The organism is Roseovarius sp. A-2 (assembly GCF_002072155.1).
Taxonomy (GTDB): Bacteria; Pseudomonadota; Alphaproteobacteria; order Rhodobacterales; family Rhodobacteraceae; genus Roseovarius.
In genome coordinates, this window is the sequence record NZ_BDIY01000013.1 from 57,672 (window position 1) to 101,433 (window position 43,762).

At 62.5% G+C, this 43,762-nt stretch carries 38 protein-coding genes and 4 pseudogenes (1 of these 42 running past the window's edge); 17 read left to right on the plus strand and 25 right to left on the minus strand.

Going from position 1 to position 43,762, the window contains the following annotated elements; all coding sequences use genetic code 11:
* The 6 genes and pseudogenes from BHD06_RS14520 to BHD06_RS14545 form a co-directional block, all read right to left on the minus strand.
* Positions 1–270: pseudogene (locus tag BHD06_RS14520) on the minus strand (transposase); its annotated part reaches 26 nt to the left of the window's first position; the annotation flags it as partial.
* A gap of 76 nt (positions 271–346) precedes the next feature.
* Positions 347–1,156 carry a phosphonate ABC transporter, permease protein PhnE gene (gene phnE, locus BHD06_RS14525; protein WP_080457695.1) on the minus strand — a complete coding sequence of 270 codons (810 nt, stop codon included), beginning with the start codon at positions 1,154–1,156 and terminating at the stop codon, positions 347–349.
* Positions 1,153–1,947: a phosphonate ABC transporter, permease protein PhnE gene (gene phnE, locus BHD06_RS14530; protein WP_080457696.1), complete on the minus strand. Its 795-nt coding sequence runs from the start codon at positions 1,945–1,947 to the stop codon at positions 1,153–1,155. The genes phnE (BHD06_RS14525) and phnE (BHD06_RS14530) overlap by 4 nt, the downstream gene beginning before the upstream one ends.
* Entirely contained in the window at positions 1,944–2,720 is a 777-nt protein-coding gene (gene phnC, locus BHD06_RS14535) for a phosphonate ABC transporter ATP-binding protein (protein WP_080457697.1), read from the minus strand. Before phnC ends, phnE (BHD06_RS14530) begins: the two co-directional genes overlap by 4 nt.
* Positions 2,721–2,774: 54 nt before the next feature.
* Positions 2,775–3,758: a phosphate/phosphite/phosphonate ABC transporter substrate-binding protein gene (gene phnD / locus BHD06_RS14540; protein WP_080457731.1), complete on the minus strand. Its 984-nt coding sequence runs from the start codon at positions 3,756–3,758 to the stop codon at positions 2,775–2,777.
* A gap of 561 nt (positions 3,759–4,319) precedes the next feature.
* Positions 4,320–5,183: a universal stress protein gene (locus BHD06_RS14545; protein ID WP_080457698.1), complete on the minus strand. Its 864-nt coding sequence runs from the start codon at positions 5,181–5,183 to the stop codon at positions 4,320–4,322.
* A 208-nt stretch (positions 5,184–5,391) separates the two neighbouring features.
* Between BHD06_RS14545 and BHD06_RS14550 the strand changes: the two genes are divergently transcribed.
* Both BHD06_RS14550 and BHD06_RS14555 read left to right on the plus strand, forming a co-directional pair.
* Positions 5,392–7,119: a cation:proton antiporter gene (locus BHD06_RS14550; protein WP_254892431.1), complete on the plus strand. Its 1,728-nt coding sequence runs from the start codon at positions 5,392–5,394 to the stop codon at positions 7,117–7,119.
* A 42-nt stretch (positions 7,120–7,161) separates the two neighbouring features.
* Positions 7,162–7,389 (plus strand): annotated as a pseudogene (locus BHD06_RS14555) (hypothetical protein); the annotation flags it as partial.
* A 52-nt stretch (positions 7,390–7,441) separates the two neighbouring features.
* On the opposite strand, the pseudogene BHD06_RS24775 reads toward BHD06_RS14555, so the two are convergent.
* Together BHD06_RS24775 and BHD06_RS14565 are read right to left on the minus strand one after the other, a co-directional pair.
* Positions 7,442–7,582: pseudogene (locus BHD06_RS24775) on the minus strand (ergothioneine biosynthesis protein EgtB); the annotation flags it as partial.
* Between the two features lie 300 nt (positions 7,583–7,882).
* Positions 7,883–8,545, minus strand: coding sequence for a DUF1028 domain-containing protein (locus BHD06_RS14565; protein WP_080457700.1), 663 nt, complete (start codon positions 8,543–8,545; stop codon positions 7,883–7,885).
* Between the two features lie 113 nt (positions 8,546–8,658).
* On the opposite strand from BHD06_RS14565, the gene BHD06_RS14570 reads away from it, so the two are divergent.
* The 5 genes from BHD06_RS14570 to BHD06_RS14590 all read left to right on the plus strand — a co-directional run bounded on the left by BHD06_RS14570 (position 8,659) and on the right by BHD06_RS14590 (position 14,874).
* The gene (locus tag BHD06_RS14570; RefSeq protein ID WP_080457701.1) at positions 8,659–10,236 is read left to right on the plus strand and encodes an ABC transporter substrate-binding protein; all 1,578 of its coding nucleotides are present in this window, start codon (positions 8,659–8,661) and stop codon (positions 10,234–10,236) included.
* A 103-nt stretch (positions 10,237–10,339) separates the two neighbouring features.
* Positions 10,340–11,287, plus strand: a complete 948-nt coding sequence (locus BHD06_RS14575; RefSeq protein WP_080457734.1) for an ABC transporter permease — start codon at positions 10,340–10,342, stop codon at positions 11,285–11,287.
* Positions 11,287–13,173, plus strand: a complete 1,887-nt coding sequence (locus BHD06_RS14580) for a dipeptide/oligopeptide/nickel ABC transporter permease/ATP-binding protein (protein WP_080457735.1) — start codon at positions 11,287–11,289, stop codon at positions 13,171–13,173. Before BHD06_RS14575 ends, BHD06_RS14580 begins: the two co-directional genes overlap by 1 nt.
* Positions 13,170–14,120: an ABC transporter ATP-binding protein gene (locus BHD06_RS14585; protein WP_080457702.1), complete on the plus strand. Its 951-nt coding sequence runs from the start codon at positions 13,170–13,172 to the stop codon at positions 14,118–14,120. The genes BHD06_RS14580 and BHD06_RS14585 overlap by 4 nt, the downstream gene beginning before the upstream one ends.
* A 40-nt stretch (positions 14,121–14,160) precedes the next feature.
* Positions 14,161–14,874 (plus strand): FadR/GntR family transcriptional regulator, encoded by a 714-nt coding sequence (locus BHD06_RS14590; RefSeq protein ID WP_080457736.1) that lies wholly within the window; start codon positions 14,161–14,163, stop codon positions 14,872–14,874.
* Between the two features lie 25 nt (positions 14,875–14,899).
* Here the strand turns inward: BHD06_RS14590 and BHD06_RS23790 are convergent, their stop codons facing one another.
* The 4 genes from BHD06_RS23790 to BHD06_RS14605 form a co-directional block, all read right to left on the minus strand.
* Positions 14,900–15,052 (minus strand): hypothetical protein, encoded by a 153-nt coding sequence (locus BHD06_RS23790; protein ID WP_176214365.1) that lies wholly within the window; start codon positions 15,050–15,052, stop codon positions 14,900–14,902.
* Positions 15,053–15,085: 33 nt separating this feature from the next.
* Positions 15,086–17,494 carry an FAD-dependent oxidoreductase gene (locus BHD06_RS14595; RefSeq protein ID WP_080457703.1) on the minus strand — a complete coding sequence of 803 codons (2,409 nt, stop codon included), beginning with the start codon at positions 17,492–17,494 and terminating at the stop codon, positions 15,086–15,088.
* Positions 17,495–17,517: 23 nt separating this feature from the next.
* The gene (locus BHD06_RS14600) at positions 17,518–19,071 is read right to left on the minus strand and encodes a trimethylamine methyltransferase family protein (RefSeq protein ID WP_080457704.1); all 1,554 of its coding nucleotides are present in this window, start codon (positions 19,069–19,071) and stop codon (positions 17,518–17,520) included.
* Positions 19,072–19,160: 89 nt separating this feature from the next.
* Positions 19,161–20,084 (minus strand): LysR substrate-binding domain-containing protein, encoded by a 924-nt coding sequence (locus tag BHD06_RS14605; RefSeq protein WP_176214366.1) that lies wholly within the window; start codon positions 20,082–20,084, stop codon positions 19,161–19,163.
* Positions 20,085–20,549: 465 nt separating this feature from the next.
* Between BHD06_RS14605 and BHD06_RS14610 the strand changes: the two genes are divergently transcribed.
* On the plus strand, positions 20,550–20,960 hold the full coding sequence (locus tag BHD06_RS14610; RefSeq protein WP_080457706.1) for a GFA family protein: 411 nt from the start codon (positions 20,550–20,552) through the stop codon (positions 20,958–20,960).
* A 519-nt stretch (positions 20,961–21,479) separates the two neighbouring features.
* Here BHD06_RS14610 and BHD06_RS14615 read toward each other — a convergent pair.
* From BHD06_RS14615 to BHD06_RS14640, 6 genes are read right to left on the minus strand one after another with little or no spacing between them, the layout of a single operon-like run.
* Positions 21,480–22,772 carry an aspartate aminotransferase family protein gene (locus BHD06_RS14615; RefSeq protein ID WP_080457707.1) on the minus strand — a complete coding sequence of 431 codons (1,293 nt, stop codon included), beginning with the start codon at positions 22,770–22,772 and terminating at the stop codon, positions 21,480–21,482.
* Between the two features lie 4 nt (positions 22,773–22,776).
* Complete coding sequence (locus BHD06_RS14620) at positions 22,777–23,922, minus strand: mandelate racemase/muconate lactonizing enzyme family protein (protein ID WP_080457708.1); 1,146 nt, start codon at positions 23,920–23,922, stop codon at positions 22,777–22,779.
* Entirely contained in the window at positions 23,919–25,034 is a 1,116-nt protein-coding gene (locus BHD06_RS14625; RefSeq protein WP_080457709.1) for a mandelate racemase/muconate lactonizing enzyme family protein, read from the minus strand. The genes BHD06_RS14620 and BHD06_RS14625 overlap by 4 nt, the downstream gene beginning before the upstream one ends.
* Entirely contained in the window at positions 25,031–25,690 is a 660-nt protein-coding gene (locus tag BHD06_RS14630; protein ID WP_254892432.1) for an enolase C-terminal domain-like protein, read from the minus strand. Before BHD06_RS14630 ends, BHD06_RS14625 begins: the two co-directional genes overlap by 4 nt.
* On the minus strand, positions 25,687–26,769 hold the full coding sequence (locus tag BHD06_RS14635) for an alcohol dehydrogenase family protein (protein ID WP_080457710.1): 1,083 nt from the start codon (positions 26,767–26,769) through the stop codon (positions 25,687–25,689). Before BHD06_RS14635 ends, BHD06_RS14630 begins: the two co-directional genes overlap by 4 nt.
* Positions 26,766–29,222, minus strand: a complete 2,457-nt coding sequence (locus BHD06_RS14640; protein ID WP_080457711.1) for an FAD-dependent oxidoreductase — start codon at positions 29,220–29,222, stop codon at positions 26,766–26,768. Before BHD06_RS14640 ends, BHD06_RS14635 begins: the two co-directional genes overlap by 4 nt.
* Positions 29,223–29,293: 71 nt before the next feature.
* Here BHD06_RS14640 and BHD06_RS14645 point away from each other — a divergent pair, with 71 nt between their 5' ends.
* The 4 genes and pseudogenes from BHD06_RS14645 (at position 29,294) to BHD06_RS14660 (ending at position 33,094) form a co-directional block, all read left to right on the plus strand.
* Positions 29,294–30,181: a MurR/RpiR family transcriptional regulator gene (locus tag BHD06_RS14645; RefSeq protein ID WP_080457737.1), complete on the plus strand. Its 888-nt coding sequence runs from the start codon at positions 29,294–29,296 to the stop codon at positions 30,179–30,181.
* The gene (locus BHD06_RS14650; RefSeq protein WP_254892433.1) at positions 30,178–31,299 is read left to right on the plus strand and encodes an aromatic ring-hydroxylating dioxygenase subunit alpha; all 1,122 of its coding nucleotides are present in this window, start codon (positions 30,178–30,180) and stop codon (positions 31,297–31,299) included. The genes BHD06_RS14645 and BHD06_RS14650 overlap by 4 nt, the downstream gene beginning before the upstream one ends.
* Positions 31,292–32,709: pseudogene (locus tag BHD06_RS14655) on the plus strand (aldehyde dehydrogenase family protein). The gene BHD06_RS14650 and the pseudogene BHD06_RS14655 overlap by 8 nt, the downstream one beginning before the upstream one ends.
* Before the next feature lie 4 nt (positions 32,710–32,713).
* Complete coding sequence (locus BHD06_RS14660; protein WP_080457712.1) at positions 32,714–33,094, plus strand: carboxymuconolactone decarboxylase family protein; 381 nt, start codon at positions 32,714–32,716, stop codon at positions 33,092–33,094.
* Positions 33,095–33,311: 217 nt separating this feature from the next.
* Here the strand turns inward: BHD06_RS14660 and BHD06_RS14665 are convergent, their stop codons facing one another.
* Positions 33,312–34,202: a LysR substrate-binding domain-containing protein gene (locus BHD06_RS14665; RefSeq protein ID WP_080457713.1), complete on the minus strand. Its 891-nt coding sequence runs from the start codon at positions 34,200–34,202 to the stop codon at positions 33,312–33,314.
* A 116-nt stretch (positions 34,203–34,318) separates the two neighbouring features.
* On the opposite strand from BHD06_RS14665, the gene BHD06_RS14670 reads away from it, so the two are divergent.
* A complete protein-coding gene (locus BHD06_RS14670; RefSeq protein ID WP_080457714.1) occupies positions 34,319–35,023 on the plus strand; it encodes an SDR family oxidoreductase in 705 nt (234 codons plus the stop codon).
* Positions 35,013–35,261 carry a DUF6552 family protein gene (locus BHD06_RS14675; RefSeq protein WP_080457715.1) on the plus strand — a complete coding sequence of 83 codons (249 nt, stop codon included), beginning with the start codon at positions 35,013–35,015 and terminating at the stop codon, positions 35,259–35,261. The genes BHD06_RS14670 and BHD06_RS14675 overlap by 11 nt, the downstream gene beginning before the upstream one ends.
* 200 nt (positions 35,262–35,461) lie before the next feature.
* On the opposite strand, the gene BHD06_RS14680 is transcribed toward BHD06_RS14675, so the two are convergent.
* The 6 genes from BHD06_RS14680 to BHD06_RS14705 form a co-directional block, all read right to left on the minus strand.
* Positions 35,462–36,442: an FAD:protein FMN transferase gene (locus BHD06_RS14680; RefSeq protein WP_080457716.1), complete on the minus strand. Its 981-nt coding sequence runs from the start codon at positions 36,440–36,442 to the stop codon at positions 35,462–35,464.
* A complete protein-coding gene (locus BHD06_RS14685) occupies positions 36,423–38,630 on the minus strand; it encodes a PepSY domain-containing protein (RefSeq protein WP_080457717.1) in 2,208 nt (735 codons plus the stop codon). The genes BHD06_RS14680 and BHD06_RS14685 overlap by 20 nt, the downstream gene beginning before the upstream one ends.
* Before the next feature lie 12 nt (positions 38,631–38,642).
* Positions 38,643–39,113 carry a DUF2271 domain-containing protein gene (locus BHD06_RS14690; RefSeq protein WP_080457718.1) on the minus strand — a complete coding sequence of 157 codons (471 nt, stop codon included), beginning with the start codon at positions 39,111–39,113 and terminating at the stop codon, positions 38,643–38,645.
* A 34-nt stretch (positions 39,114–39,147) separates the two neighbouring features.
* On the minus strand, positions 39,148–39,540 hold the full coding sequence (locus BHD06_RS14695; RefSeq protein ID WP_080457719.1) for a hypothetical protein: 393 nt from the start codon (positions 39,538–39,540) through the stop codon (positions 39,148–39,150).
* Positions 39,541–39,707: 167 nt separating this feature from the next.
* Entirely contained in the window at positions 39,708–40,373 is a 666-nt protein-coding gene (locus tag BHD06_RS14700; protein WP_080457720.1) for a cytochrome b/b6 domain-containing protein, read from the minus strand.
* The gene (locus tag BHD06_RS14705; protein WP_080457721.1) at positions 40,366–40,704 is read right to left on the minus strand and encodes a PepSY domain-containing protein; all 339 of its coding nucleotides are present in this window, start codon (positions 40,702–40,704) and stop codon (positions 40,366–40,368) included. The genes BHD06_RS14700 and BHD06_RS14705 overlap by 8 nt, the downstream gene beginning before the upstream one ends.
* A 145-nt stretch (positions 40,705–40,849) precedes the next feature.
* Here BHD06_RS14705 and BHD06_RS14710 point away from each other — a divergent pair, with 145 nt between their 5' ends.
* From BHD06_RS14710 to BHD06_RS14720, 3 genes are all read left to right on the plus strand, one after another.
* Positions 40,850–41,509 carry a response regulator transcription factor gene (locus BHD06_RS14710; protein WP_080457722.1) on the plus strand — a complete coding sequence of 220 codons (660 nt, stop codon included), beginning with the start codon at positions 40,850–40,852 and terminating at the stop codon, positions 41,507–41,509.
* Positions 41,506–42,873 carry an ATP-binding protein gene (locus BHD06_RS14715; RefSeq protein WP_080457723.1) on the plus strand — a complete coding sequence of 456 codons (1,368 nt, stop codon included), beginning with the start codon at positions 41,506–41,508 and terminating at the stop codon, positions 42,871–42,873. Before BHD06_RS14710 ends, BHD06_RS14715 begins: the two co-directional genes overlap by 4 nt.
* A 197-nt stretch (positions 42,874–43,070) precedes the next feature.
* Complete coding sequence (locus tag BHD06_RS14720; RefSeq protein ID WP_080457724.1) at positions 43,071–43,607, plus strand: YaeQ family protein; 537 nt, start codon at positions 43,071–43,073, stop codon at positions 43,605–43,607.
* Positions 43,608–43,762: the final 155 nt, after the last annotated feature.

Below are 43,762 nucleotides of genomic sequence, written 5' to 3' on the forward strand. Positions count from 1 at the left end.
GCGCGGGAAAGATCTTGGCCAGTATGCGGAGGTTTTGGGCGGTGGCGGCGAGGAGAAATTCGTCATTTGCACTGTATGGGCCACGTAATCGGAGCCGTCCCAGGCCGAGGATGCGTTTGAGGTGGGCAAATAGCATCTCGACCTTTTTCCGGAGCCTCATCGAGATGTCGTATTGCGGGTCTTGGCGATGTCGCGGGCGACCTGGCCGGCGTCTTCGTGCTCTTCGCGGGTGATCTTGCGCGCCTCGGCGTTGGGGCAGCATTTGGCTTTGGATGCCGTATTCGTCATGATCCACCTTTGCGCTATCTGGTCTATCGCTCCGTGATGCTCGCGAGGGTCTTTGGTGTCACAGGATGCGGCGTCTCAGGAATGCCGAGATGACTTCGCCCATAATCACCAGCGCGATGATGGCGAGCAGGATGGTGGCGACTTCGGGCCAGTTAAACGTGTCGATGGCGCCTTGCAGGATAATGCCGATGCCGCCCGCGCCGACAAGGCCGAGCACGGTGGATTCGCGCAGGTTGATATCCCAACGCAAGATCGCGACCGCCCAGAAGGTCGGCATGACCTGCGGGATGATGGCATAGACGATAACCTTGAAGCGTGAGGCCCCCGTGGCCTCCAATGCTTCGACAGGGCGCGTGTCGATTTCCTCAATCGCTTCACCGAGCAATTTGCCGATAAAGCCGATCGAGCGGAACATGATCGCGATAATACCAGCGACGATGCCGGGGCCGAAGATGGCGACGAAAAGCAGCGCCCAGATGATCGTATTTACCGACCGCGACGTTACCAGGATCAACCGCCCCAGCCAGAGCGTCGCGCGGTTGGGTGTGGTGTTCTGCGCTGAGATATAGGCCACCGGCAGCGACAGCAGCACGGCGAAAGCCGTCGCGAAGGTCGCGATGTTCACCGTGTCCCACAGCACTTTGAGGATCGTATCTAGGTTGGTGGGGTCCGGCGGATACATCCGCCCGAATAGGTCGCCGATCTGTTCGGGCGCACCCCAGACCCAGTCCCAGACCACCCTGATCGAAGACAGCGCCCAGATGATGGCCAGCGCACAGCCCGCGAGGGCGCCCCAGCGGGTCAGTTTTTGTCTCAAGGTGAACCGGGTCCAGTCGTCACGGCCAAACTGATCGGAAATTGAGGTCATTGGATACGCTTCCGGATAACGCCGCTGACCGCCTCGGAGAGCAGGATCACGGCGACGATGACGATGGTGATGGCAAGCGCGAAATCATAATCATAGCGCCCGAAGGCATTGGCGAGGGTGGCACCGATCCCGCCTGCCCCGACGATACCGACTACGGCCGAGGCGCGCAGGTTTGAATCGAGCTGATAGATGGTCAAACCGATCTGACGCGGCATGATCTGTGGGAAGATCGCGTAAAACAGCGTCGAGAGATAGGGCGCGCCTGCGGCACGCATCGCTTCAACCTGGCCAAAGTCGATCTCTTCGATTCGTTCGGCCAGCATCTTGGCAACGAAGCCGATGGAATAGATGATCAGCGTCAGCACCCCGGCGAAGGGGCCAAAGCCCACTGCCTTGACGAACAGGATTGCGACGATCACCGGATGAAAGCTGCGTGCGATGATGATGATCGCGCGGCCAAGGTAAAAGATCGGCAGCGGTGCAACGTTGCGGGCCGCCATAAAGGCGATGGGGATCGACAACAGCACCCCGCCCGCCGTCGATAGCACCGCGATCTTGAGACTTTCGAGGAAACCGTCGATCAGCAGGCCGCTGCGTTCAAAGCTGGGCGGGAAGGCGCCGCCAAAGATACGCCCGGCGCGTCCGATGCCTTCGGCGACGCGGTTCCAGTCGATGGGCATGGTCAGGCCCACCCAGCCAAAATAGCCGATCAGGCCGAGGTAGACCGCCCACCGCAACACAGGATTGGCGATAAAGGGCGGCTTTACCCAAGTGTCGCGCGGCGCGCTCATGAGGCTTTGACCATGTCACCGCCACGGTCGGCGTGCGGGCTGCCGGCATAGATTTCTTCCATTGCGGCCTCGTCCAGCTTGTCGGGCTTGTCGTCAAAGATGATGCGGCCATAGCGCATCCCGACGATACGGTCGGTATATTCCTTGGCCTCGGTCACGTTGTGGATATTGATGACAACCGGAAGCTTCAGCTCTCCGGCCAAATCGCGCAGAAGGCCCATGATCTGCTCGGAGGTCTTGGGATCGAGCGAAGCTGTCGGTTCATCCGCCAGCAGGATCTCGGGCTGTTGCATCAGCGCACGCACGACACCGACCCGCTGGCGTTCACCACCCGAGAGCTGATCGGCGCGAGAGTTGGCGTATTGCGCGATGCCAACCCGCTCCATCAGCTCAAAGGCGCGGCGAATGTCGGCCTTGGGATAGTTCCGCGTAATCGCGGACCAGGTCGAGATATAACCCAATCGCCCAGACTGGACATTCTCCATCACAGTCAGCCGATCGACAAGGTTGAACCCCTGAAACACCATGCCGATCTTGCGGCGCGCCTCGCGCAGGTCCTTGCCGCGCAATGCGGTCAGTTCGGTGCCGTTCAGTACGATGCTGCCCGACGTCGGCTTGACCAGTTGATTGATGCAGCGCAGCAGCGTGCTTTTACCGGCACCGGACGAGCCGATAATCGACACAACACTTTCGCCTTCGATGGTCAGGTCAAGGTTCTTGAGAACAGGCTCGCCAGTGCCGTAGCGCTTGACGAGGTCAGTGATTTTCAGCATGAAAACGCTTTCTTTGCGGGGCCGCCCAAAACGGACGACCCCGGCGGGATGATGTCACTCGGCGGCAAGCCCCTGTGGCGTGTATTCAACGCCGTTGGCCTTCTGGATCTGGCGGATGACGGCCCATTGATCCTTGTAGGTGATCGGGATGAACTTGCTGACACCGGTGAATTCCTCACCCAGTGCCGTGCCTGCGAAATCGAAGCTAAAGAAGGCTTCCTTGATCTTTTCCTTCAGCTCGGGCGTGAGATCATGCGCCATGCCGTATGAGGTTGTCGGGAAGGGATCGCTTTCCCAGACGATGCGGACGCCTTCAGGATCGTAAAGACCGCGCTCGGCCATGCGATCCACCACTTCCGACGCCACCGGGGCCGCATCATAATCGCCCGCGACAACGCCCAGCATCGATTGGTCATGGCTGCCGGAATAGCTGACTTCGTAATCCTGATCCGGGGTGACGCCCAGATCGGGGAACAGCGCGCGCGGTGCCAGGTTGCCTGAGTTGGAGGTCGGCGAGGTATGCGCGACGCGCTTGCCTGCAAGGTCGGCCATTTCCTTGATGTCGCTGTCGGCCTGGGTATAGACTTGCAGTTTATAGCCGAACTGACCGTCATCAGCACCCATGATGGCAAAGGGAACATTGCCCGCAAGGTTTACAGCATAGGGCGTCGGCCCAGTGGAGAACCCCGCGATATGCAGGCGGCCAGAACGCATTGCTTCGACCTCGGCCGAGTTGGACTGCACTGCAAAGAACTGAACCTTTTTGCCGGTCACCTCTGAGAGATGCTCGATGAACGGGTTCCAGATGTCCGCGTAGATCGCCGGATCCTCGACCGGCGTATAGGCAAAGACCAGCGTGGACGGGTCCTGCAATTTGCTCGCATCCGTCGGCGCATCGGCCACGAGATCGCCATCTTCGTCGCAATACATCGCGTCGAGCGCGCCGCGGTTTGAACAATCGGCCTGCGCGAATGCGCTACTCGCCGTAAGGGTCAGGGCCGTTAGAAGGCCGACCCTCAAAATCGTATCCATAGGCATGTTTTTCTCCTCCCTATTGCATCCCCCGTCATACTGCGGCGATGTCGCCAAGATACCATCACCAAAGTCTGCGATTTGCAACATGTTCTGTGACATAGCGATTGTCATGCAGATCGTCGCTATGCGGGGACGCGCCCTATCATCCTAAGCAGGGGCTGGAGGTTATCTGGACGACGACACCATCCGTGGCTGGTATAAGTGCTACCAGCACAGTGGCTGTGGAGCGCTTGCCTATGACGGCTGGAAGGGGGCCGTCCCGTAGGACGCGGGCACAGGAGGCTGCGTTATGCAGCTGGCTGGAGGGGCACTTTTGCCGCTCAACGGTCGAGCCCCGAGCCCAGATCGCTGCTGAATTTGATCTGAAGTATTCACATTCCGACTGAAACGGTCCTCCGCTACCAAATTTCCCCAGTGTTTTCGGTAACTTCCTCTTGTGGGTGCTTAATCCCGGAGTCGCGGTTGGTTTTTCTGGGTGGCGCCGGGGTGGCGAGATCGTGTGGATGCTCACCACAGCCAGATTGCCCGGCGCCCGCAGTGGACTTTTGGTTGCCCGCAACCCCTTCAGTTTGCGCAAGCGGGTGGTATGGCAAGCACGTCGCATTCGGCCTTGCGCAGGACCGCTTCTGCCACGCTGCCTAAAAAGAACTTGGCAAGGCTACTTCGCCCATGGGTGCCGACCATGATGAGATCGGCCTTCTCTTCATTTGATGCCCTGAGTATTTCTTCTGCGGTTCCATGGAGGTCTTGCCGCAAGATCCGCTTTGGCGACCGCCATCTGGATGCCCCAACAAAATCAAGTAGGTTGCGTGTGGCTTCCTTGCGCTGCGTTTCAAGGTAACTTTCCCGGCTATCTGTCGGCAGCGTGTGCCCCATGGCGAGGCGGACCGCCGGAGCGTCATAAACATACAGGATTGATGCATCTCCTTCCTGTGCGAATCCCAGTGCCGCACAGACGTTCACCGCCGCCTTGGCACCTTCGGACAGATCACTTGTCAGCATGACATGGTGATAGCGCCCCACCGGCGGCGCATTGACCATGAGAACGGGACAGGCAACGGAACGAATTGTCCGTTCAGCAGTCGTGCCGACGAACACATCGCGCAGCGCTCGTCGCCGATGCGCACCGATGACGAGGAGATCCGGACCCTTCTCCTCAACCGTCCGGACAATCCCTTCAAAAGGATCGGCCAGCACGACGCGGATTTCGCATGCAAGTTCATCGACAGTTCTCACAGTGCTCCGCAACTCGCGCAGCAATTCGGTCGCGGTGTCGCGTTCAGAGTCAACGATCCGCTTTGGCTGATCATCGTCGACCACATGAATGATGGTTAGCGCGGCACCAAACTGCCGCGCCAACAACGTCGCCCGCCTTAGCGCCCGATCAGAGCGCTCGGAAAAGTCAGTGGCCAGCATGATCTCTTTCATGGAATGCTCCGTCTTGTAGCGTCGTTGGCGACTTTTTCGTTTAACCATGGGGGCATGGCGTTCATCTTGATCAGGATCATCTGGATATCATCAATATTCGCTATTATGGAGAAAACCAAAGCGAACAGGCGGTCCCGATGACACATAAAATGTATCAGATGGCAATTCATGCTGCCAATCGAGTCGACGCAGCGACGGACAACGCCTGATGGAGACGCTGATCCACTCCCCCTTCGCGGAAGTCGCCGTACTTCTTGTCATGGCCGCAGTCATCGGTCTATTCGGCATCCTCCTACGGCAACCGTTGATCGTCAGTTTCATCGCTGTAGGTCTGATCGCGGGGCCGTCCGCGCTCGACGTTGTGCAGTTCGATGCGCAGATTGATCTGCTCTCGGAGCTTGGCATCGCGGTGCTTCTGTTTCTGGTCGGCATAAAACTCGATGTGAAACTCATTCGCTCTCTGGGTCAGGTCGCGCTCTTGACCGGTCTGGGGCAGGTTCTGTTCACCTCCGTATTCGGCTACCTGATCGGGCTCGCGCTTGGGTTAGGGCATATTTCCAGCCTCTATATCGCGGTGGCGCTGACATTTTCCTCCACCATCATCATCGTCAAGCTTTTGTCGGACAAGCGTGAGATCGACAGCCTGCATGGGCAGATCGCGCTTGGTTTTTTAATCGTGCAGGATCTTGTGGTTGTACTTGCGATGATCGTGCTCTCGGCGATTGGCATCGGCGCAGTGAGCGAAGACGGCGGACATGGGGGTGGTTCGGTCCTGCTGATCCTGATTTCAGGCGTGGCCATGGTCGCTCTGGTCGTTCTCTTTGTTCGCTATATTGCCACCCCATTGACTGAGCGATTGTCGCGGGCACCCGAACTCTTGGTAATCTTCGCCATCGCCATGGCCGCGATGTTTGCGGCCATCGGAGAGGTTGTCGGCCTTGGCAAAGAGGTCGGCGGTCTTCTGGCGGGCGTTGCGCTCGCCTCGACCCCATATCGTGAAACCATTGCCGCCCGTCTGGCCCCCTTGCGCGATTTTCTGCTGCTGTTTTTCTTTATCGCGCTTGGCTCTGCGCTGGACCTATCACTGCTGGGGGCGAATGTGGTTGGTGCCCTTGTCTTTTCGCTCTTCGTGCTGATTGGTAATCCGCTGATTGTGCTCGTTATCATGGGGGCGATGGGGTATCGCAGGCGCACGGGCTTTATGGCAGGTCTCACCGTCGCGCAGATCAGCGAGTTCTCCCTGATCTTCGTAGCCATGGGTGTCTCACTCGGACATGTGCGACAAGACGCGCTGGGGCTGGTCACCATGATCGGGCTCGTAACGATTGCCGCCTCCACATACATGATCACCTATTCGCACTACCTCTACGCGTTCTTTGAACCGCTCCTTGGTATATTTGAGCGCCGTGGCACTCCGCGTGAACCTTCTGAGGCGGGGACGCATCGCGACGATGGTATCCCGGTCATCGTCTTTGGGCTGGGGCGGTTTGGGACTGCAATCGGGATGCGGCTGCAAAAACGCGGCATCAAGGTGCTGGGGGTCGATTTCAATCCGTTGGCCATTCGCCGCTGGCGCGACCTTGGTCTCGAAACCGAATTCGGGGATGCGACGGACCCTGAGTTCGTGGCCGAGCTGCCTCTGCCGCAGGCAGACTGGATCGTCTCGACGGTTCCGGTCCATCCGACAGGGCTCAGCCACGAGGACACGCGGAGCACACTTATTCAATTGGTGCGCACCTCCGGTTTCCGTGGTCGGATCGCCGTCGCCTCTCATCACTCGATTGATACAGAGGAATTGTTTGCTTCCGGGGCAGATCTAGTGCTGGAACCTTTCCAGGATGCCGCAGACCGTGCTGTTGATCTGATTTGCGGCGCTGAGGAAGAAGAACGAACGGAAATCCCCCGGATTGAAACCGAAGACAGCCAGAGCGCGTAGGCTTCGGGTCCGATAGTTCCTGAAAATCATTGAGAGAGCATAGCGTTGGCTGCGATCCGCGGCATGCTTGCGCCGCATTGCTCCGTGCTGCGCAACGGGCAAAGGGTAAATGTTGACGCCGCCGATCTGCTCCCGGGCGATATCGTGCCGGTCGAGGCGGGCGACAGGGTGCCTGCCGATCTCCGGCTGATCGAGGCGCGTGGGCTCAAGACCGAAGAGGCAATCCTAACAGGGGAATCCGTGCCCACAGACAGGGCGACCGCGCCGGTTGGCCAGCGAACAAAGTCGCAGCAATGAGCCTACGCTCCCGATTCCAGAGCGGCGGGTGAAAGAAATTGCGATAGCTGGGGCGCATCTGGCACAGAGGCGTCGCGCAGGAGCCGCCGCGCAGCACCATCTGGTTGATCATGAACTTGCCGTTATATTCACCGATCGCGCCAGCGGGCGGGCGAAAGCTGGGATACCCCCAGCCCCGCGCCGAAGATCACGTGCAGCATGAGCATCGCGAGAGGTAAAAGTGGAATGCCCGATGGCATCCCCGCCCCAAGGCGGCCCCGTGCCCATGGCGACGGCAAGCGTCGCGATCATGCTGAGATCCGGCATCACGCCTATAATCCCCTTGATGATCATCACGATTCACAGAACGACTGTGGCGATCAGTCCAGCAGCCACTCCTGCAACAAGATTGTTCATCCCCGCCGCGTCCATCCAGCCGCGCAGCAGGTCCAGCGCCGCCAGACGGTCGGCACTTACGCGGCCTCAATCAGTCTAGGATCCGCTCCGGTGCCGTCTGCGTCGGCACCTGGCGCGCCCAGTCGGCATAATCGCCGGACGACGCGCGGTGCAGCAGGCGCGCAAGGTCGTCCAGCGGCGCATCACCAAGGTCAATGCGCAGGCTCAGCGGCGCGTGATCCGCCGACACCACCAGCAGTGCCGCCGACATCAGCCCGCGGGAATCGCCGCCCGCGGCATTGGCGGTGCGCAGCGCAGCCAGTAGACGTTCGGCCAGTGACCCGGTGCCGGAGAGGTAACCTTCGACCAGCCGGTCCACGACATCCCCCGAGGCCAGCATGTTTCCGGCGGCGACCCCCCCTGGAAACAGCCGCTCCGCAATGGCGGGGGTGTTGTCAGCGCCGGAGAAGGCGGCGACACGTCCGCGGCTGTCCAACGCGGATAGCTGACGAAATCCGCGCCCCGCGTCGCGCCGCGTTACCGTGTCGACGGCGGCTTGCGCGGGCTGGCCCGCCTCCATCAGGTCGAGGACGTCTTCCCCCCAGAGCGTGCTGGGCGCCGCGCCCTGGCTGGCGCTGAGGCCGCTGCGCGCATGACCGCGCAAAACCCAGCCACCGACGCACAGGCTGCCGGTGGCCGCGGCACCGCCGAAGGCGCCCGTTTCGGGGTCATGGGCCAGGATGGAAAAGGTCATGCGCTGCCTTTCATTCGATACCCCTATTTATCATGATAAATTGACGGATGCAATTCATCGTGATAATTCAGACAAAAGATCACGGCAAAAGACCGCAAACGGGGAGATTACAAATGACGTTTTCTGACTGGACTCGCAGGGGCCTGCTGGGGGCAGGGGCGCTGGCGCTTGGGGCTCTTTCCCTGCCACTGTCAGCCACCGCGCAAACGCCGCCGAACGTGCTGATCGTCGGCCAGATCGCCGAGCCGAAATCGTTGGATCCGGCTGCGGTCACAGCGGTCAACGACTTTCGCATCCTGGTGAACATGTACGAGGGGTTGACCCGCTACAAATCCGGCACGCTGGAGCCCGAACCGGCGCTGGCCACCGAGTGGGACATCAGCGAGGACGGCACCGAGTACACCTTTCACCTGCGCGAAGGGGTAACGTTTCACGATGGCACGCCCTTCGACGCCGAGGCGGTCAAGTTCAACTTCGACCGCATGCTGAAAGAGGATCACCCGTATCACGACACCGGCCCCTTCCCGCTGAGCTTCTTTTTCGGCGCGGTCGAGGGGACCGAGGCCGTCGATGACATGACGGTCAAGTTCACACTGAACGCGCCCTATGCACCCTTCCTGTCGAACCTGGCCTATCCCACCGGTCTGATGGTGTCGCCCGAAGCGATCAAGACCCACGGCAAGGAGGTCGGGCGCAATCCGGTCGGCACCGGGCCGTTCAAGTTTGTTGAGTGGAAATCGAACGAGCGTGTCGTCGTCGACCGGTTCGATAGCTACTGGGGCGACACTGCCAAGGCCGAGGCGGTCGTGTTCCGCCCGATTACCGATGCCAACACCCGCGTCGCCGAAATGCTGGCCGGCGGAATCGACCTGATGGTCGAGGTGCCGCCGACATCGCTGATCCAGTTCGCAGGCGATCAATACGCCCTGCACGAACAGGCCGGCCCGCACGTGTGGTTCCTCATCCTCAATGCCAAGGAAGGCCCCTTTGCCGACAAGACGCTGCGTCAGGCCGCCAACTACGCGATCAACAAGGAGGCGATCGTAAACGACGTGCTGGAAGGCACGGCGACCGTTGCCGCCGGACCGACGCCGCCCGCCTTTGCTTGGGCCTATAACGAAGATCTGGACCCCTATCCCTACGACCCCGAAAAGGCCAAAGCCCTGATCGCCGAGGCCGGGGCAGAGGGCGCCGAGCTGACGTTCTACGTCACCGAAGGCGGCTCCGGCATGCTGGACCCGGTGCCGATGGGTACCGCCATCCAGGCCGATCTGGAGGCTGTCGGTTTCGACGTCGCCATCGAGACCTACGAATGGAATACCTTTCTGGGAGAGGTCAATCCGGGGCTGGAGGGCAAGGCGGACATGGCCGAAATGGCGTGGATGACCAACGATCCCGACACGCTGCCCTACCTTGGCCTGCGCAGCGATGCGTGGCCGGACAAGGGCGGCTTCAACTCGGGCTATTATTCCAACCCGAAGGTCGATGAACTGCTGAAGGCCGCGCGCACCGCGACCGACCAGGACGAGCGCGCCAAGCTCTACCGCGAGATGCAGCAGATCGTGCATGACGAGGCGCCGTGGGTCTTTGTCGCCAACTGGAAGCAGAACGCGGTGACGAACGACCGGGTCGAGAATTTCGATCTTCAGCCGTCGTTCTTTCTGCACCTGAAGGACGTGGTCAAGAACTGATTGGCCTGCGCAGGGCCGCCCCGTGCGGCCCTGGCGACCCCGAACCTGCGGCCCCGAAAATTCGCGAATTTTCGGCCCTCTGCGGCACTGACAGGAGGACATGATGGGCGGCTACATCATCAAGCGTCTGATCTCGGCCATCCCCGTGCTTCTGGGCATCACTATCATCGTGTTCCTCATCATGTCGCTGATCCCCGGCGATCCGGCGACGGCGATCCTCGGCTCCTACGCCACGCCCGAGAACGTCGCCAAGATCAACCGCGATCTCGGCCTCGACAAGCCCATGGTGCAGCGGTATTTCATCTGGCTTTTCAACATGGTGCAGGGCGATTTCGGACGATCCTACTCGCTTAACCGCCCTGTCATCGACGAGGTGCTGGAACGGTTCACCGCGACGCTGGTTCTGGCCGGCACGTCATTTGTCCTTTGCTCGATCCTCGGGATTCTCGCCGGGGTCGTGTCGGCGGCGCGGCAATATGGATGGGCCGACAAGGCGATCACCTTCACCGTGCTGATCGGCATTTCGGTGCCGTCATTCTTCCTCGGCATGATGATGATCCTGCTTTTCGCGGTTAACCTCAAATGGCTGCCCGTGTCGGGCATGTATGCGATCTATGGCGGCGGCGATCTGTGGGATCTGGCCAAGCATCTGGTCATGCCGGCGCTGGCGCTGTCGGCGGTGGCGACGGGGGTCATCGCGCGCCTTGCCCGCTCGGCCATGCTGGAGGTGCTGCGGCTGGACTACATCCGCACCGCCCGCGCCAAAGGATTGCCGGAGCGCCGTGTCATCATGGGCCATGCTCTGCGCGCCGCAATGGTCAGCATAATCCCGGTGCTGGGCATCCAGGCCGGGTTCGTGCTGTCGGGATCTGTCTATATCGAGATCGTGTTTCAATGGCCCGGCGCCGGGCGGATGCTGGTCGATGCGATCCTCAGCCGCGATTTGCTGCTCGTGCAGGGCGGCGTGGTGTTCATCGCCGCCTGCTACGTTCTGTTCAACATCCTCGTCGACGTGGCGCAAAGCCTGCTGGACCCGAGGATCAAGACATGATGCATTTCCTCACGCTCCTCTTTCGCAACCAGCTGGCCGCGCTCGGTGCTGTCGTGTTGGGGGCGATCCTGGTCGCGGTACTGCTGACACCGGTGTTACCCCTGCAAGACCCGAACGCCACCGCGACACCCGACCGGTTCCTGTCCCCCTTCGCCGAAGGGCATCTGCTGGGCACCGACCACCTGGGGCGCGACTTGCTCAGCCGCCTTCTGCACGGCACGCTGCTCAGCCTTGGTGTCGGCGTTGCCGCCGCGCTGATCGCGGGGATCATCGGATCGGCCATCGGGATCGTGGCGGGCTATGTAGGCGGGCGCACGGACAACATCATCATGCGCGGCGTCGACATGCTGATGGCCTTTCCCTACATCCTGCTTGCACTGGCGATCGTTGCTGCGCTTGGTCCCGGCCTGCTCAATGCGCTGATCGCGGTCGCGGCGGTCAACATCCCCTTCTTTGCGCGCAACATCCGGGGCGTCACCGTCGGTCTTGCAGGGCGTGAATTCATCGACGCGGCACGGCTGTCGGGGATGAGCCATACCCGCATCATCCTGACCGAGCTTTTGCCAAATGTCCTGCCGGTCATCATTATCGCCATGTCCACCACCGTCGGCTGGATGATCCTCGAGACGGCCGGCCTGTCGTTTCTCGGTCTTGGCAGCCAGCCGCCGCAGGCCGATCTCGGCTCCATGCTGGGCGAGGCGCGCTCGGCGCTGATCACCTATCCGCATGTGTCGGTCATTCCGGGGTTGATGATCTTTCTCATCGTCATGTCCGTGAACCTTCTGGGCGACGGGCTGCGCGATGCGCTGGACCCGCGTCTGCGCTCGGGCGCGCTCAGCCGTCCGCGCGCCATCACGCTGGTCGAGCGCGAGGACGAGGTGCCCGCAGCGACAGACGATCTGCTGGCGATCCAGGATCTGCAAACCCAGTTCCACGTCGGCGACCGCATCTACCGCGCCGTGGGCGGCGTCAGCCTGGCGGTGCGCCCCGGCGAATGCCTGGGCCTCATCGGCGAAAGCGGATCGGGCAAATCCGTGACGGCGCTGTCGGTCATGGGGCTGGTGTCATCGCCGCCCGGCGTCATCACCGGCGGCGCCGTGCGGTTTCAGGGCACCGACCTGATCGGCGCCCGCTACGAGGCGTTGCGCCGGATGCGCGGCGACCGCGTCGCCTATATCTTTCAGGATCCGCTGTCTACGCTGCATCCGCTCTACCGCGTGGGCGACCAGCTGGCCGAGGCGATCCGCTCGCATCATAAGGTCGGCCACAAGGAGGCCCGCGAGCGCGCCGTTCAGCTGTTCGAAGATGTGCGCATCCCCAACGCGAAAAGCCGGATCGACAACTACCCGCACGAGATGTCGGGCGGCATGCGCCAGCGGGTCGGCATCGCCATGGCGCTGGCCAACGATCCTGACGTCATCATCGCGGACGAGCCGACGACGGCGCTGGACGTAACCGTGCAGGCGCAGATCTTGTCGCTGCTCAACGACCTGCGGCGTGACCGGGGGCTGGCGATCCTGTTCATTACGCATGATTTCGGCGTGGTCGCGCAGCTGTGCGACCGGATCGCCGTGATGTATGCGGGGCGCATCGTCGAGGAGGGGCCGACAACTGCGGTGCTGGAGCGTCCGGCGCATCCTTATACCAAGCGTCTGATCGCCTGCGTGCCTGAGCTGGGCGGAGGCCGCCGCGAACTGGCGGCGATCACTGGCCTGCCGCCCGTGGTCAACGACCTGCCGCCGGGCTGCGCCTTCGCCCCGCGCTGCGACAAGGTGCGCGCGGACTGCAAGCACGGCGAGATCGCGCTGGCTGGCCCCGGTGCGCGCGCCGTGCGCTGCCTTTATCCCGAGGCGGATCTGCAAAAGGGTGAGGAGACCACAGCATGACCGCGCTCAAGGTGGAGAACCTGGCCAAAACCTTTGCGCTGAAAAAGCCGCTGTTCGGCGCGGCACCCCCCGGCGTGCGCGCCGTGCGCGCGATGAGCTTCGAAGTGGCGAAAGGCGAGACGCTGGGTGTCGTGGGCGAGTCGGGCTGCGGCAAGTCCACGCTGGCGCGGATGCTGGTCGGCCTGCTGGAGCCGAGCCAGGGCCATATCGAAATCGACGGCCGCGCGCTGGACAATGCCGACCCGGCGGAATTCGGCAAGCTGATCCAGTATGTGTTCCAGGACCCCAGCAGCAGCCTGAACCCGCGCAAGACCATCCGCCAGATCATCGAGGCACCGCTGAAGAGACTCCACAAGATGCCGAAGGCCGAACGCGGAACCCGCATCGCCGAGATTTTCGCGTCCGTCAATTTGCGCGAGGAGTTTCTGGGCCGCTATCCGCACGAATTTTCAGGCGGGCAGGCGCAGCGGATCGGCATCGCCCGCGCGCTGGCCGCGAACCCCAGAATCATCATCCTGGACGAGCCGGTGTCGGCGCTCGACGTGTCGGTGCAGGCACAGGTGCTGAACCTGATGAAGGATCTCAAGGCCGAATTCGGGCTGACCTATCTCTTTATCACGCACGATCTGGCTGTGGTCGAGGCCGTCAGCGACCGCATCCTCGTTCTCTACTTCGGGGCGGTGGTCGAAGTGGGACGCGCAGACAGCATCTTTGCAAATCCGCGCCATCCCTATACAAAACTACTGGCCGACAGTGCGCCGGTCGTGGGCCGTCCGCTGACCGCGCCCGAGCAGAAGGGCAACGAGCTGCCCGATCCGCTGAACCCGCCGCCGGGCTGCGCCTTTGCCGGGCGCTGCCCGTTCGCAACAGACCTGTGCCGCCGGACCGACCCGGCGCTAGAACGTATGGGAGACGATCAGTTTGCCGCCTGTCATCACCCGCTCTGACACCTCCGCGCGCGGCCTCAGTCGCGGCCCCAGTCGTCCGGTGCAGGTGGCCGACAAGATCAAGGATTGGGTGGTCGAGCATGGGCTGAAACGCGGTGACAGGCTGCCTTCCGAGGCCGAACTGATGACGCGCTTCGGCATGGCCAAGGGCACGATCCGCGAGGCAATGCGCATTCTCGAGGCGCAGGGCCTGATCAAGACGCGCACCGGCCCGGGCGGCGGCAGTTTCGTCCACGAGGTCAGCAAGGAACGCGCGCGGGCACTTTTGGGCAACTATTTCTACTTCAAGGATCTGACGATCGCGGACATCTATCAGCTGCGGAGCGTGCTGGAGCCTGAATTGGCCGCATCGCTGGCCGGGGTCCTGTCTGATGATGCGCTCGACGCGCTGCGCGCCAACATCGCAGAATTCGACACGCCTGCCGCCGACGCCGAACAGGAGCGCGAGCGCCATATCGTGTCGCTTCGGTTTCACGCCATGCTGGCCGCGCAATCGAGCAATCCGTTGCTTGAATTCCTAATTGATTTCATGGCTTGCATGTTGTCGGACCTGACCGTCTATCGCCGCCTGTTTGATCCGCCAAACACCGAGCTTTGGCAGCGCGGGCGCGACTACCAGATGCGTCTGGTCGAGGCCCTGCGCGACGGCGATGCAGAGGGCGCGCGCAGCATCATGTCCGATCACATGCGCACCGCGTGGCGCCTGATGGAGATGCAAGAGGCCGAGATGGTCAACCGCTTCATCTCGGAGTGACGCCTACATCACTTCTTGCAACCATTCAGAAAAGACGTGGTCGCGGAAATTCGGACCAATTGTTATGGTGCGTCGCATAACGAACGAGACGATGCAAAATGGCAAAGAAAAAGCGCACCAGCCACAAGAAGGCCGTTGTGGCCTTGGCCTGAAAACTATCCGTGATCATGCCTGCCATACGGCAACTCATCTTTACAAGCCTGGCAATCTGCTAAGCCTTTTGCCGCGCGTTGGAGGGATCCCAGACCGGAGAATCAAGCAGCTTCAACGCCCGGCGTTCCCCCAGGATGACAACCTCCAGCCCGTCGGTCACTTCCGGGTCAACATAGGCAAACCCGAGGCTCTTTCCTGTCGCATGGCCGTAGCCGCCCGAAGTGCAGACGCCAACGACCTTGTCGCCCTGCATGACCGCCTCGCCCCCATGGATGTCACAATCAGTGGCGGCGACCTCGCCATAGACAAGTTCAGTAGCGATGCCTTGCTGGCGCACATTCTCGGTCCCGGCACGGCCCCGGAAGTCGCCCTTGTCGGGGGCATAGAAGCGTGCGCGATCGGCCTCGATCAGCGTGATCTCGTTGGTCAGTTCCGCATTCATGCCGTGATAGGCCTTTTCCATCCGCAGGCTGTTCACCGCATGCACGCCGAAATCTGCGATGCCGTGGGCGGTGCCTTCGGCCCAGATCGCATCATAGAGCTTGGCCAGTTCCGCCATCGGCGCATGCAACTCCCATCCCAACTCGCCGACGTAATTCACGCGCAACGCCCGCAGCGGAACTCCGGCAATGGTGATCTCCTGCCCGGACAGCCAGCGAAAGGACGGGGTGCTAAGATCGGCATCGGTAAGGGGTTGCAGGACGTCGCGCGCCTTGGGGCCGGCCACAACAAGCATGCCGTAATCGTAGGTGACGTTGGTCACCGTTACATCATCGCCTGCCTCGCTGAGGTGATCCAGCGCCTGAAGCTCTGCCCCTGCCCCGGTCAACACGTAGAACCGGTCGTCGGCCAACCTTGTGATGGTCCATTCACCGATGATCCTGCCATTTTCGGACAGAACATTGGTCAGGCAAATGCCGCCCTCTTTCTGGGGCAGTCGGTTAGCGGTCAGCCGGTCCAGGAGCGCCCCGGCGCCCGGGCCGGTGACATCGAATTTGGCAAAGCTCGACAGGTCGCAGATGCCCACCCTCTCGCGCACCGCGCGGCATTCTTCGGCCACGATGTCGAAGGTGTTGTTGCGGCGGAATTGCAGGTCTTCGACGAAACCTTCGGGGGCGAAATACTTGGGTCGTTCCCAGCCGAAGACCTGGGTATAGGCTGCGCCCTTTGCTTTCAATGGCTCATGGAGCGGGGTAGTGCGCACCTCGCGCCCGGCGGCGGATTCACGCCCTGGCAAGGGGGTCACGAACATCTCGTGATAATCCTCGAAAGACTTGGCACGGGTGTAGTTTTGATCGGCGAAGCCGCCGAAACGCCGCGGATCGCAACAGGCCATGTTGATCTCGCTATCGCCATGGACCATCCATTGCGCCAGATACTTGCCGACACCGGCGCCTTGGGCGATGCCGATGGACGCCCCGCAGCATTGCCAGAAATTGCGCAACCCCGGCGCCGGCCCGGCCAGCGGATTGCCATCGGGCGTATGAGGAATGGCGCCGTTGATGATGCGCTTGATGCCGGCCTCGGCGAATATCGGCATCCGCTCGAACGCCTGTTCCAGCCAGGGCGCGATGCGGTCGATATCGCCGGCGAACAGCTCGTTCTCGCTGTCCCACTCGGGAAAGCCGCCACGGTCATCCCAGGCTTCCTTTGCACCGTAATGTTCGTAGATGCCGACGAGGCCGGATTTTTGTTCCTGCCGATAATACCCCGCAGTGGCCGGGTCGCGCATCACCGGCAATTCACCGTCCCAGGTCTTGAACTCGTCCAGCGCCTCAGTGACGAGGTAATGGTGTTCCATATTGGTGATCGGCGTGTCCAGCCCGACCCAGAGCCCGACCTCGCGCGCATAACAACCGCCGGCATTGACCACGTGTTCGCAGGTGATGTTGCCCTGTTCGGTCACCACCTCCCATTCACCCGAGGGTAGTTGATTGACATCCATGACCCGGGTGCGACGGATGATCGTAGCGCCCATCTGGCGCGCCCCGGCGGCCATCGCGTTGCAGGCGCTGGAGGGGTCCACGTGGCCGTCCATGGTGGTCCAAGCCCCGGCCAGGACGCCATCGGTCTGCAGCCAAGGATTCAGTTCCTTGATACGGTTGGGGCCGATCACCTCCATGTGGAACCCGACATTGGGCGCGAAGCCGGCGACATAGTTGAACCAATCCACCTCTTCCTGGGTGGTGGCCAGCCTGATGCCGCCGCAGCCATGCCAGCCCCCGGGCTGGCCGGTGATCTCTTCCAGCCGCGGGTAGAGCGTATTGGAGTAGTGGTGGATCTTGGCCATGTTGTAATTGCCGATAAAGCTGGGGCACTGCCCCGCCGCGTGCCAGGTCGAGCCGCTGGTCAGCTCGCCCTTTTCGATCAGCACAACGTCGGTCCAACCCTCCTCGGCCAGGTGATAGGCCAGGCCCACCCCCATCATGCCGCCGCCGACGATCACAACTTTCGCATGAGATTGCATGTCCAAAACCTTTCCTGTCGAAGTTACCAAATGCCGTTGCCGGCAACCATCCGGGCCCTTGGCAGTATGATGTTGAAATTGTCGCGCAGGGTGCGGTCCACATCCTCGGGAACGTGGCTCGGGTAGTGTTCCGCAAGTATCTTCTGAACCGTGTCGCGGGCCACGTCACGCGCGTCACGGGCGCCTGCGTCCTCCCACTCGCTGATACTGCGCCGGTCGGCGATCTGGGGATAAAGATAGTCGGTCTTCATTCGTGCAAAGGTCTGCGGATGACCCAGATAGTGCCCTTCGCCCAGCACCACGTCGCGGATGACATCAAAGCTCACGGTGTCTTCGTTCACCTCGACGCCCTTGACCGTGCGCAGGATCGCACCCAGCAGGTCATTGTCCAGCACATAGCTCTCGAAACTGGTGCCCATCAGGCTGCCATGCATGCCGGCGCTTTCATGGATCATCGACGCGCCGGCATGGGCGGCAAGCGAGATAGTGTATCCTTTTTCACCGCCCGCCTGCGTGTCGGGCAGTTTGCTGTCGGTCATGCCCGCGGGGACCGAGTTGGGCAGGTCATAGAAACCGGCCATCTGCGCGCATGCAGCGGACAGCAGCGCCTGCTCGCCCGACCCGCCGGACATAGCGCCGGTACGCAGATCGCTGACGAAGGGCCAGGTGGCAAAGATTGCCCGGCATTCTGGGTCGATGATGTTGCAAAGGATCAGCCCGGCCAGCACCTCGGCGCAGGCTTGGGCCACGGCCCCGGCCAGTGCGGCGGGCGCCGTGGCTCCGGCCTGACCGGCGGCCACCAGCAGGATCGGCATCCCGGCCTCGACTGCCGCCTCGAGCGCGTCGCAGCTCTCGGTCGCAAAGCGCATCGGCGGCACCACGTGGCAACAGACTGCGGTGCAGAAGGGCCGCTCGCGGAACTTGCGCTCACCGCCCGCCACCGCATCAAGCATCGGTTGCACAGCGCGGACGCTGGCGCTGTCGGTATAGCTGACGGCGATGGATTTCGTGGTGCCGGAGAGGCAGGCATAGGTGGTGTTGATGTCCAGATCGAGAATGGTCGTCGCATCCCGCGCCACGACGGAGCGATGATACCAGTGGATATTGTCCATCCGATCCACCAGCCGCGCGATGTCATAGAGGTCGGCCACCGTGCTTTCACGGTATTTGCCGTTGTGGAAATCCATGATCGTGGGGGCCGCGCCGCCGGTGCCCGCATGAACACGACGTCCGCCGATCTCGATATCATGCGCCGGGTCGACCCCATGAAGGGTAAACTTCCGTCTCGTTCGGGCGATAACATCCTCGACCAACGCGCGCGGAAAGCGCAGGCGACCGGCCTCATCTACCTGGCAGCCAGCCGCGACCGCCCGGGCTTTAAGGCTGGGAGTGACTTGGCTCAAGCCAAGATCGGCCAAGAGCCGCAACACCAGCTCATGGATGCGCTCCATCTCCGGGGGACTCAGCGGCCGATAACGTCCGCCGATCATACCCGGACTGATAGGCGGGGCACCTGAAGCATTAACCGGCTTGTTGCGGCTTCGGCGGTTCGACTTCCGAATGGCGGTTGCAGGCATGAGCGGCCTCGTAGTGTTTCGACGCCCACTAAGCGGCGAATCCGCGATCCGTTCAAACGATCATTCTGAATACATCGCATGCTGTGAAGTCATGTGACGACCGAAGCCTCAGCTTCGCATTCTTCAAGCATCCATTGTGTAAACTCTGAAGTGACCGGATTGGAAATCTTGTCTGCGGATGTGCCGACGTAATAGCTGAAACGGGTTTCAAGTGGGTTTTCAAACAGACAGACCAACTGGCCGGCAGCGAGCATTGCATCGGTAATATAGCTCCAGCCCAGGGCCACGCCCCGCCCGGCCTCGGCCGCTTGCAAAACCATCGGGTAACTGTTCAGGCGGATGCCCCTGCGGGACGGCTGCCCGGTCACACCCTTCTGTGCCAGCCAAACCTGCCAGTCGACAGTCCCCCAGATCGTGCCGCCGCCTTCCAGATGCAAAAGCGCCTGATCCAGCAAATCACTGGGTCGACGCAACTCCGGGTGATCGCGCCGATAGCCAGGACTGCATACCGGGTAGACCCGCTCGCCAAACAAGTGCCGGGCCTCGACCCCATCCCATCTGCCGTCGCCGTAAAGCACTGCGATATCGGCATCGCCCTTGCTTAGATCAATCTTCTGATCGGTTGCCAGAACCCGGAGGTCAACGCCCGGGCAGCGCTCCGAAAAGCGCTCCAGCCGGGGCATCAGCCAATAGTAGGAAAAGGCCACCGAGGCCGCCACGGTGATCTGAGGCGTCCCGGCGTCTGTGCGCAGATCGGCAACGCATCCGGCGATCTCATCCAGACCGCGGGCAACCGCTTCGAACAGTTGTCGTCCTTCTGGTGTCAGTTCGATGGCCCTGTGCTTGCGCAGAAAGAGCGGTCGGCCCAGATCCTCTTCCAGCGACTTGATCTGTCGGCTCACGGCGCTTTGCGTCAGGCACAACTCGTCGGCGGCGGCAGTGAAACTCAGCCGTCGGGACACCGCCTCAAATGTGTGAAGCTGCGACAAAGCTGGCAGCGAATATTTCCTCAACCCAAACCCCTTCAATAAAACGGCACAGTCGATCTTCCTGTTGTCAAAAAAGCCTAAGACCGAAAAGGCGGCTACGTCCAGATTTGGCAGACTTGAACGCTGCAGGTTGTGAACTGAAGTAAGCTCATTCGAACTCGCACTCGACGGTAGCTGCCGAAGCGGCAGCCCGAGCTACGGCAGCCAATGCCCGCTCAGTCCGCACGCCAGACCTTGGCTCTTACTGTTGCCATGCACCCGCAGCGAATGGGAGCTTCGACGGGCCGCATCGCAGCATCTTGAAGGTGGGGTGAATGTCTGGATTGGGCCGTGAACGACGAAAGGCATGATTTTCGATCCGCTGATGCTCTGCGACGCCGAGACTGTCTTTCTTTTAGCCCCTTTTGACCGGGATCCAACACGCGGATACAAGGGAACAATGAAATGCGTTCGACTGGCGGCAGGGCTTACCGGTCGCGAGGAGTGTGAATGGACAACAATCCGACTACGGGACAATGCCTTTGTGGCGCTGTGAAATTCCACATATCGGGAGAGTTTGAGAACTTTTTCCTGTGCCACTGTTCCCGCTGCCGCAAGGACAGCGGTTCTGCCCATTCGGCAAACCTGTTTTCGTCCACTGCCAAAATCACCTGGGTGTCAGGCGAGGCAAACATCAAGACGTTTCATCTCCCTGGTTCGCGCCACATGAATAGCTTTTGCTCCAACTGCGGGTCCGCACTGCCTATTTCCCAGCCAGAGGTCGGTTTGCTTGCGGTGCCCGCGGGCTCGCTTGACAGCCCAATCGACATTCGACCCAACGCGCATATCTGTTGTTCCAGTCGCGCGAACTGGGACGAAGCCCTGGCCTCAATCGAAAGGATCGACGGACTTCCCGGCTGAACGCTCGCGCCGATGATGCATCTCTGACAACAGCCAGACGATAAGGACGCGACCATCGGCGTCGTCCGGCTCTGCTGTCATTCGAGGGACAGAGATGCTGCGTGATGCACGAATGGCCGCAATGGCGGACCGCATTGCAGCATTTAGAAGTGGTGGCCAAGGTCCGCAACGGGCCGATCTTACCGCGCCTGTCATGCTGCAGCTGCGCAGTGAGGTCTTCAAGTTCATGGTCAATTAGGGCTCTTGCACTAAATCGCTTCGCGATGTGGGCGCTTGTGACGTGGGTTGCGCGTAGTCGGGATTTGTTTCGCGGATTGTGAAGTTGAGAGTTTGCTGTTGATCGAGGTGATTTTGCCTCGGTTGACAGAGGGTTTTCACATGAACATTCAGCATTCCACACCGATGACACCGCTTCGCGCACGCATGATCTCGGATATGATAGCGCGCAACCTTGGACCGGCGGAAGACGGGCCATCTATTTGGAGCTCGCTCAACCGTGATCGGTCGTGCAAAAGCGATTTATACGACGCACGCTTGTTGTTTCGCGACCGCGAGAGCAGCATGCTGGAAAGCCGACTGGGTCAAGTCCATGTCGGCGGTTCTCAAGGCCAAGGATGGATAGAGTTTCCCGGCGGATTTGAAGACACCGTCCGCTCGCAGTGTGCTGTTCCAGACCTCGTTCAACTTGGGGTCGCTGTGCTTTGCACTGCGATAATCGGTCGGGTCGGTTTCGGTGAAGTAGACGTCGAACAGGGTTGGGTCGCCGCAGATACGATGTCTGATGCCCTGCTCGGAAAGCGCTGCGGACTGCATATTCATCAATGACTGGCCCAATTCACGCAGCCGTTCGTATTGGCCCGGACGCCGCAGGACCTCCATCGTTTTGAGCCCTGCGGCTGACGCCACCGGGTTGCCCGACAGAGTGCCAAGCTGCATCAACCACAGTTCTGCCCCCACGGCGGCCTTGTCGAAATGCGCCATGATCTCGGCGCTGGCCCCGAGCGCAGCCAAGGGAAAGCCGCCGCCGATGATCTTTCCCAGCGTGCAAATGTCAGGCGTTACGCCATAACGTTCCTGAGCGCCGCCATAGGCAAGGCGGAAGCCAGTGACGATCTCGTCGAAGATCAGCAGCACACCGTGCGTGTCGCACAAATCGCGCAAGCCTTGCAGAAAGCCAGGCTGCGCCGGGATGATCCGCTGCAAGGGCTCGGCGATGATGGCGGCGATGTCCTGGTGCTCGCTGAGCAGAGATGCAACTGCCGCAAGGTCGTTGAAGGGCGCGATGAGCACGTCGTCGGCCACACCCTGCGGGATGCCCGCGCTGTCTGGCACGGGCGTGGGAAAGTTGACTTCGCGCGCGGGGGCAAGGCTCATCTGTGCCTCGGCGGACATACCATGATAACCACCCTCGAATTTCAGAATTTTCGGCTTGCCGGTATAGGCGCGGGCAAGCCGAATGGCATACATGTCCGCCTCGCCGCCCGAGGTGACAAAGCGTACCTGCTCACAGCACGGCACGGCATCGACGATGGCTTCGGCCAGTTCGATACCCTTCGCGTTGTTCGCAAAGAATGTCATGCCCTTCGGTAGTTGCTCCAACACCGCTTCCATCACTTCCGGATGGCCATGCCCCAGAAGCATCGGGCCAGAGCCGATCAGGTAGTCCACGTATTCTCGGCCGTCCTCATCCCAGACACGGCTGCCCTCACCGCGCGCAATCACGATGGAGGCGTCGAAATTGCCAAAACCGGCGGCGGGAAGAACCTCTCGGGCGCGAGCGATCCAATCGGCTTGGGTGTGAATGCGGTTCATATGGTCAATCCAGTATCAGGTCGGGTGTTCCGAGGCAGGTTTCGTCAACGGTGATGCCGAGGCCGGGGCCATCGGGCGGCGCGATGCGGCCAGCGGTTCGGGTTGGCGCGTCGGGCGCGAGGCCCGGGCTGACATAGCCCGACAGGTCACAGACGTTCAGCAAACGGTTCGGCGGGGTTGCAGCACCCAGGTGCAGTGCTGCGGCCGTGACGATATCGCTGCCCCAGGTGCATTCGACGCACATCTTTGCCCCAAGATGCAGGCACAGGTCGCGCGCCCGGCGCGTGGCCGACAAGCCGCCGAACTTCGACAGCTTCAGCGCCACGGCATCCATGATCCCCAGCCGGTGTGCCGCGAGCAGTGAGGCCGTGTCATGCGCCAATTCGTCCATCTTCATCGGCAAACCGGTGGCGGATTGCACCCGAGCGCAATCCTCCAGCGTGGCGCAGGGTTGTTCCAGCATCACGTCCAGATGGGCCGACGCGCGCCCCACGCGGAACGCGTCCAATGTGGTCGCGTCGCAGTTCCAGTCGCCATAGACCAACGGGCCGGGGCCGACGGCGTCGCGCACGCGTGTCAGCCGCTCGACATCGGTTTGCCAGTCGCCGGACGCGCCCAGCTTGGCCTGAAACTGAGTGATCCCTTGCGCCTGCGCCTCGCGCGCGATCTGGGCCATCTCGTCTGGCTCGACGCAAGTGACGGAGTGGTAGAGCGGCAGGGTCTCTTGTCGCCTACCCCCCATCAGGGCATGGATCGGCAGTCCGGCAGTTTGCCCCGTGATATCCCAAAGCGCGATGTCCAACGCAGACTTTGCGTAGACGTGACCGGGCAGAAAGGCATCGGCTTTGGCCATCAGCGCCTCTGCGCCAATGGGATCGGCTCCGAGGATGACCGGTGCCAGTTCCTGCAAGGCGGGCGCAACCCCACGGGCGTAGGCGGGCAAGTAATGCGGGATCGGGCAAACCTCACCCCATCCCGTCAGCCCTGTATTGGTGTCGAGCGCGACGACGACAGTTTCCACCGTATCGCACGTCTTGCCATCGGCCATGTAATAGGTTGCGTGACTGGTCAGAGGCACATGCCAGAGGCGCAGCCGGGTGATCTTGGCCGAGACGTTCTGGAATGTCGCAGGGCGCGGCGGCACGGTCATGTCGCGGCCCCATAGATGGCGACGGGCGCGCCGAGCGTCATTTCATCGGGATGAACGCCCAGACCCGGTGTCTCTGGCAAGTGCAGGTGTCCCGCGGTGTTGCGCGGGCCGCGCCCGCCCGCGATATCCAAGGTGATCATGTCCTGGCAGGCCCAGACCGCGCGGCAATTGGCGTCGGGGATAGTGGCTGCCAGATGCAGCGCCTCTGTGTCGGCCAGAACCGTGCCGCCGGTGGCCATCACGAACATGTCGATGCCATGGGCAATTGCTACGTCACGCATCCGGGCGGCCTTGGTCAGGCCACCGACACGGTTCAGCTTGATCCCGAAGACCTCGGCCAGCCCGTCACGGGCGATGCGCGCGGCGTCCTGAAGGGTGACGAGTGTCTCATCGACAGACACCGGCGCGGCATGCTTGCGCGCAATGGCCGCAATATCGTCCAGGGTTTCGCAAGGCTGCTCGAAGGTGACATTCAATACTTCGGTCGCGCGCATGACTTGAAGCGCCTGGGCCCGTGACCAGCTGCGATTGACATCGTAAAGGATGATCTCATCAGCGCCGCGATGCGCCTCGACATCCTTGATGCGGGCGATATCGCGATCCACGTTGCCGCCGATCTTGACCGAATGGGCGATGTATCCCCTGGCGCGGTAGCGGTCCATCACCTCCCGCGTCTCTTCCACAGTCTTGGCCCCCACAGAAGACGCAATCGGGCGCGGCGTGCGCGACCCGCCGCCCATCAGATCGGCTATCGGCAGCCCCGCTGACTGCCCCGCAATGTCCCAACAGGCCATGTCGATGGGCGATTTGGCATACAGATGACCGGGCAGGGACAGGTCCATCGCCCGCTCGACCTCCAACACCCGGCGCGGATCGAGGCCAAGGATGAACGGCGCCATGGTCTCGATCCCCGCCCGGATGCCGGGGCCGTGGGCGGGCACATAGGTATGTCCCCAGGGCGTGCCCTCGCCCCAGCCGGTGATCCCGGCGTTGGTTTCAAGCTTGACCAGTGTGGCATCGAGGCATTCGAACTTCAGCCGCCCGCCGGACAGCCAGTAGGGATGTTCCAAGGGCAGGTCGACTTGGTAGACGGTGATGGCGGTAATCTTCATGCGCCATAATCCGCAACCGGGGCGCCCAGGCTGTCAAAATCAGGCGTGACGCCCAAACCGGGCGTGTCGGGTGCAAAAAGCCTGCCGTTACTGGCCCATGCCCCGCCCACGCCGGTGGAGCGGGTGGTGTAGTTCATCAGATCGGTGGAGTTCTGCAAATACTCTTCCGGTGTCGAGGCCGCAAAATGCGCAACGACGCTCGTCGTTATCTCGCCGCCCCAGGTGTCTTCGGCCACGACGGGCATTCGGTTTTCGACCAGAAAGTCCCGCACACGGCGTGCTTTGGACAGACCCCCAAGGTTGGACAGCTTGAGGCAGCAGATTTCGGCGCCGCGGTCCGCAACAATACACTGTGCCGCGGCCAACCCGGTGATGCACTCATCAAGCTTCATCGGCTGCTGAGCCACGCGGCGGACTTGTTGGCATTCCTCGTAGGTCTTGCAAGGCTGCTCGAGAATGTAATCAAGGCCAGCCGTCGCCCGCGCCACGCGGATGGCATTGTCAACGCGCCAGCCCTGATTGGCATCGGCCATTGCCTTTTCGCCCGTCTCCAGCAGGGCGACACCCGCTGTTATCCTGTCGATGTCAGCCGCCCAATCGCTGCCGCCCACATACGGAAGATCTGTCTTGTATATGCGGATGCGCGTGATCTTCATGGGCAGACCACGATGTTTCCGGTGTGCTCTTTGGCGATGAAAGCTGCCTGCGCCGCGCGTAATTCATCGAGTGGATAGGTCGCAGCCAGATTAGGCTTGATCTCGCCCGCTTCGATGTAGCGGACGAGGTTCGACATCACCTCGGGGTCGATCACGGTGGAGCCTGTGAATGTCAGATCGCGCAGGTAAAACGTGCGCAGATCCAAATCGACCATTGGCCCGGCGATGGCCCCCGAACAGGTATAGCGCCCGCCGCGTTCGAGGATGTCGATGAGCTGCGGCCAGTATGGCCCGCCGACGACATCCGCGACGACCGTTATCTTCTCGCTGTCCAGCGCTGAACGCAGATTGTCGGGCGCACGCGGCAACAAACGGTCAGCGCCCAGAAGCGCCACGGTGTCATGCTTCGTTTCGGAAGCCATCGCGATCACACGAGCGCCACGGCGTTTGGCCAATTGCACAAGCGCGCCGCCCACCCCGCCCGAAGCACCAGGCACAAGCACAGTATCGGCCTTGTTGACTTTGGCACGGGTCAGCATGCCCTCGGCGGTCGAATACGAACACGAGAATGTCGCAAGTTCGGCGTCCGATAAACCCGATTGCACTGCGAGCGCGTTTTCCGAAGGAATCGTGGTGTACTCGGCAAAGCCACCGTCGCGCTCCGATCCGAAATAGCCGGTCTTGTCCTTGTTGCCGAGGTCTTGCAGATCGCGCAGCCAGTTGTCGGTAATCACCCGTGCGCCAATCCGGCTCGGGTCGACGCCCGCGCCGACGGCGACGATTTCGCCACATACATCGGCCCCCTGGATGCGTGGGAAGACAATCGGCGCGCCGCCCCAAGTGGGATCGTCATCGTTCACCTTCGCGTAAGCGCCGCCTGTCGTGGCCTCGCTCACCGCCTTGGAATACCAGCCTGTGCGGGTGTTTACGTCTGTATTGTTCAACCCGCAGGCCCCGACGCGGATAAGCACTTCGCCGACCACAGGATCGGGACGCGGCCAGTTTTCGTGCAATACGATCTGATCCAGATCACCATGTCCCATCGTGACCATCGCGCGCATTGTCGCTGGCAGATTCATTCGGCAGGCTCCTGAATGGCATCGACGCGGGGAGCCAGGTTCTCCGAATCATAGGCCGGTTCGGCGAGAACGCGCGCGACACGCGGGGTGCCGTGGATCACCACTTCAAGCGCGGTGCCGGGTTCCGCGGCATGGGGTTTGATATAGGCGAAGGCGAGGATTTTGCCGACTGTATGGCCATAGGCGACCGACGCTGTGGAGCCGACTACTTTGCCATCCAGCATCACCGCCTCACCGCCGTGCCCGTCGATTTCTCCGTCTGGTTCGATCTCCAGATAGGCGCAGATCCAAGGCAGATCGGTGTTCAGGGTCTTGTCCTTGCCAAGATAGTCTTTGTCCGTCCGCGCAAATCGTAGCACATCGGCCTCGGCCAGGGTGACTTCGTTGGTCAATTCGCCCGCGCCCTTGAAGCCTTTTTCCATGCGCATCACGTTCATGGCGAAGCTGCCGTAGTCGGCAATGCCATGCGTCTCGCCCGCTTGCCAGAGCGCGGCGTAGACCTCTGCCATGGCATCGAATGGCATATGCAATTCCCAGCCCAACTCGCCTGCATAGGACATGCGAAAGGCCCAGACTTTGTAACCTGCGACGGTGATCTCCTGCGCAGAGAGCCAGCGGAAAGAGGAATTGTCCAGCCGCGCATCGGTGCAAGCCGCCAGCACGTCCCGGGATTTTGGCCCGTTTAGCGACAGCGCCCCCCACGTGCTTGAAAGGGCAGTGACAGTCACGGTCTCGTCTTTCCGTTGGTCCGCGAGATGATCCAGCAGGCGCTGTTCGAAAAAGGCCGCGCAGACGAGGTAGAACTTATCGCCGGCCATGCGGACGATGGTGGTTTCCAATTCGATGCGTCCACGCCGGTTGAGCATATGCGTCAGGGTGATGCTGCCAACTTTCTGTGGCATCCGGTTCGCTGTCAGCCGATCCAGAAGTGCATAGGCATCCGGTCCTTCGATCAGCACCTTGGTAAAGGCCGTTACATCCATGATCCCGACCCGCTCGCGCACAGCTTTGACCTCTTGTGCCACCATCTCGTCCACCACCGTGCGGCGGAACGAATAGTGATCTTCCTGCGCCACGCCATCCCGTGCGAACCAGCGCGGACGCTCGAACCCGTACACCTCTTCAAACACCGCGCCTTTGGCCTTGAGGGCATCATAAAGCGGCGACGGCTTGATCGGACGCCCGGCCGGTCGGTTGAAATGCGGGAACGGGATTTCGTGGCGCAGGCAGTAATCTTCCTTGGCCTTCACCACCTGCCACTCCTTGGTGGCATAAGACCCAAACCGGCGCGGGTCATAGTCGCGCATCGAGATATCCGCCGCGCCATGCACCATCCAGCGTGCCAGTTCGCGCGTGAGCCCCGGCCCCCAGCCGATGCCGATCTGTGTGCCGCAGCAACACCAGTAATTGCGCACGCCCGGCGCGGGACCGATCAGCGGATTTCCATCAGGTGGATGGGAAATCGCGCCGTGCACGTCGCGTGAAATACCAAGCTCTGCAAAGATCGGCATCCGGTTCAGAGATTCCTCAAGCCACGGCATGACGCGGTCATAATCCGCCGCAAACAGCTCGTTTTCGGCCTCCCAGGGGCAGTGATCCTCCCAAACCGTGTTGGGGTTGGCTTTCTCGTAGATACCGATCAGGCCTCTTTTCTGCTCCATCCGGATGTAGCCCGAGACCTTGCGGTCATCGCGGATGACCGGCAATTCGCACTCCAGATCGCGGAATTCCGGCACCTCGTCGGTGACGAAATAATGATGCGTCATCGAGGTCATGGGTAGTTGCAGACCCGACCATTCGCCCATCTGCCGCGCATAGGTGCCGCCCGCGTTGACCACATGTTCACAGGTGATCGTGCCCTGCCCGGTCTCAACCAGCCATTCGCCCGTTGCCGCCTGCGTGATATTCGTAGCCCGGCAACGGCGGATGATCCGCGCGCCTCTGGCCCGTGCCCCTGCCGCCATCGCCATGGTCACATTCGTCGGGTCCACATGCCCGTCGTCAGGCGTGTGCAGCGCCCCCAGCACGCCGTCGAGATTATAGAACGGATGCAACTCCGCCACCCGGCCCGGCCCGACCAGCTCGATATTGAACCCGAGCGACTGCCCAACCGACAGCGTGTGGCGCAGCCAATCCATCTCGTCCTCGGTATAGGCCAGCCGGAACGACCCGCAGCCATGCCATGTCACCGCCTGCCCCGTCTCGGCCTCCAGCCCACCTGAATAAAGCCTGATGTTGTAATCCACGCATTTTCCAAGGCTGAAACTGGAGGTGGAATGCGTGATCTGTCCGGCCGCATGCCACGTGCTGCCGCTCGTCAGTTCGGCCTTTTCCAGCAGGACCACCTCCGGCCCCCAGCCCTCATGCGCGAGGTGATAGGCAAGTCCGACCCCCATCACACCACCGCCAACGATGACCACACGGGCGTGGCTGGGAAACTGCTTGTCCGACATGGTCGCTTCCTTTGTTCGGGAGTCGCAAAACCTGTGGACAGGCTAAGTGGACGTGTGTACCAATGTCAATCATGAATGGCACAAATGTATCAAATCGCGTATTGGATCGCCTCACCGAAGAGTGGGACGCCCTGACGCCCGAGGCGCAGAAAGCCGCGCGCTACGTGTTGGAGAACCCCAATGACGTTGGGGTTTCAACGGTGCGCGAGATTGCCGAGGCGGCGAAGGTGAAACCCAACACCTTCGTGCGCATGGCCCGCCAAATGGGGTTCGAGGGCTATGAGGATTTCCGCGCGCCGTTCCGCGAAGCGATCCGCAAGGGGGCTGTCAGCTTTCCCGACCGAGCGCGCTGGTTACAGGACATCCGCAAATCGGGCGATCTGGGCGGGCTTTATGCCGATATGGTCGAAGGGGCGATCCGGAACCTTGAAGAGACCTTCGCCGGCATCGACGCTGAGGCGCTGAAAAGCGCCGCTGAGGCGATCTGGAACAGTCGGCAGGTCTTCACCTTGGGCGTCGGGGTGAACAACGCGAATGCGCGCAACTTCACCTACCTCGCCTCCACCGGCATGGTGCAATTTCACGCCATTCCCCGCCCCGGATCGACGCCCACGGATGATCTGGCCTGGGCAGACAAACGCGATGTGCTGATCGCCATGTCCATGCGTCCCTACCGGACCGAGGTTGTCGCCGCCATCGAGGTGGCCCGAGAGCAGGGCCTGACCATCATCGGCTTGAGCGACAGCCCGGCCAGTCCGATCATCCGCGCAGCGGATCATGGCTTTGTCGTCGCCGTGGATACGCCGCAATTCTTTCCTTCGTCCGTGTCGACCGTCGCGCTTCTGGAAACTCTGCTGAGCTTTGTGATCGCGGTTGCCAGCGATGAGATCGTGGAGCGGGTCGAAAAATTCCATGACCGCCGCCATCAGCTTGGCATCTATGTGGAGGAGCCAGAATGAACGGGATGTCGTCCTCAAGTAGCGACGCGGTAGGGCACAAAGGCGAGCCCATTCGCTCGCTCAAGGCGCGCTACTACACCGACCCGCAGGTCTTCGAGGTCGAAAAAACCGGTCTGCTGGCACGAACCTGGCAATTCGCCTGCCACGCCAGCCAGTTGGAGAACCCCGGCGACTACGTGGCCTTTGATCTGGGCGATGAAAACCTGTTCTCGATCAGGGGGCGGGATGGCGAAATCCGCACCTTCTACAACGTCTGCCAACACCGCGCGCATCAACTCGTCAGCGGCGAAGGCTCAACCCGCGTCGTCGTCTGCCCATATCACGCGTGGACCTATGAGCTCACCGGCAAACTGCGCGCCGCCCCGAACGCGAAATCGGTGCCCGGCTTCGATGCCTCGAAAATCTGCCTGACCGAAGTGCGAACCGAGGTTTTCCTTGGCTTTGTCTTCGTCAACCTCGACCCGGATGCAGCGTCTATGGACGACTGGTTCCCCAACGCGCGCGCTGAGTTGGAAGACTTCGTGCCCAACTGGGCTGACCTCAAGCCGCTGGAATGGGTGGCGATCCCCGAGAATTGCAACTGGAAGGTCTCGGTCGAGAATTACTCGGAGTGCTACCATTGCGCCCTGAACCACCCGACCTTTGCCACAGGTGTGATCCGGCCGGAAACCTACGACATCCAGCCGCAGGGGTATTGCCTACGCCATACCACCGAATGCAACGACCTGAGCCAGATGACCTATGACATCGACAGCGGCTTTGCCAACCATGACAAGTATTCGTCATGGTTTCTCTGGCCGATGTTTTCCTTCCAAGTCTATCCCGGCAACCTGCTGAACACCTACCATTGGCGCGCGGTGGATGCGGATCACGTGGTGGTCTGGCGCGGCTGGTATTCGGTCGCGGGCTACGACGACGAAACCGTCCGTCGTATGGCCCAACAGGACCGCGCCACTACGGTCGAGGAAGACATTCACCTTGTCGAAAACGTACAGCGCGGGTTGAAATCGCGCGGTTACGTGCCCGGGCCGCTGGTGGTCGATCCCGCCTGCGGTGTGAATTCCGAACACTCGGTCATGCATCTTCAACGCTGGATGCGAGAAGCTGTGGATGGCTGATGTGAACCCCTACTGGCAGAATTACATCGACGGCGCATGGGTCGATGGCGGTGCGGGCCGGATCGAGGTGACCGACCCCACGACAGGCGAACGAATCGCTGAGCACGCCCTTGCCGATACCGCCGATGCGGACCGCGCCGCGCAGGCCGCCCGCAGGGTCCATCTGTCGGGCGCACTGACGGCGATGGGGCGGTATCTGCTGGAGCATAGGGACGAGATCGTCAGCATCCTGAGGCTCGAACAGGGCAAACCGCTTTGGGAGGCCCATATCGAGTTCGAGGGGGCTGCGCTTTATTTCGTGTATTACGGCAATCAGGCCAGCACGGTCGAAGGCCGCTCCATTCCTCTTGAGTCCGGCTACATGGACTGGACCGAATACGAACCCTTCGACGTGTCGGCGCAGATCATTCCGTGGAATTACCCGATCGAGATGACGGCCCGGTCACTCTCGGCGGCGCTGTCCACCGGCAACGCCTGCGTGATCAAATCGCCCGAGATGACGCCGCTGACCAATGCCTATCTGGCAAGGGCAGCCAAGGCGGCGGGTTTCCCGCCTGGCGCGGTGAACGTGATCTGCGGGCTGGGGCGCGACGCGGGCGCGGCCTTGGCTGGACGCCCTGATGTGAACCAGATCGTGTTCACCGGCTCTGTGCCCACAGGTATCGCCATCGCGACAGCGGCAGCACAAAACGTCGTGCCCTGCGTGCTTGAATTGGGCGGAAAATCGGCTGCCATTGTGCATGACGACGCCGATCTTGATGCGTTTGAGAATGACATTCGCTGGGGCATTTATTTCAACACAGGCCAGGTCTGTTCCGCCATGTCCCGCGTGATTGTGCATGAAAGCCGCCGTGACGAATTGATTGAACGGGCAGAAAAAGTTGCCAAATCCCTGTCGGTCGGGCCTGGCATTGAGCGCAACGAGTTCGGCGCGAACATGGGGTCGATGGTCAGCGACGGTCAGCGCGACCGTGCCGTGGGAATAATCGAAACGGCGCAATCCAAAGGCGCAGGGGTCGTGACCGGTGGGCGGCCGCTCAACCGCCCCGGCGCGTTTCTCGAACCCACGGTGCTGGCGGGCATGACACCGGGGATGGAAATCGCTACCAAAGGGGTGTTTGGCCCTGTCCTGTCGGTGTTGTCCTTCCGCGACGATGCGCAGGCCATCAAGATCGACAATAGCACCGACTACGGCTTGGTCGGCGACGTCTTTACCACCGGCTTGAACCGCGCACCCGCACGGTACGCCAGTTGCGCGCCGGTCAGGTCTTTGTCAACGAATGGTACGCAGGCGGCGTTGAAACGCCCTTTGGCGGTTACGGCAAATCCGGCTATGGCCGCGAACAGGGCCGCGAGGCGCTATGGAACTACGTGCAAACCAAGAACATCGCGATCCGGTTGAAAGGATAACACCATGAGCGCATTCGACGAAGACCTGTTCCTGAAAGGGCTGGAACAACGCAAAGCGACGCTTGGGGCCGAGTATGTCGAGAAGAACCTTGCCGCTGCGGACGATTTCACGCGCCCCTTCCAAGAGGCGATGACAGCCTGGTGCTGGGGCTTTGGCTGGGGTGATGATGTGATCGACGCCAAGACACGCTCCATGATGAACCTGTCGATGATCGGGGCTTTGGGCAAGATGCACGAATGGGAAACCCATTGCCGCGGAGCGCTTAACAATGGTGTCACCCAGGATGAAATCCGAGCGATCATCCACGTGATCGGCATCTATTGCGGTGTCCCACAGGCGCTTGAATGTTTTCGCGTGGCCCGACGGATTCTGGAAGAGAGCTGAAAACAGAGCTTATCTCGGCAAGCCCGCGAAGGCGCGAAGCATCCTTGATCATCCCGATCTTAGGGAGCGTCGCTCGCGGGCCATTCCTGCTTTTGGCCGTCGCTCTATGATGCTGCGCCGCCGACCGTCGGAGTTGCCGTTCGCTGCGGGTGAAAACACGAACATGCTTTGAAGACATAATTTGCGGACAAAAGAGCCAACTACGACCTGAGGCCCATTATCCGCCACGATCGCTCGCCTTTCCGAGCAACCAATCGCGCACACGCAAAACCGCGTCAGAGGTTACATCGCGTGGCATGAGGAGATGGAAATCCAGTCCGCCCTCGAGCGCGCTGTAAATTGGCTGAACGAGCCGCCCTGCATTCAGGTCCCGCTGGACGAGGAAGCGACTGGCCAGCGCGACGCCTTGTCCAGCCAGGGCGGCATCGAGGCTCAGCGTCGTCTGGTTGAAACGGAGGCCGCGGGGCTGCTCTGTGGCGCGATCGAAAGCCGCCGCGCTGAAACTCGGCCAGAGATCATGCGTGTCATGCAGGAGTGTCATGCGCAATAATGCCGCCTCATCGAGCGGTAGTTCTTGTTCCGTGACCAGATGCGGTGCGCAGACAGCGACAACCTCCTGCGGAAACAGCAGGTCGGCGCGCAGGCTCGCTCCGAAAGGCGGCCGCCCCTGACGCACCGCGAGGTCGATCCCGTCGGCATGGAAACTCGAGACGCGCTCCGTCGCGGTGATGCGCAGGTCGATTTCCGGATTGGCCTCGGTGAAGTCCGCCAACTGCGGGATGAGCCATTTCGACGCAAAGGTGGGGGTCACGCTGATGGTCACTCGCGACGGTGCCGACCGGAGCGCGGCGGTCGCGTCGGAGAGCTGGGAGAATGCGCGCGACACCGCCGCGTGGTAGCCGCGCCCCTCCTCAGTGAACGACAGACCGCGTGGCTCTCGCAGGAACAGGCGGAGCCCGAGGTGCTCTTCCAATCCGCGCACCTGCTGAGCCACCGCGCCCTGGGTCACCCCCAGGTCCTCGGCCGCCGCGCGGAAGGTCAGATGCCGCCCCGCGGCGGCAAATGCCCGAAGTCCGTTCAGGGGCGGCAACGTGATCTCATAAGACACGATAGTTTTCCTACTGTCACGCAACAGCTCATCTGGCTGGTCATCGCAGCATACAGCCTTTATCTGCTGGACAACAGGCGCGGTCTACACATTCCGGCCAGCAAGGAGAAATAATCATGACGGCAGAAAAAGTAGCGCTTATCACGGCAGGTGGCAGCGGCATGGGAGCCGATGCCGCGAAACGCCTTGCCGCCGATGGTTTCAAGGTCGGCATCCTATCGTCTTCGGGCAAGGGGGAGGCCCTCGCAGCAGATCTCGGCGGCTTTGGCGTGACCGGATCCAACCAGTCTATCGAGGACCTCACACGTCTCGTCGACGGGGCTACGGATCGCTGGGGGCGTGTCGACGTGCTGGTGAACTCGGCCGGGCACGGGCCCAAGGGCGCGATCCTGGAGATTTTGGACGACGAGTGGCACGCAGGGCTCGACGTCTACCTCATGAACGTGATCCGACCCACCCGGCTCGTCACACCGATCATGGCAAAGCAGGGCGGCGGCGCGATCATCAACATCTCGACCTTCGCGACCTTCGAGCCGGACCCCTTGTTTCCGACATCGGGCATCTTCCGGGCCGGCCTCGCCAGCTTCGCCAAGCTCTACGCCGACAAATACGCCGCGCAGAACATCCGCATGAACAATGTCCTGCCGGGTTTCATCGACAGCTTGCCGGAGACCGAAGACCGCCGGGCTCGTATCCCGATGGGCCGCTACGGCAAGGAAGAGGAGGTTTCCTCACTGATAAGCTGGCTTGCCTCCGAGGGAGGCGGCTACGTCACCGGGCAGAACTGGCGGATCGACGGAGGGCTGACGCGTGGCGTTTGAGGCTGGCCACATTATCGAGCGCGGCCAGACCGTGTCCGTCGTGAAGTGGGTGGCTTCGGTCATCCAGATTGTGGGCTACGCTGCGACCGGGTTCGGATGGACCCCGTGGAACATTTACCTGTTTCTGGTCGGCGTGCTGGGCTGGTTGGTGGTGGGCGTGCTGTGGAAAGACCGGGCACTGATGCTGGTTCACTTCATAGCACTCGGCTCCATGCTGGTTGGGATGGCGAGCCAATAATGTGATTGGGCTCGCGGCAGACCTGCGACGGTGGGCCGGGTGCAAATCTCCTTTTCCGTACGAACGCCCGGCCTTCCCGGCCCTAACCAGCCTTTGAGCCGAACCGATTTGAACGCCCGGTTCGGCGGCGGCGAAATATCTGCACGCCCGGAAGCGGTAGTGTCATCTTGCACGGTACGTGCCGGTGCCATCATCGCCGGTCATCTCGCCGCTACGGGGGCCGTCGCCGCCGGGTTTTCGGCAAACAGCGGTCCGACTCCCACGCCCCTCGTGGCGCCTTTTTCATCGCGCAGGAGGAAAAGGGCGTCGATCCCTCGCGCGTTTGCAAGGGCCGCGCCCCTTTCGGGGCCAAGCACCATGAGGGCCGTCGCCCAGGCGTCGGCCTCGGCACAGGTCCGGGCCACCACAGTAACGGACGCGGGCGAGGCGATCAGCGGCGCGCCACGGGCCGGGTCCATCGTGTGCGACAGCCGCCGCCCCTGCACCTCGACCCAGTGACGGTAATCGCCCGAGGTCGCCACGGCGGCCTCCTCAAGCTCAAGGATGGAATGGGGGGTGCGGCGCGTGGGGTCGGGGGCCTCCACCGCGACAGTCCAGGCATGCCCGTCGGGTCTGGGCCCAGGCGCGCGCATCTCGCCGTCGATTCCGACGAGGGCATTCGCGATGCCGTGGTCGCGCAGGGTTTCGGCTAGCCGGTCGACGCCGTAGCCCTTGGCGATGCCGTTCAGGTCGAGCGCGAGGGGCGCGGTCTTACGTACTTGGACCTCGCCGATCTCCAGTGCCCTGTGTGCGGGCAGGCGATCGGCGGACATCGCGACGCGGATTCCATCGGGCGCCGCTGCCTTGGGGCCAAAGCCCCAGGCCGTCACCGCATCGCCCATGCCGATGTCAAAGGCCCCGCCCGAGGCGCGCCCGATTTCAAGGCCGAGGCGCAGCACCTCCCTCATCCGATCCGGCACCGTCGTCCATGCGCCGACCGGCGCCGCGTTGAGGCGCATCAGGTCGCTTTCGGGCCGCCAGGTGGACATCTGCGCATCCACCTCATCGACCGCCGCCTGCAGCGCCGCGCGCAGCGGGGCGGGATCGAAACCAGGCGGGGCAAAGAACAGCGCGGACCAGCGTGTGCCCATGGTCGGGCCGTTCAGGGCATGGCGTGTCGGCTCAGTAGACGTCTTCGACATATCGTCCCTCTGCTTTCAGAACCGCGGGAGTGAGCCCGCTTGGCGCAAGGATCTCGGTCAGCGCGTCGGCCACGCCCGTCGCCATGCCGCGCCCGCCGCAGACCATCACGCGGGCCCCATTGTGGATGAGCTGTGCGGCTTGTGCCTTGTCACCACGCAGCGCGTCCTGCACATATTCAGGCCTGTTCCCGCGCGACACCGCCGTGACCAGCCGGGTCAGGCGACCCTCGTCCTGCCATGCGGGCATTTCTTGGTCATACAAGAAGTCGCTGTCAGGGCGACGCATCCCGAAGAAGAGGTGAATGGGCCGCCGTCGCGCGTTGCCGCGCACGAAACCGGCCAGCGGACCGATGCCGGTGCCGGCGCCAATCAAGATCAGCGGCGCGCGGCCCCGGCCCGGTTTGAACCCGGGATTTCGACGCAGAAAGGCGGTCACGGTCTGCCCGGGCTTCAGTGCGGTCAGTTGGGTCGAGGCGAGGCCACCGGGATGTTTCTTGACCACGATCTCGATGAACCCATCGCGGCGCGAGGAGGCAAGCGAGTAGGAGCGAGGCACAGTGCTGCCCTCGGGCAGGATGTTGATCAGGTCGCCTGCGTCGAACCGGGCAAAACTGGCGCCGGTCAGTCGTTGCCACAGGGTTGAACGCGGCAGGGCAAAACGCAGGATCGCGGTCGGGGCCTGCACCTCGGCACCGTAGTCGCGCCGCGAGATCAGGGTTAGCGCCTGCGTCACCGGATGAACCGGCTGGTGCGACAACTCGAGCTCGATCCCCATCGCCTGACCCAGCGCACGGCCCCAGCGCGCGAAGTCCTGCGGCGACTGGCGGTTGATGGTGTCGAGCGGCAGGAACTCGGGCCAGCCCTTTGCCTCGGCGGCTGCGGCGACCGATTTGGCGAAGCCGCAATAGGCGGGAAAGCTGCGATCGCCAAAGCCGAGCACGGCCAGCGGCGCGGCGGGCGCGCTGTCGGCGGCGGGCAGTCGGTCGAGAAACCCCTTGGCCGAGGCCGGTGCGCCGCCGTCGCCATAGGTCGCGGCCAGCACGATGATCCGCTTGGCGCCCGTGTAGCGGTGCGGTGCGAATGCCGACATCGACGCGACATGCACGCTTTGTCCGGCCTGCGTCAGCGCCGCATGGAGGGTCGCGGCAAAGCCCCAGGTGCTGCCGCCTTCGCTGCCGACGAGCAGGACCGTCTCGGCGCGTACCGCCGACTGATTGCCCCAGATGCGGGGCCGCCCGCGCCGCCCGGCGAGCCAGGTCAGAACGCCCGTCGCCGCCAATGCGGGCACGCCGAGCGCCATGAGCCCCAGAACGAGGCCAAGCGTTGCGGCGCCTTGACCGGTGTGCAGCATGTAGATGGTTTCCGAGAGGCGATCCCACCCACCCAGGTCGGCCCAGGTCAGCAGCGCCCCGGTGCCCTGGTCGAGATAGCCGGTGCCTTGGTCCGTCTTGAGCGTGAAGACATCGGTCGCGTCATCGGGATAGGGAAAGCTCAACTCGCGCAGGTCAGTCACAGGCGTCTCAACCAGCAACGCCAACTGGCCAAGCGCAACGCCCATCTCTCCGCTGACCTCGGTCGGAAAGGCCGGCGTGGCGCCGTCATCGGGCAGCAGGTCGAAGGTCGAGGCGGTCATCCACAGGGCTGTCACGGACGACAGGGTCAGGCCGATCACCGCGATCCGGGCGATCTCGACATGCAGCCGTCCGGCAAGCGGCCCGCGCAGCGGCGCGAACCAGTGTTTCCATCCGCCCACGCGCCGCGCGACCAGGGCCGCGCCCGAAAGCGCCAGGATCAGCATTGCCGCCGCCGCCAGCGCCATGGCGATGCGCCCGCCGTCCCCGAGGAACAGCGAGCGGTGCAGGTTGGTGAGCCAGCGGTGCAGCTGGTTGGGGTCGGCCGAAACGACGCCCTGGCCGGTGGCGGGGTCGATCACGGCGGCCCCCGGGGTTCCCTGATCGAACCAATAGGCGGTGATCCGGCCCGAGGGGGCGCGGCGGATTTGCTCGACGCCCGGATAGGTCGCATGGATGCGATCGACGAGGGTGGCGACCGTCAGGCCGGACTCGGCCTGCGGCGCTGTGATCCGCTCGGCTACGGGGAAGACAGACAGGGCCGCCCCGCTCAGGCTCAAGACCACGAGGAGCGCGAACGCCAGAAGACCCGGCCAGCGATGAAGTACGCGGATCATGGCCCTGTCTCCTTACATGTCGTAGGCAAAGCTGGCGATGTAGCGGCGCCCGCGCACCAGAGTGCTGGCGCCCTCGATGGTCAGCGGCACGGCGATCTCGTTGGGGCTGTCACGCATGTCCTCGACGGCCGCGTCGACATGCAGGGTGTAGCCCGCATCGAACAGCGCATCGGCAAGGTCCAGCGTGATCTCGAGGCTGCGGCCCGCGCCGACGCTGGCGCCGGTGATGCCGTCGACCTGCGCTGTGTCGCCGCCGGTGGCACGGTACCAATCGGTCAGGTGCTTGTAGTATTTCGACTTGCTGCCGGCCATCCACAGGCTGCCCACATAGGCGCCCGAGGTGTCGGTCACGTAAAGCGCGAGATAGGCGCCGTCGCCGCCATAGTTGTTGAGGGTCGTGGTCAGCGTGACCGGGCGCGCCATGGCGTAGCCCGGAACGGTCAGGGCAGTGGTCAGGGCCAGCGTGGCAAGAAGCGATTTCATCGGTAGTATCCTTGTTCAGAGGGGGAGGAGGAGCTTAGTTCACCTGAACCTTCGGCGGTGTGCCGGTGCCGAAAAGCCCGTTCTGCGGCGGTGCGACCGTGCCGGCGGGTGCGGGGTTCTTGGTGCCGCCGCGGCGACCGTCATCGTCGTCGTCATCATCGTCGTCGTCATCATCGTGGTCGTCATCATCATCGTCATCGTCATCGTCATCGTCGCTGAACAGGCGCCACCATTTCCGGTGCTTTCCGTAGTGGTCATCGTCGTCACGAACCCGAACCAGCGACGACGCCTCTGTGCCGTCATCGAAAAGCGGGGAAAATGCCTGGGAGCCGTCACCGGTAGAGGCGCGCATTGCGCTCCAGGCGGGCACGCCGATGGCGGTGGTCAGGGCCGTGGAGGCGGCAAGAATTGCAAGGGTCTTTCTCATGGCAGGGTCTCCTTTTCGTCTGCTGACCCCAATTTGGCGATCGGACCTGAGGGCTTCCTGACAAGAGGGCGATTCCCGCTTCAGCTTGCCGTCAGGAAGGAAAAAGCCCCGCCGGAAACCGGCGGGGCCAGGTGGGCCGAAGGGACACATCGACCGCAGGTATGGGTCTAAGTGATTTCCTCGGGTCCGGGCGCGCGCTTGTCGCCGGTGATCATGGCACGGGCCAGGTTTTCACGATGCCGGACCGAGGCCAGGGCGACGCCCGCCACGTGCAGCGCGATCAGGAACAGCATCAGGTTGGCAAAGGTTTCGTGCACCTCTTTCAGCGGTCCATCGCCGTGTTCGCCGTAGTCGTCATGGTCCCCGTCGCCATCGGCCCAGGCGGGCGCCACGATCTGCGGCATCTCGGGCAGCATCGCCAGGCGGTCCGGTTCCTCCATGAGCCAGCCGGTAAAGGCGGTGCCCGAGAGAGCGGCAAGCAGCGCCACGATCATGGCGGCGCCGGCGGGGTTGTGACCGAGGTAGCGCCGCTCGCCCCCGCGCACCATGTCACCGAGATAGGTCAGCGTGTCGCGGGGGCCCTTGATGAACCGGGAAAAGCGCGCGTACCGGCCGCCCACAAGGCCCCAGATCAGCCGGAACGCCACCAGGCCAGCCACGATGTAGCCCGCGACCTCATGTACCGGTTGCAACTCCTCCGCCGAAAGCCAGGCGATCGCGACCGCGCCGACGAGACCCCAGTGGAACAGCCGCACCAGCGGGTCCCAGACACGAACCTTGCCAGAGGCCCCGGCTGCCGTCTGCGATGCTTCGTGGGGGACGGTGTCAGTCATTCGTGCGGTCCTCCTTGCGATCCCGGCGGGGACGATCATCCACGTCGTCCTCGTCCTCGTCCTCGTCTTCGAACTCGAATTCGATCACCTCGAGCGTCGAGGGATGCACGGTCACCTCGATGGGGCGCCCTTCGGCATCCCGCCCCTTGATCTCGTAACAGCCGTCATCGATCTTGATCCGTCGCACGACCCAGCCGTTCTCTTCGGCCAGGCGCGCCACGGCGTCCCTTGGCTGCCAGTCCGTCATCGGGACGAAACAATCGTCGTCGGCCAGTGCCATCCCGGCCGGAAAGACCGCGAGAAAGCCGATAATTGTCAATGTCTTCGTCATGAGCCAAACTCCTCGTTGCGACCAAGGTGATGCGAGTCTTGCGCGATGAAGCTGACAGGAGCCTGAAGATGGTCAGCCGACCCCGTAAGCTTTGCGTCAGCCAGGCACGGCAAAAGCGGGGCGTCACGAAGGGAATGGAACAAGCATGCGCATCCTTTTGATCGAGGACGACACCGTCCTGGGCGCCGCCGTGCGCGACCAGATCGCGGCCAATGGCCAGTCGGTGGACTGGGTCACGCGGCTGGATGCCGCGACCGACGCGGTGCACGGCGCCTCTTATGACCTGATCCTGCTGGACCTGATGTTGCCGGACGGGCGCGGTATCACGTTCCTCAAGGCGCTGCGCGCGCGCGGCGATGTCACTCCGGTGATCATCCTGACCGCGCTCGACCAGGTATCGGACCGGATCGAGGGACTGAACGCGGGCGCAGATGACTATCTCGTCAAACCCTTCGACCTGGCCGAGCTCTCGGCGCGGATCGGCTCGGTTGCGCGGCGCTACAGCGGCAACCCGAACCCGATCATCACCCATGGGCCGCTGGAGATCGACCTTGCCGCGCGCAGTATCCGCCGCGACGGCAAACCCGTGCAACTGACGGCGCGGGAATGGGCCCTGTTCGAGGCCTTCCTCTCCCGCCCGGGGCAGCTCCTGTCCAAGGCGCAGCTGGACGACAAGCTCTATGCCTTCGGCGCCGAGGTGGAGAGCAACACCATAGAAGTCCACGTCAGCCGGTTGCGCAAGAAGCTCGGCAGCGCGATCATCGAGACCGAGCGCGGCATGGGGTATCGGCTGGGCAAGCCATGAGGTTTCCGCGCAGCCTTCAGGCGCGGCTCGGGCTGTCGGTCGGGCTGGTGCTGACCGTCCTGTGGCTGCTGGCCGCCACGCTCACCGCCCTCGTCGTGCGGGGCGAGATGGACGAGGTGTTCGACAGCGCCCTGCGGGAAACGGCCGAGCGCATCCTGCCACTTGCGGTGACCGAAATCGTCGGTCGCGAGGAAGAGGGGGTGACCCAAAGGCTCGCTCCGATCCGGGAACATCTGGAGTTCTTTACCTATGTGGTGCGCGATGCGCAGGGGCGCATCCTGCTGCAGTCCCACGCGGCGAATCCGCAGATGTTCCCGCCCTACGACGGGGCGGGGTTTCACCAGACCGCGACCCATCGCTTTTACAATGACGCGGCCCTTCGGGGGACGGTGCGCATCACCGTCGCCGAACCGCTGGCCCATCGCGCGGCGGTGGCGCGGGAAATCCAGCTTGGTCTCGGGCTGCCGCTGTTGATCGTGCTGCCCGTGGCGCTGGCGGCAATCATATTCGCGGTCCGGACCACGCTTGGGTCATTGCGCCGGTTTCGCGTTAGCCTCGAGGCGCGCAGCGTGCGCGACCTCTCGCCGGTCGCCACCGGGGACCTGCCGGCGGAAATCCACCCGCTGGCCACGACCCTGAACAGCCTGCTGGACCGGCTGCGTGAGGCCTTCGAGGCCGAGCGCAGCTTTGCCGCCAATGCGGCGCATGAGTTGCGCACGCCACTGGCCGGTGCGATCGCGCAGGCACAGAGATTGCGGTCCGAGACGAGTGATGCAGCCGCCGAGGCCCGCGCGGCCGAGATCGAGACCACGCTCAAGCGGCTGACCCGGCTCTCCGAACGCCTCATGCAACTCGCAAGGGCCGAGGGCGGTCGGCTTCGGCTGGACCGGTACACGGATCTGCGTACCGTCGCGCGCCTGGTGATCGAGGACACCGAGCGCGGGTCCCCCCCCGGCCGCATCGCCTTGACGCTGCCGGCGACGCCGCTTCTGTCCGACCTCGACCCGGACGCCTTCGGGATTCTCTGCCGAAACCTGGTGGAGAACGCCCTGCGCCACGGGGCCGGGAGCGCCCCCGTCGACGTCACCCTGACGACCGATGGTGAATTGATCGTCGCGAATGACGGGCCGGTGCTGTCCCGCGAAACGCTGAACCAGCTGACGGCGCGGTTCGAGCGCGCCGACGCAAGCAGCGATGGCAGCGGGCTGGGCCTCGCCATCGTCGCCGCCATCGCGGAGCGGATCGGAAGCCCGCTTGTGCTGGCCTCCCCGCGCCCGGGCTTTGACATGGGTTTTCAGGCTTCCGTGAAACTGCCGACAGATGCGCGGACCCCTTCCCTCTGGCAGAGAGGCTCGATGTACTGAGAGCAGGGGGCGAGGCGGACCGGCAAGACGACGGATCCCGGACATTCGTTCAACGCGCCGCGAACGGTCGCATTCCGCCCTCACCTGATGACCCAAGCTGGAACACCTCGCACCTTTTATTCTGCGACTTTTCAGGGGCTTTCCAAAGGTCACCGGACGGAGTAGGCATCCCAATCATCAAAGGTTTGGGACAGATCATGGCGCAAAAGGCCACTATTTACAAAGTTGAGCTCTCGGTCTCAGATATGGACCGTCATTACTATGAAACCCACAAGCTTACTGTGGCTAAACATCCGTCAGAGACAGATGAACGGCTGATGGTGCGGCTTGTTGCTTTTGCGCTGAATGCCCATGAGAATTTGGAAATGACCAAAGGCCTTTCGACGGATGACGAACCGGATCTCTGGCAGAAAAGCCTGAGCGGCGAGCTTGATGTCTGGGTGGCGCTGGGGCTTCCGAGCGAGAAGGTGATGCGCCAATCCTGCGGCAAGGCCAGCAAGGTGATCGTCTATCCTTATGGCGGCCGAACGGCAGAGGTCTGGTGGGACAAGGTCAAGAACAGCACAACCCGGTTTGATAATCTTCAGGTGGTGAGTTTTCCCGAGGCAGAAACCGCTGCATTGGCCAAGCTGGCAAGCCGCGCGATGAAAATCCAGGTCAATGTCCAGGATGGCGAAGTGATGGTCAGTGCAGATGATGGAATTGTCTACGTGACCCCGACAGAATGGAAGTGAAGTGGCCCCAGAAAACTGGACAGTCGGCTAAGGTGTATCCCAAACCTTTGAAGGGATACGAGAATGGCGAAGCGCCGGAACTTTACAGACCAGTTTAAGGCCAAGGTGGCGTTGGAAGCGCTACGTGGTGACAAGACCGTGCAGGAGATCGCGGC

Bases quoted from the DNA above. Each gene is read 5' to 3' on its own strand.
- phnE (WP_080457695.1), bottom strand. From the start codon at position 1,156: ATGACCTCAATTTCCGATCAGTTTGGCCGTGACGACTGGACCCGGTTC.
- phnE (WP_080457696.1), bottom strand. From the start codon at position 1,947: ATGAGCGCGCCGCGCGACACTTGGGTAAAGCCGCCCTTTATCGCCAAT.
- phnC (WP_080457697.1), bottom strand. From the start codon at position 2,720: ATGCTGAAAATCACTGACCTCGTCAAGCGCTACGGCACTGGCGAGCCT.
- phnD (WP_080457731.1), bottom strand. From the start codon at position 3,758: ATGCCTATGGATACGATTTTGAGGGTCGGCCTTCTAACGGCCCTGACC.
- BHD06_RS14545 (WP_080457698.1), bottom strand. From the start codon at position 5,183: ATGAAAGAGATCATGCTGGCCACTGACTTTTCCGAGCGCTCTGATCGG.
- BHD06_RS14550 (WP_254892431.1), top strand. From the start codon at position 5,392: ATGGAGACGCTGATCCACTCCCCCTTCGCGGAAGTCGCCGTACTTCTT.
- BHD06_RS14565 (WP_080457700.1), bottom strand. From the start codon at position 8,545: ATGACCTTTTCCATCCTGGCCCATGACCCCGAAACGGGCGCCTTCGGC.
- BHD06_RS14570 (WP_080457701.1), top strand. From the start codon at position 8,659: ATGACGTTTTCTGACTGGACTCGCAGGGGCCTGCTGGGGGCAGGGGCG.
- BHD06_RS14575 (WP_080457734.1), top strand. From the start codon at position 10,340: ATGGGCGGCTACATCATCAAGCGTCTGATCTCGGCCATCCCCGTGCTT.
- BHD06_RS14580 (WP_080457735.1), top strand. From the start codon at position 11,287: ATGCATTTCCTCACGCTCCTCTTTCGCAACCAGCTGGCCGCGCTCGGT.
- BHD06_RS14585 (WP_080457702.1), top strand. From the start codon at position 13,170: ATGACCGCGCTCAAGGTGGAGAACCTGGCCAAAACCTTTGCGCTGAAA.
- BHD06_RS23790 (WP_176214365.1), bottom strand. From the start codon at position 15,052: ATGGCAGGCATGATCACGGATAGTTTTCAGGCCAAGGCCACAACGGCC.
- BHD06_RS14595 (WP_080457703.1), bottom strand. From the start codon at position 17,494: ATGCAATCTCATGCGAAAGTTGTGATCGTCGGCGGCGGCATGATGGGG.
- BHD06_RS14600 (WP_080457704.1), bottom strand. From the start codon at position 19,071: ATGCCTGCAACCGCCATTCGGAAGTCGAACCGCCGAAGCCGCAACAAG.
- BHD06_RS14610 (WP_080457706.1), top strand. From the start codon at position 20,550: ATGGACAACAATCCGACTACGGGACAATGCCTTTGTGGCGCTGTGAAA.
- BHD06_RS14615 (WP_080457707.1), bottom strand. From the start codon at position 22,772: ATGAACCGCATTCACACCCAAGCCGATTGGATCGCTCGCGCCCGAGAG.
- BHD06_RS14620 (WP_080457708.1), bottom strand. From the start codon at position 23,922: ATGACCGTGCCGCCGCGCCCTGCGACATTCCAGAACGTCTCGGCCAAG.
- BHD06_RS14625 (WP_080457709.1), bottom strand. From the start codon at position 25,034: ATGAAGATTACCGCCATCACCGTCTACCAAGTCGACCTGCCCTTGGAA.
- BHD06_RS14630 (WP_254892432.1), bottom strand. From the start codon at position 25,690: ATGAAGATCACGCGCATCCGCATATACAAGACAGATCTTCCGTATGTG.
- BHD06_RS14635 (WP_080457710.1), bottom strand. From the start codon at position 26,769: ATGAATCTGCCAGCGACAATGCGCGCGATGGTCACGATGGGACATGGT.
- BHD06_RS14640 (WP_080457711.1), bottom strand. From the start codon at position 29,222: ATGTCGGACAAGCAGTTTCCCAGCCACGCCCGTGTGGTCATCGTTGGC.
- BHD06_RS14645 (WP_080457737.1), top strand. From the start codon at position 29,294: ATGAATGGCACAAATGTATCAAATCGCGTATTGGATCGCCTCACCGAA.
- BHD06_RS14650 (WP_254892433.1), top strand. From the start codon at position 30,178: ATGAACGGGATGTCGTCCTCAAGTAGCGACGCGGTAGGGCACAAAGGC.
- BHD06_RS14660 (WP_080457712.1), top strand. From the start codon at position 32,714: ATGAGCGCATTCGACGAAGACCTGTTCCTGAAAGGGCTGGAACAACGC.
- BHD06_RS14670 (WP_080457714.1), top strand. From the start codon at position 34,319: ATGACGGCAGAAAAAGTAGCGCTTATCACGGCAGGTGGCAGCGGCATG.
- BHD06_RS14680 (WP_080457716.1), bottom strand. From the start codon at position 36,442: ATGTCGAAGACGTCTACTGAGCCGACACGCCATGCCCTGAACGGCCCG.
- BHD06_RS14685 (WP_080457717.1), bottom strand. From the start codon at position 38,630: ATGATCCGCGTACTTCATCGCTGGCCGGGTCTTCTGGCGTTCGCGCTC.
- BHD06_RS14690 (WP_080457718.1), bottom strand. From the start codon at position 39,113: ATGAAATCGCTTCTTGCCACGCTGGCCCTGACCACTGCCCTGACCGTT.
- BHD06_RS14695 (WP_080457719.1), bottom strand. From the start codon at position 39,540: ATGAGAAAGACCCTTGCAATTCTTGCCGCCTCCACGGCCCTGACCACC.
- BHD06_RS14700 (WP_080457720.1), bottom strand. From the start codon at position 40,373: ATGACTGACACCGTCCCCCACGAAGCATCGCAGACGGCAGCCGGGGCC.
- BHD06_RS14705 (WP_080457721.1), bottom strand. From the start codon at position 40,704: ATGACGAAGACATTGACAATTATCGGCTTTCTCGCGGTCTTTCCGGCC.
- BHD06_RS14710 (WP_080457722.1), top strand. From the start codon at position 40,850: ATGCGCATCCTTTTGATCGAGGACGACACCGTCCTGGGCGCCGCCGTG.
- BHD06_RS14715 (WP_080457723.1), top strand. From the start codon at position 41,506: ATGAGGTTTCCGCGCAGCCTTCAGGCGCGGCTCGGGCTGTCGGTCGGG.
- BHD06_RS14720 (WP_080457724.1), top strand. From the start codon at position 43,071: ATGGCGCAAAAGGCCACTATTTACAAAGTTGAGCTCTCGGTCTCAGAT.